Here is a 55702-nt window from a genome sequence, read left to right on the forward strand (position 1 = left end):
AATAGTCCCGGTAGCCGGGCGATTGAAGCTTACTTGGGCGAGAGCACCATCAGCATCTGCCGGCCTTCGAGGCGGGGATAGGCTTCGACCTTGGCGGTTTCGGCCACGTCCTCCTGCACCCGCTTGAGCAGGTCCATCCCGAGCTGCTGATGCGCCATTTCGCGCCCGCGGAAACGCAGCGTGATCTTGACCTTGTCGCCATCCTCGATGAAGCGCGCGACGTTGCGCATTTTGACGTCATAGTCATGATCATCGATGTTCGGGCGCATCTTGATCTCTTTGATGTCCTGCGTCTTCTGGGTCTTGCGCGCCGCGTTGGCCTTTTTCTGGGCCTCGTAGCGGAACTTGCCGACGTCGAGGAACTTGCACACCGGCGGATCGGCGTTGGGCGACACCTCGACGAGGTTCAGCCCGAGTTCGGCCGCCTGTTCGATGGCTTGCCGCGTGTACATGACGCCAAGGTTCTCGCCCTCGTCGTCGATGACGCGGACCTTGTCAGCCTGAATGAAGTGATCGAAACGCGGGCCGCTCTTGATCGGCGGCTGAAGCATGCGGCGAGGCGGACGGGGTATGGGGCAGTCTCCTGGTGTTGCAGATCAGGCGGGCTATGTAGGCGCGAAGCGGCGCCCGCGCCAGAGGTTTGCTCAGGCGTTCCGCTCCCAGAGGCGAAATTGCACCAGCTTGTCTCCGGCGCGCAACACGGCGCTGATCTTCTCGGCCGGTTGCAGCGCCTTGATGATGGCTGGATCGTTCGCCGCCATGCCGCCAGTGAGGGTGCCGAACGCCGGGAGCACCAGCCGCTCCGCCCCGTCGCGCGCGCAGGCCAGAACCGCGCACGGCCGGCTGATCCGCCGGCGGCCGACACGCACCTGCACCCGCGGATGGAAGTGACCGGACATCTCCGGCCGCACCTCTCCCGCTCGGGCGATGTGGCGCAGGACCGCGCGGCCGAGCTGCAGCTCCTCCACCCGCTCGCCGCCGCATTCGGCGGCGCCCGACGTGGCCGGACCATCGTGATTGCCCGTGATCCAGACCCAGTGCACCGCCCGGGTCAGCGCCTGCAGCATCCCGCACACATGCGGGTCGAGCCGTGCCGCCCCGTCGGGATCGTGGAAGTTGTCGCCAAGGGTGATCACGCGGCGCGCGCCCGTCTCCCGAATGGCGAGAGCCACGCGCTCCAGCGTCTCGCGGCTGTCATAGGGCGGCAGGAACTGGCCGTGGCGGGCAAAGAAGCTGGCTTTTTCCAGATGCAGGTCGGCGACCAGCAGCGCCTGCTCGCGCGGCCAGTACACGGCGCGCCCGGCCGCCAGCAGCATCGCCTCGCCTGCGAACGAAAAGGGAACCATGGGCGGCCCTTGCCCCCCTCGGCGCCATTTGGCAAGAGCGGTTCCATGACGCCATGGCAGCACGAAGTCGAAGCGGCCCGCGGGTGGTTCGAGTCGCTGCGCGACCGGATCTGCGCCGAGTTCGAGACCATCGAACGCGAAGCCGGCTCGGATGCGTCGTTCGAGTATGTTCGCTGGGAACGCGAGGAGGACGGCAACCCTGATCCCGGCGGCGGCACGCGCGGCCTGATGAAGGGCGCGGTGTTCGAGAAGGTCGGTGTGAATGTCTCCACCGTCCATGGCCGCTTCGCCCCGGCTTTCGCGGCCACCATCCATGGCGCGGACGAGCACAACCCGCAGTTCACCGCCACTGGCGTCAGCCTGGTCGCGCACATGGCAAATCCCCACGTGCCCGCCGTGCACATGAACACCCGGTTCCTCGTGACGGGCAAGGCGTGGTTCGGCGGCGGGGCGGATCTCAACCCTCCGATCCCGTACGCCGACGACACCGAGGCGTTCCACGCCCGGCTGCGCGCGGCCTGCATGGCGCACAACCCCACCTATTACGAACGCTTCGCCAAGTGGGCCGACGAGTATTTTTTCATCCCCCACCGCGGGGTCGCCCGCGGTGTCGGCGGCATCTTCTACGACCATCTCGAATGCGACGACGAGGCCGCGTTCCAGCGTCATTTCGCGTTCACCCGCGATGTGGGCGAGGCGTTTCTCGACATCTTCCCGCAGCTGGTGCGGCGCCGCATGGCAAGCGCCTTCACCGCGGACGACAAGCGGCGCCAGCTGGAGTGGCGCGGGCGCTATGCCGAATTCAATCTCGTCTACGATCGGGGCACGTTGTTCGGCCTCAAGACGGGTGGCAACATCGACGCCATCCTGATGTCCCTGCCGCCGGAGGCTGTCTGGAGCTGAGCGCGGCCACCTAGAAGCTGCGCCGGCGCCAGACGAAGATCGACGACGCCGCGAAGTTCCAGACCGTCCCGACGACGATCCCTGCGAATGCCGCCAGCCACCACTCGTAGTGGAGCGAGAAGGCATAGGAGGCGATCCCGACATTGCCGAGCAGCCCGATGCTGCACACCAGGTAGAAGCCGAGCAGCCCGGTGAAGAAGGAGACGCCCCGCCGCCTCGCGTCGCGATAGGTCAGCATGTTGTTGAGGATGTAGTTCCCGGTCATCGCCGTCACCGTCGCCAGTGTCTGCGCCGCGACAAAGCTCGCACCGGCGGCGAAGAAGGCCAGTGCGAAACTCGCATAATGGACGATGACCCCGAGCCCCCCGACCAGTGCGAAGAAGACGAGCCGGGCGGGGATGAAGCGCCCGACCGTCTTGTCGAGCAGCAGCAGGCCGAACTGAAGCAGCACCGCGGTGTCGAGCTTGCTTTCGCCATGCTGCCTTGTGCGGAACACATAGGGCAGCTCGGCGACCTTCAGCGCCCTTGGAGAGCTGGCGAACAGATCCAGCAGGATCTTGTAGCCTTCGCCCGAAAGATTGCGCACGGCCGCATCGAACGCCTCGCGCCGGATCATGAAGAACCCGCTCATCGGGTCGCTGACCGGCGCCCGCAGCACCTTTGTGGCAATCGCGGTGGCAAGGCGGCTCATCCGCGCCCGCTGCGCGCTCCAAGCCCCGACACCCCCCTCGCCCGCGTAGCGGGTGGCGACCACCACATCCGCGTCCGTCGTGCGCAGCGTGGCCAGCATCCGCGGCAGCAGGGTCTCGTCATGCTGCAGATCCCCGTCGATTACGGCAAAGACGGGCGCCGGACTGCTGAGCATCCCCTCGATCACCGCCGTCGACAGGCCCCGCCGGCCGATCCGGCGGATCACCCGCACCGGATGACCGGCCTCGTGCAGGGCCAGGGCCTGCGCCGCCGTGCCGTCGGGCGAGTCATCGTCGACAACGATCATCTCCCACGCCTCACCGGCCAGCGCGTCGCTGAGCCGCGCATGCAGCAAGGGCAGGTTGTCGGCCTCGTTGTAGGTCGGAACGATAACGGAAAGTTCAGGCATATGTGCTTGCAATCCTCGATGAAGACGAGATTGCATCCCGTCGCAATGATGAGACGAGTGCACACGCCACGATCGCGATCATCGCAGCGTCGGCAGGCTGCCGAAATCTCCAGCTGCCCCAACTGATCAGTGCCACCCCGATGACGAACAAGGGCATGAGCGCAAAGCGCGCTTGCTCGCGCGCCATGCGCGGGTGCCGCCAGACAGCTATTAAGAATGTCACCACAAGGGCGATGATCGGCAGCGAGGCGAACAGGATCTGACGCAGTTCACTGTTTCGCCATGGATAGCCGGTCCACTGATAGGCAAGCTTGCGCAGTGTGAGGTAAGCTGCCGCTGCTGGCGCCGACGCAATCCACTCGAACGTGCGCCTTTGCAGGAGACGATCTTGCTCTGTGTATGGAAGATCTTGTTCTTCCGCGCTCAGATACCCGTTGCCGCTGACCGGCAGCCACTTTCCTGGCCCCGTCCATGTCGATCGTCGCTCAAGCTTTGCAACCCCCTCTGAAGTGGACAACAGAACCGGGTTGAGACCTCCCGCCATAGTTTCGCCACCGTTGGCGGTCAGGAGCACCGGTGTCCCGAGCTTGTGCGACACGTGAATCGACCATGGCAACACGGCCAAAGCGAATCCGGCCATGACCAGAAGCCAGTTGCGTGCTGCCGAGCGAAGCTGCCCGCACTCCAGCCACACCATGAGCAAGACAATCGGCATCAGCAACTGATACATCGTTCGCACGTGAGCAAGCGCACCCAACAGAAGGCCCGCCGCCAACCAGCGTGCCGCATGACTAGACCCGCCAGTTCGCGGCATGACTGCCAAAGCTGACAGCAACAACGGGAGAGCAAGAGTTTCGCTGTACAACGACGCCGCGATGAAGATCTGGGGAGGCCAAAGGGTTAATGCGGTGCCCGCGAGAAGAGCCGCGCTTCGGCTCGCTCCGTTCCGACGAAGCGCAACGGAGAGCAGCGGTGGAGCGGTGGCGGCAATCACGCTGACGGCTATCTGCACGAAAAGGAAATCGTCGCTGACCATGCGCAGGGCTGCAAGAAGCGCGGGAAATCCCAAGGTTCTGCGACCGGGATCATCGAACCGACCTTCAATTAAGCCGGCACTGAGCTGCCAATATTCCCATTCGTCGTAATCAAGCGCCTGAACATCCGAGCGATAGAAGAAGGCCAATCCTGCGAATACATAGATACAGGCAGCAACCGCAAACAGCGGTAGAAGAAAGGCGAGGAATGATCTGCTGTTCAGTGAGCCGTCCATGCGCTCGACTGCGCTTCGAAAAGCCATTCCTGCGCCCCCGCCTTGTATGCCTCGGTGCAACATCAAGCAACTGACCAATGTGGCATTCTCTTGCTTGCGCTGCCGCTCCTGACACAATCCCGTTGCAATGCAGCATGCCAGCCCACATCATCGTGTTCTGATGCTCAGGCAATACGAATTGGTCGAACGGGTCAAGGAGTACGATCCGGAAGCCGACGAGGCGCTGCTCAACCGCGCCTATGTCTACACGGTGCAGAAGCACGGCACGCAGAAGCGCGCCTCGGGCGACCCGTACTTCTCGCACCCGGTCGAGGTGGCCGGGCTGATGACCGATCTGAAGCTCGACCAGGAAACGATCGCGACCGCGCTGCTCCACGACACGGTCGAGGACACGCTCACCACCATCGAGGACATCGAACGCAATTTCGGCCCCGACGTCGCCCGGCTCGTGGACGGGGTGACCAAGCTCAGCAAGATCGAGCAGATGCCCGAGAACGAGCGGGCGGCGGAGAACCTGCGCAAGTTCCTGCTCGCCATGAGCGAGGACATCCGGGTGCTGCTGGTGAAGCTCGGCGACCGGCTGCACAACATGCGCACCCTCAACTTCATCAAGAACCCCGAAAAACGGCAGCGCATCGCACGCGAGACGATGGAGATCTACGCGCCGCTGGCCGAGCGGGTCGGCATGTACGAATACATGCGCGAGATGCAGCTCCTTGCCTTCGAGCAGCTCGAGCCCGACGGCTACCAGACGATCACGCAGCGGCTGGAGCAGATCAGGCGGCAGGACAAGGGGCAGGTGGATGCCATCGCGCTCGACATCAAGCACGTTCTCGCGCAGGCCGGAGTGCGGGTGGAGGTCACCGGCCGCGAAAAGCACCCCTACTCGATCTGGCGCAAGATGGCCGAACGCCACGTCACCTTCGAACAGATCACGGACATCATGGCCTTCCGGGTCATCTGCGAGGATGAACTCGACTGCTACCGGGCGCTGGGCGTGCTGCACACCACCTGGCAGTTCCTGCCCGGCCGGTTCAAGGACTACATCTCCACGCCCAAGAGCAACGGCTACCGCAGCCTGCACACCGCCCTGCTGTACGAAAACTCGATGCGGGTCGAGGTGCAGATCCGCACCCGCGAGATGCATCGGCTCAACGAGTTTGGGCTGGCCGCGCACTGGGCCTACAAGCAGGGCGCGCGCCCCGACGGTCAGGTCGGCTGGCTGCGCGACCTGATCGAGATCGTCGACGCCAGCAACGACCCCGAGGAACTCCTCGAGCACACCCGCATGGCGATCTACCAGGATCGCATCTTCGCGTTCACCCCCAAGGGCGCGCTGTTCCAGCTTCCCCGCGGCGCCACGCCGGTGGATTTCGCCTTTGCGGTCCACACCAATCTCGGCCTGCAGACGGTGGGCGCCAAGATCAACGGCCGGCATGTGCCGCTGCGCTCGCAGCTTGCCAATGGCGACGTGGTCGAGATCATCAAGAACCCCGAGGCCGAGCCGCAGCTGTCATGGCTGGGCTTTGTCGTCACCGGGAAGGCCCGGGCGGCGATCCGGCGCGCGGTGCGGGCGCGAGAACGTGCCGAGGTCGCGGCTCTCGGGCAAAAGCTGTTCGACGAGATCGCCAGCCGCGTTCCGGCGCGCATCGGCAAGAAGGCGACCCGCGCGGCCGTCGCCCGCCTCGGAATGGAGGAGGAGGAGGAGCTGATGTACGCCATCGGCGCCGCCAAGCTCAGCGACAAGGAAGTCATGGAGGCGCTGGTGCCGGGGTGCACCGCCGAACTCGGGCCGGAAGAGGACTGGAAGCAGAAAGGCGCAATCTCCATCCGCGGCCTGTCTCCCGGCGCGGGGTTCCAGTTGGCGGAATGCTGCCATCCGGTGCCCGGTGACCGGATCGTCGGCCTGCGCCGCCCCGATCAGCCGGTCGAGGTGCACAACATCGACTGCCTCGCCGTGGCCAAGGCGCTCGACGCCGACTGGCGCGATCTCTCGTGGGGTCCGCGGTCCCAGGGTGCCGTCGGCCGGATGCGGGTGACCCTCTACGACCGGCCGGGCACGCTGGCGGAAGCGGCCGGGATCATCGCGCGCAACCTCGCCAATGTGCGCGGACTGCACCAGACGCACCGGGATCCGCCGTTCACCACCTACGAGGTGGACGTCGAGGTGCAGGATGCCAAGCACCTTCACCGCATTCTCAGCGCCCTTCGCGCCAGCGATGCGATCAGCGGCGCGGAACGGGTCTGAACACGCGCGCGCCTGTGTGGCCCGAGCGGCTCAGAACTCGAGCTGGTCGTCGCCGTCGCGGATGCGCCACCGCACCAGACGGCACACATCGACATCCCGCCTGATCACCTCACGTCCGGTCCGCATCGTGACCTTGAGGTCGTAGCGGCAATAATCCGTCCCATCGTAGAAATTGATCACCCGCGTGTCGCCGGGAGCGATGGTTTCGGAACCAAGAATGTCCTCTTCGTAGGTGTCTCGCGAGATGTTCGAGCCTCGCAGCTCCCAGATCGCGATTGACGCCTCGTTGATGACGAGAACGCGCCGATCGTTGCCGTCCGGATCGGACGCGGACGCGCCGCTTGCCGACAGGCCCAACGCCGCCGCACATGCCAATGCCCACAGATGCTTCATCCCGAGTCTCCCGCACTATCCTCTTGAACGCGTTGCAGCTGCTGTTCCTTCAGCGCGACGACCCGGCTGCGCGGTTCATCGTAGGGGCACGCGGCGGCACTGCAACAGCAATTCACCCGGACGGCGGCCGTCTGGGTGAGGAGGCACCCGAACGTCAGGGCGCGGGAAGGCGCCGCACCGGCACCGGAATGTTGCAGACGTCCGCACCGCCCGCCGGCTGGATGAAGAACGGGTCGCGCCGGTTCGCCCGCGCGTCAGCGTAGGCGGCGAAGGTCGCGCTCTCGGTCGAGAGGTACTGGAAGCGCGGACGTGTCTGCTGGCCTGCCGCTTCGCTGCTTGAGGCCGGGTCGGCTTCGGGCAGGTCCCTGGCCAAGCGGATCGAGACGATCGGCACCCGCTCCTGCGGGGTCTTGTAGAACCCCAGCGCCTCCGTCCCGCGTGGCAGGCTGGAGAGGTGCTCGATCCCCTCCACCACCCGCCCGACCAGCGCGATGTTGCGGTCAAGATGCCGCGGCGCATGGCCGATCACCGCGTACAGTTCCGCGCCTGATCCGGTGTCCGGCGGCATCCCCCGCCCCACGCCGACCATGCCGTAGCAGTGGACGGGCCACTCGCGAGCGCCGTCTGTCGAGACTGGCCAGCCGCGCCTAAAGCTCGCACCGGGAGCGTATGGATCACACAGCCATACCGACCTGACTTTCGAGCGATCTCCGCACGGGTTCATCAGAACGGCAATGGCATTTAGTTGATGGGCGTAGTCGGCCCTGTCCATGACCCGCAGCCCCGCCGGCAGCTTCTTCGCCTTCGCCGCGTCTTCTCCGTCCGGGTCGCCCCATTGCGCGACGTAATTGTCCTGCACCCGGTTTACGCTCAGCCCGTCATACCATCCCGCTCGCGCCAGCGTGCGGATGTTCTCCACCCACCCCTGGCTGAAAGGCGGCGGCATCAGCTGGATGACCACCTGCCGCGGCTTGCCCCCCGCATCGGGTGCCAGCGTCATCACCAGCAGGTCGGACGGGGCGATGGCGACCCAGTCGGACGCCGGCGCAGCGGCGACGATCTCGTTCGGGGATCGCCGGTCCTGTTCCCGTGCCGCCCCGGATGTGGCGACGACGGCAGCGACGAAGAGGAACGCGGGCTTCAGCATGGAAGCAGTGTGACACTGCCTGCGACCTGGGAAAAGCGCGAGCCTTGCGCCTGTCCACAAGCCTGCTAAGGCGCACAGCCTGTCCGTCCAGGGACATGCGGAGCGGTGGCCGAGTGGTCGAAGGCGCACGCCTGGAAAGTGTGTATACGGCAAAACCGTATCGAGGGTTCGAATCCCTCCCGCTCCGCCATTCAACCCATTGGAATTGTTCTATTCCTTGGGTTGAGCGCGAAAAATCCCGTTTGTTTCAACGGTTATAGGCCATGGGCTGTCCACCGGGTTTAGCCGGATATGCCCCTCACCATGCTCTCTCGCGGCCGATATTCTCCAAAGCTCTCGACTACACCGGTTTCAGTGTAGAGCTTTATCTGACGTGACCCCCTGATTTTCCTCCACACCGATTAGAGTCTGGCCCTTTGGAAGGACGGACAGATGAAGCGAACGAGGTTCACGGAAGAGCAGATTATTGGCGTGCTGAAGGAAGCGGAGGCGGGTGCGAAGTGGCTGACCTGGCTCGGCGACACGGCGTAACGGAAGCGACGATCTACAACTGGAAGGCCAAGTATGGCGGCCTTGAGGTCTCCGAGGCCCGACGGCTGCGGGAGCTTGAGAGCGAGAACGCGAAGCTCAAGCGGCTGCTGGCCGACACGATGCTGGACAACGTTGCGCTGACCCGAAGGGCGGCGAAGCTAACGATCTTCTGGCAAAAAAGTTCTGACGCCCGCCGCCATGCGGGAAGCTGTGGCTCATCTTCAGGCCTGCCACGGGATGAGCGAACGGCGGGCGTGCCGTGTCATCGATGCTGATCGCAAGAGCGTGCGCTACCGTTCCACCCGGGACGATGATGCCGGGTTGCGTGAGAAGCTGCGCGAGCTGGCCAACCAGCGTCGCCGGTTCGGCTATCGCCGTCTGCACATTCTGCTGCGCCGGGAGGGCGTGATGATCAACCGCAAGAGGACCCAACGTATCTACCAGGAGGAAGGGCTGGCAGTCAGGCGGCGGCGCAGCCGCAGGAGGGCCGTGGGGACCAGAGCGCCTTCTCCGGTGCTGGCGCTGCCGAACCAGCGCTGGAGCCTCGACTTCGTACATGACCAGATGGCGTCGGGCCGAAGGTTCCGCGTGCTCAACGTGGTCGATGACGTGACCAGGGAGTGCCTGGCAGCGGTGCCCGACACCTCGATCTCGGGTCGCCGGGTCGTGCGCGAGCTGACCCAGCTGATCGATCAGCGTGGCAAGCCCGCCATGATCGTCAGCGACAACGGCACCGAACTCACCAGCAATGCCGTGCTGGCCTGGTGCGGGGAGATCGGTGTGGAGTGGCATTACATCGCGCCGGGCAGGCCGATGCAGAACGGCTACGTCGAGAGGTTGGCCTCCGGCCAGCTTCGCTTTCAACGGCCGCATGCGCGACGAACTGCTCAACGAGACACTGTTCCTCAGCCTGACCCATGCCCGGGTCGAGATCGCGGCCTGGGTGGAAGACTACAACAGGGAGAGACCGCACTCGTCCCTTGGCTATGCAACCCCGGCGGCGTTCGCCGCCGAACTGGATAAGCAATGGGCTGCGTAGCGGAGCCCGTAGGGCGTAGCGAAGTAGGCCAGTGCTTCAACCGCGCTGATGCGCAAAACAACCGACCGGCTCTAATCCCAGCTGGGGGAAAGCTGGGGGTCACGTCAAACGTGTCGATCGCTGGGCCAGGATCGCTGATCGGTGGGACGAGCCGAACGAGGACATCGCATTCCTCCGAACTCTGGCTGAAGAAGATTGATCGTTTAGCCTTCAGCCGAAATCCAGATGTTGTCGCGGTGCCACTTTAGGCGTTCCCGATGCTGGTCTGAAAGTGGCAGTGGCGGAACGTTTTCCAGTCCCAGAGCTTCACGGGCATCCAGTCCCAGCTTTGGGGAAGCTATCGACCTTCCCAGATCATCAAATGTCACAAGACCGGCATCAAAGGCCGCGTCCCACAAGGCTGAGAGCAGCAGGCCATTGTGGACGTTCAACCGCTCTTGGTCGCTGCTACACGCCGCCCACGGAATAATGTGTGATGCCCGCAGGAGTTCGGGTTCCCTCACACCCGTTAGGGGGCAGGTCGCATTCCAATAGTCCACCAGTGCCGAGCGAAACCGGTTCTGGCCGATGCGAACTTTTTGCTCTCGTTCGGCCTCGGTATCGCCCAGATGCGCGGTATCGTTGAGGAAGTCCTCGTAAGGCAGTGTCGGCAAGCACATCGACAATCGGTAGACGGCACTGACTGCTTCGAAGAGGCCATCTCTATCCTGGAATGCGAAGGCTCCGGCGTGCCCTTTTGCGCAAGGCCCGGCCAGCTCAGCCTTCAGCTCCCGTGCCGCCCCGGGATGCGCGACGGACAGGAAGAAAGGTCCGGCCATCCCATTTGTTGATGCCGCGACTGCGATTTCACCGGGCGCTGACGCCGACGAGAAGAACAACCAGCCCGCTGCCTGTCCTTGCGGGATCCGATAGCCATGCTCGTTGGCAGCGTCGCGAAGTTCGGATTCCAGCGCGAACGGATATTCAGATAGCCGATCTCTGGTATCGATCATGCGACAGGCTCACCCTCGACTTCATGGATCACATATTGGCGGAAAGCCTCTGCAGTCGTGAAGCACCTGAAACCGGCTGAATTGGCGAGCGACATCAGCTCTGCGCTTTCGTCGATCAGCACTGCCACCGCTTCCGTCAATTCCTGCCGGACACCATTAGGCCAAGCGATGTCGAGCACAGCCTGCTGTCCGCCGGTAGCTTCATCTACCAACTCAAACGCCAGAACGCCTTCCGCCAGCCCGCGGTCCTGCGTCCAGGCATTGAGTTCGACCAATTCATTCTCTTCTTCCTCGGTGGCGAACCCGCCAATCACTGCGGGGGCGGCCAGAATGGGGGCTGCACTGGCAAGCCAACGATCCGCCTCTGCTCCCAGCAAGCTGGCCAGCTGCTTATTAGCCTCGGCTGCCAGCAGTTCGCGCCGTGCAGCGAGGAAGTCCTGATAGTTTTCAATTCGCCAAAGATTGCGATCTATAGGGATCCACTGAGTTGCCAGTGCGCCCGGATGGTTGGCTTCGATTTCTTCGAAATACACCTCAGGGCGCTCATCTGAAATGTTGAGGTTCGTCCCCTTCGTGAGGAAGCAAAAATTAGCAATCGCATTGACATCGGCCCGGCTGAAATTCGCTTTGTAGAGTTGCGCCTTGGGGAAGATGTGGTGGACCTCTAGTTTGCTGAGCTTGCCTAGCATATCGGCCTTTAGCGGTAGTCCGGTCCCCCAGTCGCGTGCTTCGGCCATGCGGGTGAGCATGTAGAGCACCGGGTAGAAGCGGGATCCCATGTTCCAACCGGTGAAATGGCCCGGTTCCACGCGGAGGCCGCCGTGCCACAGACGCAGGACATCCAGCATGCGGTCGAGCCCACCGGCAGACAGTGCTTCAAGGTCTGCGTCGATGAAGCTCTCGGTCGAACCTGAAAAACGCCCCCACATGGCAGCCTGCGCATACCAGAACAACAGCTTGTCCCGTTCCTGCTGGCTCATCGGCCCGGCATGCTGATCGAGGTAACGGGCCATGACGGGAACTGCCCCGCGGCCAAAGAACACGCGGTCGTGATCAAGGCCAAGGCGCCCGGCAATCAGGTTCAGCGCTGCCTCCACATGCTTGCCGGCGCGTGAAAGGGCGCCCTGAACCTCTTCTGCGGAGCGTTCATGCAGGTGCAGGAACTTGGCCTCCCCCGTCAGCACGGTGTTGACCGACCGCAGCAGCCAATCGAGCGAGAAGTCGTATCCCGCCTGCTTCCATGTCGAGAGGCGCGTCTTCATTTCGGCACGCGCTTCCGGCCAGTCGGCGCATATCTTGGCCAGTGCCAGATCGCCCTTTGATAGCTTGGTGCCGCCGCTGTTCACCTTGTTGAAGATGTCGACCACCACGTCGAGCGTCATGTCCGCTCCGGTGATCTCCTCGATGTGCAGATCAATGTCCCGAATGCCGAGGAGCTTGTTCAGGCGGCCGGCATAGTCGCCGATCTGCGGGGCGTGCTCCGGTTTCGCGGCCAGCGCGGCGATCATAGTGCCCAAGCCATCATTGCCGCCCTTGAACAGGGCGCTGACGTCGATCCACAGCGGATCGTCCTTCATCGCAATCGGCTGATAGAATTGGAACTCTTCGCGTCCGATATGGAAATGCAGGTTGGTGAAGGCCTTCTCATTCCCGTCGAAGAACTTGGGCGGCATGCCCCGGATTACGCCATAGAGCGAGGTCATCCGCTGCTGGCCATCGAGCAGCAGCTTGACCACGCCCGGCGCAAGTTCCTGATCGCCGCGAAATTGCGCGCCTTCCGATTGCGTGGCCCAGACCAGCAGCCCACCGACCGGGTGCCTGCGATAGAGCGAGCCGAAAAGCCCGCGCACCTGATCGCCGCCCCAGACATAGCCGCGCTGAAACTCCGGCAGGGCCATGTGGCCATTGTCGATATAGTTCAGGATCGTCGAAATCTGCATCAGCGATATCCCTCCGTGCGCGGGCGCATGCCGCCGGCCACCAGCGCGTCATAGGCGGCGAGGACGAGGCGCTGGGTGCGGTATTCGCCATATTTGGCGATTTCGTTCTTCTGAAGGACGCGGAAGGTTTCGGATGGATAGTCTGCGCCCATCACGTCCTTGGGATCGAGCACATAGCGCAGTTCATCACGGGTCAGGCCATAGGCGAGCGCGAACCAGGCATCCAGCTCGGCGCGCAGTTGCGCGCGGCGGCCCTCATCCCAGGCAAAGGGCGGGCCTTCATAACCCAGATCGCGGGCGAAGGGGGCCATGGCGCGGGAGGTGTAGGAAAGCTCCAGCACGCGCGGGACGATAAAGGCCAGCGAGGCGTCGTCATAGGCGGCGGGGGGGAGGACGGGGTTCTGTTTGAAGACATTATACTTGAGATGAGTTCCGCCAATTTTCTGCCTGACGGCATAGTCAAAGACTATGGCGCTCATGTTCGCGCATAGCCCGGCTACTTTGCGGATATGTTCTTCAGCGGGAAACATGAGCAACAGGGTGTCGCCACAACCGGCCACGGGTGAAGGCGCAGAAATCACAGTCCGCTCGTTCGTTGCGTTGGTGATGTCCCGCCAGCCCATCAGCCACCCCCGATTCCAGCCCTTGGCGGAAAGGCGGCTGGCCACTTCGGCTTGCGGCACCCAGTATCGCGGCGCGGGTTCGCAGGCGGGGTTGTGCTTTTCGGCCAGCGTCATGTCGCGGCTGGTTTCGCCGTCGGCCTCATAAGTGGCCCAGCGGTGATCGAACTGGTGGATCATCTTGGCTTCATAGAGCGGCACATGGCGTCCCAATTTTGGCGCAGCCTTGCCGGTTGACAGGTCAAGATGACGCGCATCGTGCCCGCCGGACAGCGCCAGTGCCGGCTGTGGCGGGCGCGCCCCGCCGCCACCCGCCCAATCGCTGCCATCGCGGACATAGCCCGCCGCGGCCAATTGCGCGGCGGTGCGGAAGCATCCGCTGTCGTTCGACATATGGAACATGGCCATGAACCCCACGCCCCAGGGGTTGCCCGCAGGCCCTTTGCCTTCCTCGATCAGCACCGGCACGCGATCATAGATGGCGGCGGTCAGCGCGGCATCGGCACGGGCGCGGAACACGGGCGCGGTGCGGGTGTTGGGGTTGATCCGGGCGATCTGGGCGGGCGAGAGGGTAAAGCGGCGTTCGGCCTGTTCCAGCCCGGCCGGATCGGTGAGGAAAAAGGCAAAGTCCGCCGCCGCCACGCCCCAGCCCAGGGTGAGCAGGCAGAACTTCATCCGGCTGTCCACCGCCGGGAACAGCTTTTCGCGGTTTTCAAAGTCGATCAGCCCGGCCAGCCGCTGGCTGGCCACCAGATGGCCGAAGAAGGGGGCGGTGGTGGCATCGGTCGCAATGCCGGTGGGCACGATCAGCCCGCCGCCCCCGCCGGGGCGCAGAAGATTCAGGAAATGCTCGGCAAACAGGGCGTAGGTGTTCACATCGCCGCGCCCGGTCCACGGGAATCGCCGCGCCTTGGAAACCTTGCTCAGCGCGATCTTGGTCGGGTCTTCATCTTTGGGCGAGCTGAAGAAAACCGAAGACGCCTCCGCCGTGCGCTTGGCCGCTTCGAACGCGGCATGAAGCTGGCGGCGTGGCATGTCCGCTGATCCATCCGCCAGCACTGCGCTGGGCAGCGCCTTGATCATTTTCGTGCGCGCGGCTGCATTGGGGGCACCCGCAATATCGGCATCGCGGCTGGCAAAGAACTCCTGCTCTTGAAGCTTGATCCGCTCCCACGGCGGATTGCCCAGCACGACATCAAACCCGCCTTTGCCGATCATCACTTCCGGAAAGGCGAGCGGCCAGTGGAATGCACGGGCATTACCCGCCGCATCAACGGAAGCAGCCTCCAACGGGCCGTAAATCTGCCCGCCGCCCAGCCTTTTCCGCACATGCGCGGTGGTCGGCACCGTCACGCTGTTCGCGTTGGCGGGAGCGGCGCCCGTCTTGGGCAGAAGGAAGGCGGCGATATAAAGGTCGCAAGCCACCTTGGTGGCATAGCGCTTCGGGTCCGCCTCCCATGCGGCGAAGCGGCGGCGCTTTTCCGCGACCTGGGCCACGGTATCTTCGGGCAGGTGGCGCAGATCGTCCATCGTGGCGGCCAGCTTGGCCGGGGGCAGACCTCCGCCGGTCCCTGCGGCCCAATCAAAGCTGCCTTGCCCTTCGCGCTCCGCCTTGTTGCGTTTGCGGAACCAGACAGTCGTATCTTTGTCGTCGCCTGTCAGCGGCTTGTAAGCCTCATCGGGGATGCCTTCTTCCAGCGCGGCCAGATCGAACACGCCCAGCAGGCTGTCACCGCACTGGATGTTGGCATCGAGGAAGCCAAGCGGCTTGCCCGGTTCCACCGATTCAATCCACAGCGCCACCTTGGCCAGTTCGATCGCCATCGGGTTGCGATCCACCCCGTGGATGCAGCCACGCACCACATCGCGCATGGCCGCGTTGTAATCGGGCGCATCGGGATCGCGCAGCTGCGCCACCCGCGTCGCCATGCGCCGCGCCGCGCCCAGCAGGAAATGGCCCGATCCGCAGGCGGGGTCGATCACGTTGAGCTCAAGGATGGCGTCTGCGCCGCCCTCTGCTTCGGCCCGGTCCAGCACCGGATCGAGAGCGCTGTCGAGCAGGCACTGCACCAGGCTGTCCGGCGTATAATAGCTGCCTGATACCTTGCGCGCATTGCCGCGCGCTTCAGCACCGCCCGCAAAGCCGAAGGTGCGTCCGCCATCCTCACGCACGGGCACGAGTTCGAGCAGGCCTTCATAGACGCTGCCCAGTTCCTCGGTCGCCATATCGCGCCAGTTGATCCGCACGCGGCGGCCATCCTCGATCAGCCAGCCCAGTTTGAACGCGGCCGCGAGCAGTGCGCGGTTGGGGATTTGCGCGGCATCCAGATCAGGCGTGAGCGCCCGGTCGAACAGGCCGCCAAGCGCGGGCAAGCCCAGCAGCTTTTCCCCACGCTCCAGCGCGCGGAACACCACCTTCACGCCTTCCCAGGCATCATGGTGATGGTCATGCGCATTGCGGCGCGTCGACCGGTCGCGCAGCCAGGCAAAACCATAGTTGCTGCTGTAAAGATCGCGCACGGCCTTGGGCGTCGCGGGTGGATGCAGCAGATCGCGATCCTCGGCCACGCCGAGGAAGATCAGGCGGTAGACCACGCGCAGCATCTGCTCGAACAGGTGCGGCATTGTGAGCTCATTGGTGTCGAGCCGGTCCCGGATGGCGGAGTTGGCATCGAGGATGCCCTGACCCAGTGCCATCAGCGCATCCTCGACGTTGACCCGCAGCCGCTCGCGCGCGGAAGTTCCCGCCCGCATGCCGGCCTCGCGCCAGCGTTCCAGCGCGCAATCACTGGCGCCTGCGCCTTCTTCACCGAAACGGCTGGCGTGGATCAGCAGCCACAGGACCGCGAAATCTGCGAACATCTCGTCGCGGAAGATCGCCCCGAGGTCTGCCTCGATCCAGGCCGGGCGGGTCAGGCTGGCATTGTCTCGCATCAGCCGTACCCGGTCGCCTGCAAATACGAGGCCCCAATAGAAGTCCGGGTTGGAATTGAGCCATTCCTGCAACAGCACGGTAGGCGAACGGCGTGCAATGCGACCGCTTGCTCCATCTCCGAACTCCGGCAATGCCCGGGCGAACCCATCGCCTGCCTTGCCCTTTTCTGCTGGTGCTGGCGGTGCGACGACTACCGGCACGCGTCCACCCCTGGCTTCCCAGGCGATGGTGTAGCGCCGATCTTCGCGTGTATGATGGTGCGGTCCGGTGAGCTCGAAACCAAATGCCTGTTCCAGCAAATTTCGCGCAAAATCGGCGGTCTGCTGCATCGTGGGCTGATCAAGCCGGACATAGGCCTGCCAATGGGCCTGCCCGATGCGGAAATAGCGCGTAATCTCATCGCGCAGGCCGGTGCCCTTCGGACAACCATAGTCGGCCGCCATCTTCTGATCGGGCGCAGCGGAGGCAATCGCCTGCACTTGGGCGGGGGAGATCAGCCCACCTTCAATTGTGATCGCGGCAAAGCCGATGTCGGCAGCGCGCTTCATGGCACGGGACATCAGTTCACCTCCGGCAGCAGGACATAAAGGCCGATGATATCGGCCGGCAGGACGGGACTGACCTTGACGGTGGCACCGCCGCCAGCGGCCTCGGTCAGGCGGAGGTGGTCAACCGAAAGCGCCTCACCGCGCTGATGAGCGAACGCCTCAAGAGCGGGCGTGTAGGAAGCCAAGCGGTCGCGGGCAGCGTCGATCTGCCGGATGCGTGCACTTTCATCGATATTGCTCGAAGCTTCGGCTTCAAGCAGGGCCAGCGCGTCTTCAGCGCTCAGCGAGACGTCATGGCCAAGCCCCGAGAAGGCCAGCCCGGTGGCTTCTTCCGCTAGCAGGAGACGGTTCATACGGCCGCTGGTCACCAGCTTGTAGCGCAGGCGCAGCAGCAGCAGCGTTGTCATCTGGCTCACCGCACGGGTCCGCCAGACGCCAGCGCGACCGAGGGCGCGCCCTTCTGCGGCTTCTGGGTCCAGTGCGCCCTCAGCCAAAGTCTCGGCCAAGACGGCAACTACCGGGTGGACGCGGCCAACATGGGTTACACCGGGAGACGGGTCGTCTTCAAAGCTGACCCGCTTCGTGCCATGCAAACCTCGCTGCCCCAACCGCTCACGCATCATCTCGGGCAGGAAGTCGAGGTGAAGCAGCGAATGGCCGAGCAGAGGTTCTAACGGGGCCTGGAGGCGCTTTAGCGCCCGCTCCGTGAAGCGGGCCACTTCCTTGGGGCCACCATTGAGCGCCCGCATCTTGCGCCACTCGGGGAGAACTTCGTCAGGCTTCAATGATCCCTGGGCATAGCGGGCGCGGCTTGCCTTTGCCCCCTCAGCCGTATCGCGCCATTGCCGCTCGAACAGGTCTGCACCCGGGCCGAAGTCGAAAGTCATCTGGCTTTTCGCGCTGCCGCCACGGTGCAGCAAGACCGCCTGCATCAGAGCTGAGGTCACGCTTTCCTGGTCTTCCGGCATCGGAACGCTGACGCCCGTTGCCTTCTGGATTTCTTCGGCCTTTCGCAGGATTACGTTGAGCACAGCTCCGTCGATTGGGCTGTTTTCGCCATACATCATGAGCGAGCGGACAACGGGCGCCTGTTGTCCGAAACGGTCGACGCGGCCCTCGCGCTGTTGATGCCGGGTCGGGTTCCAGCTCAGGTCGTAGTGGACGATCGTGTCGAACAGGCTCTGGAGGTTGATACCTTCCGACAAGCAGTCGGTCGCAACGAGGATCCGGTTTTCGAAGGGCTCAAGCGCATCGACCCGGCTGCGTCGTTCATCAGGCGGAAGAGTACCCGTGACCACGGCTATGGCTGCCTTCGGGAAGATGGCTCGCAGGGTTTCTCCCAGTGCCTCAGCCGTAGCTATGAAACGGCAGAAGATGACGGGCTTGGCGCCTTCCTTGAGAATGGGGCGTAGTTCAGCAATGAGCTTCTTGACCTTGGGGTCCTCATCCCGCCTGGCGTCTAGGGATTGGGCCAGTTCGATGAGGCTGCTAAGTCCCGCTGCCTCCTCCCGGTCTTCGATAGCAGTAGCCGGCTCCACGTCGCTCTCATTGAGAACGCCATCTTCGGCATCGAACACGACCGGTTCGATTGCTTCTTCCTCTGCCATGCCACCAAGGCGGTTTCGAAGAGCACTGACCGCTGCGGCAGGGGACGACCCCACACAGCGCATGAGTGCAAGCGTCCCCCAGAAGGCGAGACGGCGATGCCTCTGATCTGATCCTGCACGCTCAGTAACGTTCAGGCAGTAATCGAGGACTGCCTCCTGGAAGGTGGCAAAATCACCTGCGAGCGTGAATGGCGATTCCTTGGTCTCATGCCGGGCAAAGGCACGTTTCTCGTCCCAGCCATCTTGGATGTCTGGGCGACGGCGCTGGATGAAGTGCTGAGCCAACCGGCGGGCATAGCGCTCACGGGCATTGGCATCCCCTGATTCCGGGCCGCCGGCCAGATCAGGATGGACCAGACCCAGCAGGCGGTCATAAGCCACAATGTCGCCGCTGTGCGGCGTCGCAGTCAGAAGGAGCATGTGTCGGTCGGCATCTGCAGACAGCGTTTGCAGAAGATCGAAGCGCTGGTGCTTCCCCCTCTCATTACCGACACACGCATGCGCTTCATCGACAATGACGAATTGCGGACACGCCCGGGCAAACTCATCACGCCTACTGTCTGCCTTGATATAGTCGAGGCTGACGACGGTGTACGGGTAAGCCTCGAACAGACTTTGCGAGGTAGGCAAGCCCCGCTCGAGCCCGCGAGCCCGTGCTGCCGTGACGGCCACGGCATCAATATCAAACTTCTCGGTAAGTTCGCTGACCCACTGATCAACGAGATGCGGCGGGCACAGGACGGTGAACCTATCGGTAAGGCCGCGATCCAGCCACTCGCGAAGGATCATGCCTGCTTCGATGGTCTTGCCGATACCAACATCGTCAGCAATCAACAGCCGTGCAACGGATTGCTTAAGCGCCATCATCAGTGGGACAAGCTGATAGGCACGGGGTTCGACGCCCAAGTGCGCAGCGCTTCGGAATGGTCCAGCGCCGCGACGAAGCGAGAGGCGAAGGGCATCGGCCAACAAACGGCCCCCGTCCTGCGTGTCGAGACGGTCGGCCGTGGGGGTCGCGAAGCTGGCAGCGCTGACAGGTGTTGCCTCAAGGGCGGGCGCAATCAGCTGCGCATCATCGTCGGTTCCCGACAGTGGCCGGATGTTGAGCAGTTCCTCGGAGGGCGATGGCAGAACAATCCATTCACGCCCGCGAGCACGGACCATGTCACCAGGAGAAAATACGACCGCGTTCATCGGGAAACTCCAAGTGCAATAAGTAGTTCGGCTGGCGCGTGCTCAGCCGGACGATCAGGCAGATCGATTATGTCGAGGATACCGAGAGCAGCGGCCTCGTTGACGAGTTCAGGTGATGCCCCGCCAGGCACAGCGAGTACCCCTTTGGCTGGCCAGAACAGGGGCAGTTGTATCCCCGCCATGCTGAGCCCTGACGGGGTAGGAAGCCCCCACTGCCGAACAGCCTTACCCCAAGGGTCGCCTGCACTGGCGGTTTCGGCCTCGCTTTCGTTTGCGGTTGTCAGCTCGCAAAGCAGGCTGATCACGTTGTCGTTTCGGCGGTCGATCAGTTCATGATCGGGCTGATTGAAATAGGACAAGATGCAGCGATAGCACCCCGCGACGCAGGCATCTTCAGTCTCAATCATGTCACCAGGCTCGAGTGGCTCCTTGTAGTGCATGAGCTTGAGGCTCTCGCGCGCCACTTCGGCTACCTTGGCGGGATCGGCAACCAGTCGGTTGAGAACGCCCGCGCCACCTTCAGTCGCTTCATAAAGCAGAATGGTGTGACGAATGTCCCGGGTCGGCAGAGGCTCGCCAAGGATTTCTCCCTCTTCCAGTTCGAAGACTAACTGGATGCCGCGAATAAACGCATGCTGGAAGGTCGCCATGTCCTCGGTGCTCAATGAGACCTTGGGCTGCAGCAGGAGGGCATTTTTATGGTCTTCGACCATCGGCACGATGCGCTGCGGCTTTGCCTGGGTGGGATCACCCATGCCATCGTCATCATCGCCGGTTTCTGGATCTTTGAGCCATCGCCCGGAATTAAGGTCTATGAAGAAGCCACAGATGGACTTCGACTTGCGCCGCCTGAGCCCCTTGTTGATCCGGGAGAGCTTGGTCGCTGCACCATAGTCGAGCCTGAGCAGCTCCGTGTCGTCGGCGCATAGGGTCGTTGATCGAATGTCCGGCGAGCCGTTGTGGACGGGCCACTGGAACACGGTCTGGATCTCAAACCCGCGCCGCTGACGATCCTCGTCATTCGCAGTGATCCGCTCTGAGGGCGCAGTTTCGACATTGTCGATACGGAAAACTGTGTCGAGGCGCTCGGCACCGCCCAAAGGCGCGGCACAGGCGTGGCAACGTTCTTGGAGTTCATCGGTGTGAGCAGCCCCACATTCAGGGCAAAGAATCAGGGTCGTGGTAGATAGCTGACCATTATCCAACCGACCTTCCGCGGGTAGCTTGGCCTTGGTCACCCGGAACGCGCGGCCCTCATGATAAATCATGCTGTTGGGGCCGAATTCAGCGATCGCAAGGAAGCGGGGGCGCTGGAGTACAGCGCTCTTCGACGCCGGGATAAAGGCGTAGAGCGGCAAGCGCGGGAAGTTATAACCTGGCAGGAACCCCTCAGTGGCCAGGTAGCGATAGGTGTAAAAATCGGAACTGTTCGAAGCTTTGCCGCACTCGAGAATCTCGAGTTCTCTGGATGCGTTTCGATACCGAGAAGCAGCTGCGGTGCGTTCACCGGCTTTTAGCCCGATCTTGTTCTGAATTGCGTGCGCCTGTTCCTGCTCGTGACGGGCACTGTTGTGCAGGTTCCTCCAGCGATCGAATGCCTGACTGAACTCCAAGAATGCGTTTTTGTCAGTCTGCTCGACAAAGGCTTCCACGTCTTCCAGCCAAGGCGCATCGCGCAGCTCCACCGCTGATAGCATAGAGTTGATCAACTGACGCATGATGGGCTTCGCAGCACCAGATGCGGCCAACTGCTTCAATCCCTCTGCGATTTCGGCAGCAATCGGCATGTTGTCGCCGCCCATGTCGAGATTTTCAGGGATGGAAGAATTGAGCGGTACTGATGCAGCCGCAAGCCACTCAGCGTGCAAGTGGCTCTTCAACAGATCCTGATTGGCCAAGTCCAAAGCCGGGGGTCGAACCGCACCAGCAACCAGTGCGGGCTGGTCAGCAAAGTAGTACTGGTCATGCGGGGATTGTGCCGCACAGTAGACAACCACCAGAGCGGCCTGACCGCTTCGACCTGCGCGGCCTGAACGCTGCGCATAGTTGGCCGGAGTTGGTGGGACGTTCCGAAGGTAGACCGCATTGAGGGCGCTGATGTCCACGCCCAATTCCATGGTCGGCGAGCAGAACAGTGCCGGCAGAAAGCTGTCAGGTTCACTTTGTTCGCGCATTTGATCGAGGTTTGCCTTGATGCGTTCCTGATCTGCCTGCTCAAAGCGGAAACGGTCCTCGCGCCAGGCGCGAACGTCCTGATCGACCTGCGCAGTGTGTTCGCGGGCTTCAAAGCTATAAGGGAGCTCACCCTCGTGGCCGAGCATATCGGCGACCTGCTCGTACAGCTCCCGGAAAAACAGGTTCTGGCGTTTCTTGTCGCGACGTTCTTCGGCAGGTAGCAAGCGAATTGCCGTCGGCGCCATGCGCCATGCCGGGGCTTCGTACCCGACGTTGACCCTGCGGACGAACTGATGCGCTTCGGCTGCCTTGAGCAGGGTTTCGATCAGCTCATCATATTCCTTGGCCGGGACTTGCTGGTTGTCCCAGAGCGAGGCTTGTCGAAGGGCTTTCCCCAGCTTGCTCTGTCGGCCAGCCCTCAGGATCAGTACCGCTTCCGATGCCCTGATGGTGTTGTTCCGAGGCGGGTTGATCATCAGGAAGCCACACTCGCGCAGCGTGTTTTCTTCCTCACGATCGATCGCCCAAGGCAGCCGGAGCCTATTGCGCGACACTTCGGCAGCCTGCCGAACTTTGCCGCGGTCTAGCGCGTCAGTCGCGACTGCCAGTCCTTGGCGCATGTGATCGAATAGGATCTCATAAAGCTTGCGTCGCTGATCAGGAGAGGCTTGGGCAAGCCGTTCGTTACCCACGAACTCCTCGTCATCCTGCACGAGGTCATCCAGCCCCGGAAACTGGGCAGCGATCAGGCCCACCTCTTCAAGGTTGGGGTTAGTATAACGCCAACCACGCCGGAGGTCCGCCCACAGGCGGTGAGCCAGAATGTCTGATAGGGTTTCCTGGGCCTCCTGCCGGTTCTGGTAACCCTTGGCATTGGGATCGAGCATCCATTCCCCAAGGCGTTCTTTTTCGTCGAGGTCGAATCCCAGGGCCTGCCGCACCGCCTCGCCAAACTTGTCCGGTTTCAGTCCCTGAGACCCAGCAGCTCTGACGGCACGCAGGATCGCGCCACGCAGAAGCGTGACGAAAATGAAGTCGTTGAAGTGGCCGGCCTGCAAAGCCGCATCCTGACGGTTGTCCGTGAACCCCAGCAGCTTGCGGGTATGCGGATCGAGGGATTCATCCTTTTCCATCCAGGCAAGGATCGTCGAAACAATTAGTGTGGTCGCTGAACTGCGACCTTCAGCCGACAGTCCTGCCAGCTTATTGATCTCTCGGGCACCGGAGGCAGGTTGATGACCGCATTCAGGGCAGAAGCGATACTTGCCCGCAAAAAACCATGCGGGAACCCCGTCGTCTCCGAAACTGCCATCAGGGCGCACCATAACCAGGCGCCCTTCATGCTTGCCCCGATGTGACGCCTTCAGGCGCTCTTGGCCGTTCGCTGCGACTTCCAGCCATTCATCCGGATAGTCATTGACGTCCCCTGAGAACCGAAAGGCCTGATTGACGGCAGGCACCAGATAGCCGGTCTCAGTGCCGTCGGGCTCTGCTTCATCGCGGGCTGGTTCATCGATTGGCCGGGCGATAACCCGATGTGCTCCATCAGCGAAGGTGACCGAGACGCTGTGATGTTCTTGCCCGCACTCGCGGCAGAAGAAGAGTGGGTATAGGCGGGCGCTCTCATCCTCGGGGTGATACTTCTGCCCTTCCAGGCTGACCCTGCGTTTGTCTGCGGGCTCCAGCGTCGCATAGGCTTGGCCAGCGCCCGAAATGAAGCGGTGCAGCTTGAAGGCAAGAAACGCCCGCGATGAGTTGCCACCGCGCTGATCTTCCCTCTTGCCCATCATCGCCAACATATCGGCGATGGCCCGCGCGCAATCGGTCTGGGTCAGCCCTGTCTGCTCTGCCAGTTTCGCCGCTGCATCAGGAAGCGTCATCGGCTTGCGTCGACGGAGCTTCTCGCCGTCCTCAAGGCCGATCTGCGTCTCAATCCAGCAGGCAAGCGGATGAACGTGTAACTCCGCATCTGACAAAGCTGGAGCCAGCGGTTGCAGGACCGCTTGGCGCAACGGCTCACCTAGTGTTTCAGCCTTGATCGCATGGGAGGTCGCCCGGTCGAGCGCCTCATCTATGATACTGCCAGACGAAATTGGCTGCCCAAACAGCTTGGTCGCGACCTCTGCCACCGCTGCGGCGCGTTCCTGCTCATCTGGCGAGCTGGACATAGTTGCCGAAGTTCCGATGCAGATCAGGTCCTTGGACGGCGTTAAGCGCTGCTTGACCCGCCGCACTAGCATGGCGACATCCGCACCTTGTCGCCCTCGGTAGGTGTGCAATTCGTCGAGGACCAGAAAGTCCAAGCCCTGAGCGTTCTCGATCACGGCACGATCGAGTTTCTCCTGCCGGGTCATCAGGAGTTCGAGCATCATGAAGTTTGTCAGCAAAATATCCGGCTTGTCCCTGGAGATCTGCTGACGCTCAATTTCGGACTCTTGCCCTGTGTAGCGGGCAACGGTCGGGCGCAGATGCGGGGGCAGTCCCGCATCGTCGACGAACTTCTTGATTTCCCCCAGCTGCGAGTTCGCCAGCGCGTTCATCGGGTAAATAATAATCGCCCTGGTGCGAGGCGCTTCACCCGCCTTCTTGGCCCGGATGATGGCGTCCACAATCGGCACAAAGAAGCAGAGTGACTTGCCCGAGCCGGTGCCTGTCGTGACCACGAAACTCTCGCGATTTCTCGCTTTGGCTACGGCGCGTTCCTGGTGTCGGTGAAGGCGGATCGGATTTCGCTCAGGGCCGACGGCAAAGACTGATGCAATTTCTGGCGCAACATCGCCTGATGCGACAAGCTCATCGATCGATTGCCCAGGCAGGAAGCGGGGGTTGATGGTTATGAGAGGGGCCGGCCAGAATTTGCCCTGCTTGTAAATGTCGCGAATCTGGTGATCGATCTCCGGAGCACGGATCGAAGAGAATGAGCGGGCAAAAGAGGCGTAACGGTCAACAAGGGCCTTATCGAGGTCGAAAATGTTCATGCCGATGCCCCCGGAACGTCATTGGTATTGAGTAAAATGATCTGCTGATCTTGCGGCTTACGTGCAGCGGGATCCGTATCAAGCCCGAGCCTCTTTAATGCGTAGTAAAGCAAGGCTCGGCGGACAGGGGTAACAACCCGACCATTTTGCATCCCGTAGTCGAATTCAATCACTCGCTTCTGATTTTGGCTGAGAGCTGGATGCGGGCCGATCTCAAGCTGAACGATTTCGTCCCAATCAGCATCAGCCGCCGTTTGCATTTGAGTGGACCGTGACTGACGGGTCTCGATAATCCGCGAAATGACGAAGTCACGGTACTCCCCGCTCTTCTCGCAGTATGATCGTGCGTGCCAACGGAAGCCATCAAATGCCAACGCATGCGGCGCAATCCAGCGCCACTCGGGATCGGGGGACGACATCGACTGATATCGGACCTCAACAGCTTCACGCCGCCGAATAGCGATTACTATCGAACGTAGTACGGCTGGATCGATACCCCGGGCAGGCGCGGGTGTAGCATCGAAAGCCGGCAGGTTGCCGATCCATGCATCTTCAGGAGCGACAATCCCTTCAGCAACAGAACGTACCTGAGCGAGATATTGGGTGGCGTCAGGTTTCATGAAGTGGGGGCTGAAAGCTGGTGAACGGACATAGGTCTTGCCGCTCTTGTCGTAGACCATGTTGTCGGGCGCGAGCGCTATGTAGCGGTTGAGGTCGCCCGATGCCTGGTTCAGCGAGACACCGAATGTGTCCATTAGATCGGCTCTATTGACGTGACCTTCCCAGAAGAGGCGGAACTCGATGAACTGGAGCTTTTGCTCCACGCTCCATCGTAGACTTGGTTTGCCTTCCCACATGGCCGCCCTCAAATCAGATTCCAAACCCATCCAATTAGTGGGCCTATTGAGGTGTAAGCGAGCATGTGTCGTTCGGGCAAGGAAAAGAGTCGGGGGTCGTGCCCGCGAACGATGTTTAACCGATCTCAAATGGGATTCGAACTCAAAGTCGTGATATAATAATCAATGGGTTACAGCCCAGAGAAGGTCGGAACCCGGCTCCGTTCCCACCGGCATCCGTCTGCAACCCGCATGCTTGCTGACGAGGTCGCGCAACCAATGGCGCGCTCGGCTGTTGTGGTGATGACACTCACCAGGACGATTTCGCATGGCCACCTTGCCCCCTGATCCCTACGCCCCGGACCCGGTCCGTCAGCCCGACGGCACGCCCGAGCCGACGCCGCAGCCGCCGACACTGCCGGGACCGGAGAACCCGCCGGCCCCCTCGGCAGGCTCGCCTGCGCATGCGCGAGCGGGCGGCTGACACCGTTTGCAGACCACAACCCCATCAGGAGATGACCTTGACCGACCACCATGCCACCACTACCGACAACGAACGCGTCGAGAGCGACGGGCACACGCTGCACACCAGCGTCGAACCGGATGTCCGCGACAAGGTCGCCGATGCGCTCTGCAAGGCGACCGCCGACAGCTACACCCTGTATGCCAAGACCCTTGGCGTGCACTGGAACGTCCAGGGCCCCGGCTTTCACGGCCTTCATGTGATGACCGAGGAACAGTACGAGGAGCTGCACGAGGCGGCCGACGCCATTGCCGAGCGTATCCGCGCGCTGGGCAAGCTCGCGCCGACCGGCAACGAGGCGTTCCGCCAGCTGACGGTCATCGACAACGACGCGCCGCACAAGCCGACGCGCGACATGATCGCCGAACTCGTCGAGGACAACGAGAAGGTCGCGCGCCGCATGAGCGAGTTCGCGCGGCTTGCGGATGAGGCAGGCGATCTGTTCACCCACGACATGCTGGTCGCGCGGATCGGACAGCACGAGCAGAACGCCTGGATGCTGCGCGCGAGCCTCGCGGACTGACTTCAACCCGTGCACCCGGGCCGGCGGCACGCCTGCCGACCCTGCGGCGCGCCGGGTGCACGCGGTGATGCTTCAGTCCAGAAGCAGCACCGACATGCGGCGATTGCGCGGATCGGCGGGCGCGGCGGGCACCAGCGGTTCCGTGGCCGCCACTCCTTCGATCCGCCGGAAACGGGCACCGGCCACACCGCCCCGGACCAGCGCCGCACGCGTGGCCTCCGCCCGGCCGGCCGAAAGGGTCCAGTTGTTGGCGCCGGCATTGGTTCGCCACGGCAGGGCGTCGGTGTGCCCCCGCACCACCATCGGCGCAGTTCCACCGCGCACCACCTCCGCGAGTTCCCGTGTCAGCGCCTCGGCGCGCGGCACCATGCGTGCCGTGCCCAGCGTGAACATGGAGAAGTCGGCATCGTCCACAAGGTCGATGCGCACGCCCTCGGGCGTGGCGACGACCCGCACCTGCTTGAGCAGACCGCGCAGGTCCGGGCGCGCCTGGAGGCGGGTGGCGAGCCGGGCGCGGATCGCGGCGGCCATGGCGGTCCGGCGCGCTGCCCGTTCCGCATCGTTGCCCCCTTCCCCTGGTCCGCCCCGTGCGTTCATGGGGACGGTGAGCGCGCGTGTGCCCGTCTGCCGGGCAGCGTACGGATGGGCATCGGCATCGATCCGTGACGATCCGCCCAGAAGACCGTTCGAGCCGGCGCTCTGTTCGCGGGTCTTCACAAGGGTCGGGGTGAAGTAGTCGGCCAGCCCCTTGCGCTTGTTTTCGTCGGTCGCGCCGAGCAGCCAAAGCAGCAGGAAGAAGGCCATCATCGCGGTGACGAAATCGGCATAGGCCACCTTCCACGCGCCGCCGTGATGCCGGTCGCCTGCGGTCACGACAACCCGGCGCACGATCAGCTGCTGCGGCGGCGCCGGCAAGGTTGCAGGCGCGGCCTGCGCTGCGTCGGGCGAGGCGGAAGTCACCTCACCGGCCCTTGAGCAGGTCGAGAAGCTGCGTCAGCGACGGCCGCACTGCATCGGGCAGGCCCGATCGCGCGCCCTCGACAGCGAGGGCGTGAGGGTGTCCGTGCAGGCTGGCGACGATCACCTGCTTGACGGAATGGAGGATCTGCTGATCCTGCGCGTTGATCTGCCTCAGACGCGCGGCCAGCGGTCCGACAATGCCGTAGGCGAGCAGAACTCCCAGAAAGGTTCCGACAAGCGCGGCCCCGATCATCTTGCCCAGAACCGGGGGCGGCTGGTCGATCGATCCCATGGTCTTGATCACGCCCAGAACCGCCGCGACAATGCCGAGCGCGGGCAGCGCATCGGACAGCTCGCGCAGCGCATGCGCCGGTTCGTCCATCTGGCCAAGCCGCGCGCGGATGGCGTTGTCGAGCACCTCCTCGACGGCGTGCGGATCAAGGCTGCCCGACGACACCACCAGCAGCATCAGCGGATCGGCAAGCAGTTGCACCAGATGCGGATCTGCGACGATGCGGGGAAATTCGCCGAACAGCGGCGAGGAGCGGGGGTTTTCCACGTGCTGTTCAAGCGCCAGGGGACCGTCCTGGCGATACAGCCGCATGAGCCTTGCCGACAGGGCAATGGCGTCGACATGATCCGCACTGCTGTAGCGCGGCCCCTTGAACACCCGCACCAGCCCCGCGCCCAGCGCCTTGAGCTCGTGCAGCGAATTCCCCGCGATCAGGGCACCGGCGGCCGCACCCCCGATGATCATCATCTCGAACGGGACCGCTGCCAGCACCGGTCCGATCGCGCCGCCGGTCAGGGCGAAACCACCGAAGACCATGACAAGGAGGACTGCAATGCCGAGCGCTGGGAACATGAAGGTCTCCGCCAGGGGATCAAAGGTGGTCGAACAGGCTGAGAGCGGACAGGCGGCTGAATGTCGCCCGGCTTGCCTCCAGAGCGGCGAGTGTCTGCTGGAGCCGGGCGACGCTTTCGGCCAGGTCTGCGCCGCCAAGACGGTCGCGCAGCTCCGCCCGCGCCAGCGCCTCGTCCGCATGCATGTCCCTGAGCGTTCCGGTCGCCGCGTCCATGGCGCCAAGGCGCGCGCGAACTTGGGCAAACGCCGCCAGCGCATCGTCAAGGCTGGTCACGGCGGTTGCCGCGACCGCTTGTGCCGTTGCGGGATCGCTGCGCAAAGCGCCGGCGACGCGGCCGAGCAGTGCGAGCGCGTCACCGGCGGGCCCTGCGTTGAAGATGTCCTGCCCGGTGACGCCGACCGCCAGCGCCCTGCCATTATGGAAGCGCAGGAGCGGCGGGGCAGCATCGCCGGCATAGCGCGCAACGCCTTCCTCATCGAGCACGAAGGCGCGGTGTCCGGCGCTGCCGGAGAACAACGGCACGCCGGCCGGGTCGCACGTGTTGACAGCCGCGAGCAGCGTGTCGTGCAGTGACATCAGTTCGGCGGCCACGGCCTGCCGCGCATCCCCGCCGCCCGCGCCGCTCGCCGCCGCGAGGGCAAGCTCGCGCGCCCGCAGCAGGCCCTCGCCGATCGTCTCCAGTGCCGTGTCCGCAAGGGCGATCCTTTCGGCCGCGCGCGACAGCGCGAACCCGTCTGCCTCCGCGAGCCGGTCCGCGCGCTCGCCCTGTCTCACCCCGGCCGCGGCAGCCGGATCGTCGGAGGGGCGCTGAAGGCGCTGGCCGGTGGACACCTGATCCTGCAGGCGGATGGCGGACTGCCGCAGGCCCTCCATGCGCGCGATGACCCTGCTGAACATTCCGGCGGTGGACACATGCGCCGTCATCGGCCGATCTCCAGCAAGCTGTCGAACACCCGCGCCGCGGTCTGCATCACCTTGCCGCTGGCCTGAAACAGTTGCTGGAAGCGCAGCAGGCTGGCTGCTTCCGCGTCGAGATCGATCCCGGCGATGTCACCGAGCGCTTCGTGTGCGCTCTGCGCGAAGGCGGCGTGAAGGTCACGAGTGCCGGTCCGGGCCGCAATCGAGGCTGCGAGACCGGCGCCGATGGCGTCCACCGCGGCGGCCGGACCCGAGTGGGCCAAGGCCGTCCGCAAGGCGTCAAGAGCGCGGGTGTCGCGGCTGCGCACCGGGGCACCCGCGCCCGCGGTGGCCAGAGCGTCCGGATCGGACAGGCACACGGCCAAGGTAGCCGCGTCCTCGCCAGAGAACAGCGGCGCGCCCGCGCTCCCGGACGGTGTGGCACCGCCCGCCTGCGCGGTGTTGACGATGCCGGCGAGCTGGCGGGCAGCGTCGTCGAGGGCCGTCACGGCGCGCGCCAGATGGGACCGCGCCTGCTCCCGGCCAGCAAGTTCGCCGCCGACACCCGGTGCGTCGGCGGCGCCAGCAAGGAACCGCATCGCCCCGTCCGACTGGCGCTCGACACGCAGGGCGGCGGCCCCGGCCGGTCCGAGCAGCAGCGGCCCGCCATCCCCCAGCTGCACAACCGCCCGGCCGACGGCGTCCAGCCGGACCGTCGCTCCGGTGAGCGGAACAAGCCGGGCAAGCAGCGCATCGCGCTGGTCAAGGAGAGTGGCTTTCGCCGCGCTTTCAGGCTGGCTCCGCGACAGCCGGAGGTTCAGTTCGCCGAGCGAGGCGGCAAGGCCGTTTGCAGCCGCCACTCCCTCCTCGATCCGCAGCGCGTGTTCGTCGCCGGCGGTGGCGAGATGGCCATGCGCTGCGTTGAAGCCGGCGGCGACCGCGCCTGCCCGCTCCAGCACCTCGAGCCGCAGGGCAGGCTCGAGCGGCGCGGACGCCAGCTTCGCCAGACTGGCCTCGAACCGGTCCAGCGACGCCGACAGGCCGGCGCGCTGCAACGCGGCCTCGCCGCTCAGCAGACCGTCGAGCTCGGCCGCGGCGCGGGCGAGTGCGGTGTCGGCACGGCGCGTTTCGGCGCGCAGGAACCGGGTTTCGGGCTGCGAAACGCCCGCCACCGTCACACCCCCACCCGCGATCGGCCCGCGGGCGGGGTTCAGACCCGCTGGTGCAACGCTCAGCCGGGCGGCGCGGCGGGTGTAGCCGGGCGTCGCGCTGTTGGCGATGTTGTGCGCCGACGTGTCAAGCGCCGCGCGCGCCGCGTGGGCGCCGCTCCTGCCGATCTGAAGCAGCGTTCCGGTCACGGCCTGCGTCCTCCTTGCAGGCGGGACGCCAGCTGCCGTTCCAGAGCGTCCGCGATGCCGAAGGCACCGCACGCGGCCGCGACGTCGGCAAGCCGCGCGTCGAGGATCCCGGCGAAGGCGTCCGGTGCGTCATCTTCGTGAGGATCGCCGTCACTGCGGGCTGCCGCCAACATCTGCCGCACGAGCATGGCCTCGAACCCTTCAGCCGCACGGCGCAGTGCCGAGCGGTCCGCGCTTGCCGCGCCTGGCGCTGCGGGTGGAACCGGCGCGGCGGTCACAGGATCACCAGTTCGGCCTGCAGGGCGCCGGCCTGCTTCAGACCTTCGAGAATGGCGACGAGATCGGCCGCTGCCACACCCAGGGTGCCGAGCGCGTCCACCACCTGCCCGAGATCGGCTCCGCCAGCGACGAGGGCAAGGCGGCTTCCCTCCTCCGATGCCTCGATCTCGCTCGCAGGGGAGGCAACGGTGCGCCCGGAGGCCAGCGGGCCGGGTTGCGAAACCTCCACCCGCTCGGCGATCCGCACGACCAGCTTGCCATGGCTCACCGCCGCAGGTGCAAGGCGCACGGCGCCGTTGATGATGACGGTGCCGGTGCGGCTGTTGACCACGACGCGGGCCGAGGCAGGCGCGGGAACGATCTCCAGCACCCCGATCTCGGCGAGGCGCAGCGCCGCGGCATCCTCGTCGCCGGGCAGGGAGACGATCACCGTCACGCCGTCGGTGATCTGGGCGGTGCCGGCGAACCGGGCGTTGATGGCATCGCGCACCCGGGTCGCCGTGAGAAAGTCCGCCTCGTGCAGGTTGAACCGCGCCTGCGCACGCACGCCGGCGGCCGATGCGACGGCCCGTTCGACAATCCCGCCTTGGGCGATGCGCCCGACAGTGGGTATGTTGACGGTGAGTTGCGATCCGTCGCGCGCAGACACGCCGAGACCGCCGACGACCACGCTGCCCTGGGCAAGAGCGTAGATCTCGCCATCCGCGCCCTTCAGCGCCGTCAGGATGAGCGTGCCGCCGCGCAGGGACCGCGCCTTGCCCAGTGCCGAGACGGTGATGTCCAGCCTTTGTCCGGGTTTGGCGAAGGCCGGCAGTTCGGCCGTCACGATCACGGCCGCGGCATTCTTGAGGCCCGGCGCCGCGCCTGCCGGCAAGGGCACGCCCAGCTGCCCCGCCACGCCGCGCGCAGCTTCGGTGAGGTAGGCAAGGTTGTCGTCGCCGGTTCCCGGCAGCCCGACCACCACGCCGTAGCCGGTCAACGGATTGGCACGCACGCCATCAAAGGCGCCGAGATCGCGGATCCGCTGCGCTGCCGCCGGCGAGGCGCCGAAAAGGAGGGCGATCACCAGCACGAGCGCGACTGTGCAACGCATCACCGGCATGCTCAGAAAGGCGCCACGCGGGCGAAGAAGCGGCTCAGCCATCCGGGACGGCTGGCCTGCTGCAGGGCGCCGCGGCCGGAATGGCGGATGCGGGCATCGGCGATGAGGGTCGATGGAATGCGATTGGCCGCGTCGATGTCCGCCAGGCGCAGGCGGCCGGTGAACTGCACCCATTCCTCGCCTTGGCTGAGAACCATGCGCTTTTCTCCTTCGACCTGCGCCGTGCCGCCCGGCTCGACCGCCACGAGGGTGACGGTGACCGTACCCGCGATGCTGCTGGTCTGCCTGGCAGCGGCACTGCCGTTGAACGACGCGCCCGACGACATCTTAAGGGCATCGGCGCCGAGCAGCGCGAGCGGCCCCTCGGCCGGCAGCGTCAGCGAAGCACCGCCCTGCCGGGCGCTGCTCGCCTCCACGCTCCTGCGCGAGCGGGTGTCCTCCACCAGCACAATCGTCACCAGATCGCCCACCCGGCGGGCACGCAGACCCTGATGGAGCGGCGCATAGGGAACGGCGGCGTTGAAGATGGCTCCGCTGCCGGGTGGAGGCGGCGGCACCTCCGACCGGGCCAGCGGCGGCGGCGACAGGCGCAGCGGCGCGGCAGGGTCGGCGCACCCTGCCACCATCATGACCGCCAACAGGGGCGTGAGCGCGCGCACCATGGCCGTCACAGCGCTTGGTTGGCGTTGCGGAGCATGTCATCGACAGCCCGGACCATCTTCGTGCTGATCTCGTAGGCGCGTTGGGCCTCAATCATGGCGACCATCTCCTCCACCACATTGACATTGGACGTCTCCAGCATCCCCTGCCGCACCGCGCCCCGTCCTTCGCTTCCCGGAGGACCGGCATCGGGCGGACCGCTCGCCGCGGTTTCGAACAGCAGGTTGTCGCCGCCCGCACGCAGACCGGCACTGTTGGCAAAGCGCGCGACAAGGATCTGCCCGAGCTGCTGCGGTTCGCTCGATCCCGGAACGACCGCGGTGACCGTGCCGTCCGCTGCGACGGTGAGGCTGCCGGCGCCGGCGGGCACGGAGATCGGCGGATCAAGCGCGTGTCCATGGGCGGTGACCACCTCGCCCTGCGCGGTCAGGGTCAGGTTGCCGGCCCTGGTGAAAGCGGCGCTCCCGTCGGCAAGCGTCACCTGGAAGAAGCCGTCTCCGTCGAGTGCGACGTCGAGCGCGTTGCCGGTCCCCTCCAGCGCACCCTGCACGGCGATGCGGCTCGTTCCCTGGAGGGCGACACCGCTGCCGAAATTGATGCCGATCGCATAGGCGGCGTCTCCGCTGGCGCGCTGTCCGGCGACCCGGTTGTCCTGATAGGCGAGCGTCGCGAAGCTGGCGCGCTCGCGCTTGAAGGCGGTGGTGCCGATGTTGGCGAGATTGTGGGCGATGACCCGCATGCGGGCATCCTGAGCCTCGAGTCCGGTGCGGGCGACGTGCAGGGCTGAAAGGGGCATGATGATCTCCTGTGCGGGCGCGGCGAAATGGCCGGGACGGGGTTCAGGGCCGCAGGCTGAGGAGCTGGGAGCCGGCCTGGTCGATGTCGCCGGCGGTGGCGAAGAGTTTGGCCCGCCGCTCGAAACCGCGCTGGGCCTCGATCATGTCGACGAGCACCGTGGTGAGGTCGACATTGGACTGCTCGAGCATGCCGGTCTCCAGCGTCGCGGTTTCGTCGGTCGGCAGAATGCCGTCCGGCACGCGCAGCATGCCGTCCTGATCCTTGAGGATGCGGCTGCCGGCGGGACTGGCGAGCTTGATGCGGCCGAAAGCCTCGGGCTGTGCGCCGGACGCGCTTGCGTCCGCCGAGCGCACCGTGCCGTCGGGTTCGATCCGCACCGGCTGACCCGGCGGGACGGTGATCGGCCCTTCCCGGCCGAGCACCGGCAAGCCGTCGCCGTTCTGAAGCACGCCCGTCGCGCCGACGGACAGGTCTCCGCGACGGCTGTACACCTCTGCGCCGTCTTTCCCCTGCAACGCGATCAGCGCATCGCCCTTCACGGCGGCGTGGAGCGGATCGCCTGTGGCCACGAGCGTTCCGGCCACGAGATCGACTCCCGCCAGCGCACCCTTCGCCAGGGCGCGGGCTTCGACCCCGGCGCCACGCACGGTCAGCACGGCCGTGGCAAAGCCGTCCGCGCGGAAACCCGGCGTCTGCGCATTGGCGAGGTTGTGCGCGATCACCCGCTGGCGGTTCATCGCGGCGTCCAGTCCGCTCAGGGCGGTGTAGATCATGCGGTCCATCGGCTCAGGTCCGCAGGTTCATGATGGTCTGGGAGATCTGCGACGCCGCGTCGATCGCCTTGGCATTGGCCTGGAAATTGCGCTGGGCCGCGATGAGGCCGACCATCTCCTCGGCAAGGTCGACATTGGACCGTTCAAGCGCTCCGGCCAGCAGGTCGCCGGCCCTCCCCTCCCCGGGGGCGCGCAGTTGCGGAACTCCGGACAGTCCGGTCGCCTCCCACTTTCCGCCGCCGATCTGCCGCAGCCCGGCCGGCGTCGTGAAGGTGGCGAGCGCGATGGTGCCCGCAGTGGCGATGGTGCCGTCGGCGTAGGTGGCGCTCAGCATGCCGTCCTTCCCAATCGCGATCCCCGCCAGCTCCGCGCCCGCCGCGTTGATTACAGCCACGCGCGCATCCGTCAGCGCGCCGCCGGACCCGGCATCGAACATCTGGAGACGGTTCCCCGCCCCGTCATGCACATGCCCGTCCTCGCCGAGCGACAGCGCACCGTTGCGCGTGAAGGACAGCCGGCCCGTGGCCGCGTCACGCAGGGCGAAGAACCCCTCGCCCGCGATGGCGAGGTCCGTGGCCCCGCCGGTCTGCTCGATCGCGCCGAGCCCGAAATCCTGGGCGATCGCGGCAACCGCCGCGCCAATGCCGCGCGTCATGCGCGGGTCGCTCGACGCGCCGCCGGCGACGAGATCGGCGAAGCGCGTGTCGCTCTTCTTGAACCCGACTGTTTCGGCGTTGGCGATGTTGTGCGCGATCACTCCCAGATCAGTCTGCGCGTTGCGCAGCCCGCTGAGCGAGGTGTAGAAGGACATGGGTCAGGTCTCCGTCTGTGAGGAAGAGGCGGGCAGCCGGGCGAGCAGCGCGTCCAGCCGCGCGGCAATCTGATCGAGCGTGGCGTTTGTCCGCGCGGTTCCGGCGACCGCGGAAAACTGCGCCAGCTGTCCCAGCATGTCCTTGTTGTCGACCGGAGCGGTCGGATCCTGGTGGCGCAGCTGCGCAGTGAGCAGCCGCAGGAAATCCGCCTGTTCCAGCGTCCGGGACGTGGCGGAAACCCGTGCGGCGGGTGGCGATGCGTCGCCCTGGACGCCTCCTGCGCGCATCATCGCGCCCTCAGCGTGTCGAGCATCAGCTGCTTGGCGGTCTGCATCGCCTCGACAAGGTTGCGGTACTGGCGCGAGGCATCCATGACCTCCGCCATTTCCGCGTTTTCGTTGACTCGCGCATGCCACACGAAGCCGTCCGCATCGGCGGCCGGATGGGCAGGATCGTGGCGCCGCACCGGCTCCTCGGGGGAGCGGGCAAGGCGGCGCACCTCGACCGTCGAGACGCCGGTCGTGCGATCGACCAGCTCGGCGAAGACCGGGCGCAGCGGCCGGTAGGCGGCGGGAGCCGAGCCTGCGACATGGCCGGCGTTGGCGAGGTTCGATGCGGCGGCGTTCAGCCGCACCACCTGCGCCGACAGGCCGCGCTGCACGAGGGTGAACAAGGTCATGGGCTCGGGCATGATCATTCTCCTCTGAGAGCGCGCGTCAGCGTCTCCACCCGCCCCTGAACGAAGGCCAGGGTGGCGCTGTAGGCGACGGCATTCTGGGCGAAGGCGAGCTGCTCGGTGGTGGCGTCCACCGTGTTGCCATCCGCAGACGGCATCAGCGGAACCCGGTAACGTGTCGCGGCGACGCCGGCACTCGACACGGTTGCGCCACGTTCATGAAGCTGCAGGGCGGCGGCGAAATCGAGGTCGCGAGCACGGTAGCCCGGCGTCGCGGCATTGGCGAGATTGGCCGTCAGCAGGCTGAGCCGCCGCGACCGGAGTTCCAGGGCCGCTCCGTGAATGCCCAGCCAGTCCTGTGTCACACGCGCTGCTCCTTTGCGTCCGCTTGCGGGGAACGAAGCGGAACCAACCGACGACGCGGCGGGCCTGTCTCGTTCGCCACTAGCGAAGCAAAGAGCGTGCCATTCTGGCAGCAGGGCATCGGGAGACGCGAGTGCGGCCCTCTGGCGGCAGGCGCTTGCCGGGAAGCGGCAAACGCTGGCCACCGCTGAAAGAGAAGCGTCCGAAGCCGTTCTTGACTCGCACAAGGAGCCGAGCCGTGCGTGACGTTTTCCTCTTCAATGCGTGGAGCCTTGCCGTGATCCTCCTCGGCACGGCGGGCGCAACCGCTCTGCGCGTCGGGCGCGGCGAGTGGTGGCCGCTTGTATCCGCCATGCGTGCCGCGTGGCGGTCGCGGCACCGGCTCGTCATGACGCGGGCCGCTCTTGCCCCGTGGGTCGTTGCCGCCCGCAGGGGCAGGCTCGACCAGCCGCCGCGAGGCCGCCTGCCCGACCGTGATCTTGCCACCGCGCTCGACGCGCTCGCCCGGCAAAGGTGCCTGAACTGCATGGCCGGTGCCGCTGCACGGCTGAGCCGGCGGCGTCTCCGCAATGCCGGGATCGCGGCACGCATCCTGACCGACGCCGCCGCCTGCGCGCCGGTGATGGGGCTCGCCGCCGCCGTGCTGGCGCAGGCGCGGTTCGGCGGCGTTGCGCCCGCAGCCGCCCTTGCCGGCGCCGCCCTGTGCGTCGGATCCGGCTTCGCGCTTGCGCAGCTCGGTCTGATCCCCGCCGCGCGTGGGTTGGAGCGGCGCACCCGGAACACGGAGGTGCAACGCCGCGCCGTTCTGCAATGGCTGACAGTGCAGCTCGAGGACACCTTCCCCATGCAGCCTTGCGCCCGTGTTCAGGCACGCCCCGCGCGCGGACCGGCAGCGAGACGCCCATGCCCCGCCTTCTGACGCTCGTGGCGGCGTTGCAATCCCTCGCCTCCGGCGGCGAAGTGCCGTCCCGCGCGCATATGCCGCACGCGGCCATCGACCACGCGGTCGCCGCGTTCCTGGAAACACAGGCGGAGCCGCGCCGGGGCGTGCCGGAACCGGTCGATCGGCGGCTGAGGCTCGCTGTCTGTCCGGTGCCGCTGACCCTCGCGTGGCTCAGCGGGAGCAGCCATGTGGTGACAGTCGAATGCCGAACGCGCGGAGGGTGGCGGCTGTTCGTCGCGGTGCGTGGCGCCGAAGTGCCGCCGGAGACGCGGCCGCACACCTTGCGCCGGGGCGAAACGGTTCGGTTGCAGGTCGTCGGACCCGCGTTCACTGTCACGGCGACTGCAAAGGTGCTTGGCCCCGCTGACGAAGACGGGTGGATCACCGTCCAGCCGGCCGACCGCGCCGCGCCGCTGCGCGCCCGGCTCGTCCATCCCGGCCTCGCAACGGTGGCCGTCCGGTGAGACGGGTTAAGTTCCGCCCGTTCCCGACGTCCTCATCCCCAGTTCCCAACCGGCAGACCAGCCCATGCGCATCGATCGCCCGCCCTCGCCCTTCCCGCCCCTTTCGGCAGCGCGCCTGCATGCGCCCCTTTCGCCGGACGCGCCTGCACCGGCGGAGCGTTCAGACGGACACGGAACCCGCGCCGGCGCGTCCGTCGCCCGGGAGGTGAACGCGACCATCCGCGAGGCGCGGGTATCGCAGCTGCGCACCGCGATTTCCGCAGGGTCGTACCGGCTCGATCCCGAGGCGACCGCTGCGGCGTTGAGCCGGGCCGCGGCGCGCGGGGAACCGCGATGACCACCAAAGGCGCGATGATGACCGATGCGCTGCGGCAGCTTCTTGCCGCTCTGGAAGCGGAGCGGCAGGCTCTTGCCGGCATGGATGTGGAGGCGCTGAGCCTTGCCACCACCCACAAGGATGCGTTGTGCGCCAGCCTTGCGGGTGCGCCGGCCAGACCTCTGACGGATGAGGAGCGCGGCCTTGCCGAAACGGCGCGGGCGCTGAACGACCTCAACCGGCGCACCCGCAACCTGCTGGCCGCCCACACCGCCGCGCGGCTCGACGCCCTCACCGGCGCTGCGGCGTGCTACACCCTGCGCCGACCGGCAGACGGCAGCTCGACCTGACGGGCGGCGGGAGCGCTGCGCAAACTGGCACGGTCCTTGCTCTGTGCTGATCGTCCATGGCGATCATCGGAGCCGGTGCCTTGAGTCCACCAGTGCAGTCTTCTCCCGCCGACGCCGCCTCGACCCGGCATGCGGGTCACGGGCGCGGAGCGTCCCCGGCGACCGTGCGCGCCATCGCCCACGCTTCCCGCCGCACGGGCGCCGACTTTTCCGTGCTGATGGCGAAGGCGCAGCTCGAATCCGGCTTCAACCCCGAAGCCCGCGCCCGCACCTCCTCCGCATCGGGACTGTTCCAGTTCATCGACAGCACCTGGCTGGACACCTTTGCGCGACACGGACCGGCCCATGGCTATGGCCACCTTGCCGCCGCCATCGAGCGGCATGGCGGCAGAAGCGTGGTCCACAGCGACAGCCTGCGCCGCGAGATCCTTGCCCTTCGCCACGATCCCGCCGTCGCGTCCCTGATGGCCGGCGCCCTGACCGAGGACCACCGTCTTGCGCTGAGGAACACGCTCGGGCGCGAACCCGATGCGGGCGAACTCTACCTCGCCCACTTCCTCGGCATCGGCGGGGCCCGCACGATGCTGGCCGCCCTTGATGCCGACCCGACGCAGTCCGCCGCCGCCCTCCTTTCGCCGGCGGCCGCAGCGAACCGGGCGATCTTCTTCGCCGGAGGCCGGCCGCGGTCGGTGGCGGAACTCGTGGACCACCTGCGCGGCAAGGTCGAGGCCGCCACCGGCAGCGCCGCCACCCCGCTCCCCGAGCCACCCGCCCCGTTCTCCTCTCCTCGGCAAGCCGTGCCCGCCACGCGCCTTGCCAGCGTTCGCCTGGAGAATACCGGCGCGCAAGGGCGTTCCATGTCAGGCACCCTTGCCCGCGAGTTCGGGCTGGCCGCAGAGGGTGTTCCGGGCACCACCCATGTGCGTCAGGCCTATGCGCGGCTGCGGGCGGTCGGGCTGTGAGGACGCTGATCCGCAACGGAACACCCCTGTTCCTTCCCGGCGCCATCCTCATGCTGATCGTGCTGATGGTGCTGCCGATCCCGACGGTCATGCTGGACGTGTTCCTCGTCCTCAACATGGGGCTGTCCGTCGCCGTGCTGATGGCGGCGATGAACGCCAACCGGCCTCTCGACTTCTCCTCCTTTCCCTCGGTGCTGCTGTTTGCAACACTGCTGCGCCTCGCGCTCAATGTGGCGTCGACACGGATCGTGCTGGTAAATGGCCACACCGGCAGCAGCTCGGCCGGTCAGGTGATCGAGAGCTTCGGGCACTTTCTCGTGGGCGGCAATTTTGCCGTCGGCCTGTTCGTGTTCATCATTCTTCTGATCATCAACCTCGTCGTCATCACCAAGGGCGCGGGCCGGGTGTCGGAGGTGTCGGCCAGGTTCACCCTCGACGCCCTGCCCGGCAAGCAGATGGCGATCGACGCCGACATCGCCGGCGGGTTGCTCAGCGCCGATGACGCAAGAACCCGCCGCGAGGATCTGGCCACGGAAGCCGATTTCTACGGTGCCATGGATGGCGCATCCAAATTCGTCAAAGGCGACGCGGTCGCCGCGCTTCTGATCCTCGGGGTGAATGTCCTCGCCGGTTTCGCCCTGGGCGTGTTCTCGCACGGGCTCTCCGCCATCGAAGCGGCACAGCTCTACGTCACCCTTGCCGTGGGCGATGCTCTGGTGGCGCAAGTGCCGGCCCTGCTGCTGTCGATCGCGGCGGCGATCATCGTCACCCGGGTGAACGATGCCCGCGACCTCGCAGGGCAGGTGGCCGGGCAGTTCGCGGACCCTCGCGCGTGGCTGCCGGTTGCCCTCGTGCTCGGCGCCATGGGGCTGATCCCGGCGATGCCGCAAACCATCTTTCTCCCCGCAACCGGCGGCGCCCTGTGGCTGGCATGGGCCCTGAAGCGGCGGCGCACCACGCCAGGCACCGCGGACGCCGCGGACGTTTCGACGCCGGACGCAGACTTGAGCGCCGTCGCGGTCGAGGACGTGGGCGACCACACGCTCGTGTCGCTCGAAGTCGGTGTCGCGTTGCTCGGCCTTGTGGCGGCCGACCGGGGTGCCACGCTTGTCGCGCGGCTCGCCGGCGTGCGCCGCCAGCTGTCGCAGGAACTCGGCTTCGTGCTCTCGCGGTTCCGTGTCCGCGACAATCTGGCGCTTCCCGCAGGGCAATGCCGCATCCTTGTCGGCGGGGTCGTGGCGGCGCGCGCGCAGATCCGGCCGGAATGCCTCCTGGCGATCGATGCAGGCGAGGTGGTGCCCGGCCACGAGGTGCGGGGAGAGGCAACCCGCGACCCCAGCTTCGACTGCCCCGCCCTGTGGATCGCCACGGGCGACCGCGATCTCGCCATCGCCGAGGGGTTCCTGGTCGTCGATCCCGCCACGGTCATCGCCACGCTGCTCGACCAGGTCCTGCGCCGCCGCAGCTCTGCCCTTCTGGGAGCAGCGGAAGTGCGCGAGGTGCTCGACCATTTGGCGCAGCGGAACCCGGCCGTGCTTGAAGGCGTGACGCCCGATCCCCTCTCGCTGACGGCCTGCACCCGGCTCCTGCGGAACCTGCTCGATGAGGGGATCACCCTTGCGCATCCTCTGCCGCTGTTCTCGGCCATCGCCATGGCGCTGCAGACGACGCAGGAATTCGACCGCGTCGTCGATCTCGTCAGGATCAGCATGGGGCCGGCGCTCACCGCCCGCCTGTGCGACCCTGACGAGACTCTTGCCGTGATCGCCCTCGACGCGGCGCTCGAGCAGGCGATCCTTGGCGGGCTGCGCGATCCGGCGACGGGACAGCCGGTCATTGCGCCTGATTGTGCAGCCGCCATCCGACGGGCGGTCGAGGCCGCCTTGCTCGACCTTGGCGAGCGCCGTGCCGCCGTCATTGTTCAGCCTTCCGCCCGCCGCGCGCTCGACCTGCTTCTTCGCGGCCACTCGCCGCGATGCGCGGTCCTGTCGGTGGCCGAACTGCCGCGGACCCAGCCGGTGGAGGTCGTCGCCGTCATCGGCGCGCCAGCCTCCACGAACCCTCAGGACGCCGTCCCAGAACCGGAGTGCCTAGCCGCATGATCCACACCCAAACTCAGTTTGACGAGGCACTTGCCAGCGCTGCCGCCCAAAAGGTGGAAGGGCGAATCCGCCAGTTCTCGCCGCTTGTTCACCGCGCGGCGCACGACATCGCCCGCCTGACAGGCGGAGCGGTCGAACGGGAGGAGCTTGTCCAGACAGGCTTCCTCGCCCTCACGGAGTGCGCCACGCGCCACGCCGGCCCTTCCGAGGACGGGTTTGCCGCCTACGCCCGCACCCGGGTCCGCGGCGCCATGCTCGACCTCGCCCGCAAGACCGTGCCCGGCAGCCGCAACAGCGCGGCGCGGCGCGGCGCACACGGGCACGCGAACACGCATGGTGAGGGCGGCGGGAGCGCGGCACCGCGCACGCGCCTCGTCGCCTTCGCACCGCTTGCGGAGATGGACCACGACCGCGATCTGGCCTTCGCCGACAACCGGCCCGACCCCTTCGCGCAGCTTGCCGATCAGCAAAACCGGACCGTCCTTGCCGCGGCCATCGCCGCTCTTCCCCCGCGGCTGCAGCTGGTTCTTCAGCTGTACTACCTCGAGGAGCTGAGCCTCGCCGAAGTGGCCGCGGTGCTGCTCGTGAGCGTGCCGCGCGTGCACCAGTTGAAGGCGCGTGCGCTCGCCATGGTGCGCGAACGCCTTTGCGCCCGCGTCGACGGCCCGATCGATCAGGCCCCGGCAAAGGCGCTGTGAAGCTCCGCGAGTTCCTGACGCAGGGCGCCGACCGCACCGGCATCGAAGCGCGCCGCGGCCGCCGCAAGCCGCCGCCAGGCGTCCCCATAGACGAGCAGCAGGGCCGGTGCGAGCGGCTGCGTCCGGTCGACACCGAGCTGCAGCGCCTGAATGCAGGCCATCGCCCGCATGAGCGCCGCGTTCCGCCGCACCGGCTGCGCGCGGGCATGACACGCTATCGCCGCGCCGAGCGCCCGCTCTGCCTCCGACAGGCACAGGCAGGTCAGCTGGGCCGCCGTGCCGCCCAACGCGAGCGCGGCGAGTTCGACCCGGCGGTAGGTTTCCGTCACCTCAGCCGAGACGGCAAGGTCAGCGGCGGTCGCCACGGGCAAGGCCGATCTGCAGTTCAAGCTGCGCCAGAACGCTGTTGGACGCCCGCACCATCCCTTCGGAACGGGCAAGACGCCGGGTGAGCTGCTGGCGCAGAGCCTCCTGCTGCGCCAGCAGCGTCTCGCGGCGCAACTCCATCCGCGCCTGCTGCGCTTCGTAGCGCCGCACCGACCCGCCCAGCGAGCCGGGATCGGTGGACAGCCCCGCGGTTCGGGCCAGCCGGTCGAGGGTTGCGAAGGCACCGTGCAGCCCGGCGGTGAAGAACGCGGCGACGGCCTGAGGATCCTCGGCTGCCCGGCGGTCGAAGCGGTGGCTTTCGAACGCGAAGCCACCGTTCCCGTCGGATGCAAGCCCCAGATCCGCGAGGGTGCGCGGCGCGCCTTCGGCCGCCCGGGGCATGACGGTGCTGCCCGGAAGATCGGCGAGCAGCCGCTTGAGCAGGCGTGCGCCGCTGTCGGCTCCGATCGGTCCACCGAGCGGGGCAGCCACATCGCGCACGCTGCGCCCCACCTCGTCGAGTGCTGCTGCAAGGTCGGCCATGACCTCCCGCATTGCGGGCAGGGCAGCAGCGAAGGTGATGGTTGCCGGCTGCCCGCTGCTGGTGCTTGACAAGGCAAGAACAAGGCCGCTCCCGGGTTCGGTGAAGCGGTTCGACGGATGCCGGATGGTCACTCCGTCGAGGCTCAGCTGCGCATCGCGCGCCACTTGGTGCAAAGCGGCCGTTCCGTCCGCCAGTGCCCACGACAGCGCGGCGGGGGACGGCTGTGGCGACGGCCCGCCGTCGGGTTCCGCCGCGCTGCCGCGCAGGACAAAGCCGTTGGCGCTGCCGTCCGGTCCCTTGAGGACGAGGCGGGCGCCGCCTTCGCCTTGCAGCACCTGAGCGGAAAGGCCGACCCGTGCCGCCTCGACCCGCCGGGCGAGGGTGGTCAGCGTGTCGTCCGGCCCCAGGTCCAGACGGAGCGGTGCGCGTTCCGGGTCGGGATCGAACGCGGATCCGCTCACGGCGCCGAACGCGATCTCCAGCTGTCCCGCTCCGACCCGCGCGTCCGGGGCATCGTAAGGTGGACCCACCCACACCTGGCCGCATGCGAGCTGATGGACTTCGAGGGTGAAGGGCGCCGGAAGCACCGCACCCGGCAGCAGCGACGCTGTCGCCACGCCGGGCGGGGTCACGGACGCTTGGGGAGCCAGCGCGCCCGCGCGCACCCTCTCCCCGAACGCCGCGGCCAGCTGCGCCACCTTTGCGCGCAGGTTCGCGGCGGCGTCCAGTTTCACGGACACGGCCTGCGACTTGCCTTGCAGTGCCTTGATCCGCGGCGTGAAGCGTGCCGCCGCAAGATCGGCGGCGAGCGCGTTGATGTCGACGCCGCTGCCCCCGCGAACAGCGCCCGGTCCGACGGTTGGTGTTCCGCTCATGCCGTCGTGAACGACGCCAGGCGCCTCACTTTAAGAGCGGCCACACTTCACGCGCGGATCAGGCGGCCTTGCGCGTCAAAGCGCAGCATCACCGGCAGGGTGACCGTCGGACGCGCGGGAGTCTCCCCGCGGCGCAGGGCGAGCACGAACGCCAGAATGCGGGCCACGGCGGCATAGAGTTCGGCGCGGATGACCTCCTGCTCGCGGGCGGTGAAATAGAGGGAGCGTGCCAGTTCGGGGTATTCGAGCACCGGCACCTGCGCCTCCGCCGCCAGGTCGCGCATCGCCAGCGCCCGCTGATCGCGGCCCTTGGCGAGCACCACCGGAGCCGCTGCCCGCGCCGGATCGTAGGCGAGCGCCACGGCGAAGTGCGTCGGGTTCGTCAGCACGAAATCGGCCTCGGCCACGGCTTTCGCCACGCCGCCGCGGGCAAGCTGCCGCTGCCGCCGCCGCAGCGCCGCCTTGTGTTCGGGATTGCCGTCGGTTTCCTTGTGTTCGTCTGTCATTTCCCGCCGGCTCATCATCAGGCGGCGCAGGCGGCGCCATCGCTCCAGCGGCCAGTCGACGAGACCGAGCAGCAGCAATCCTGCGGCCAGCCACACGAGCAGCGACGACAGCAGCGTCCAGGGGACCGCGATGAACCCCCTCAGGCCGTCAGGCGGACGCAGAGGCCAGGCGGGGGCATGGCTGGTCCACCAAAGGAAGGCGACGCACGCCAGAACGGCCACCTTGGCCAGCGATTTCCCAAGCTCGATCAAGGCATGCGGACCGACCATCCGCTTCACACCGGCGACCGGGGAAAGCCGCTGAGGACGCGGGCGGAACGCCGCGGCGACGAAGCGCCCGTCGCCGGCCACGAGCTGCACCAGAATGGTCGTCGCGGCGCTCGCCCCGCCGATGAGCAGAAGCGGGAACAACAGTTCGCCGACGCTCTGCCGGATCATTGCCGCGAATGCGAACGCGTGGAGCGAGTTCGCGTCGAAGGTCAGGCTGTCGCGCATCAGGCGCCCAAGCGTGTCCCCCAGCGCCGGCCCGGCCACGATCAGCACGGCGGTCGCGGCCCCGCAAGACACGGCGGTGGCCAGATCGCGCGAACGCAGCACATCGCCCCTTGCCACGGCATCGCGCAGCCGCTTGGCGCTCGGCGCGAACCGCTTCTCGCCGCTCTCTCCGCTCATCGAGCCGCGGCCTCCTGCGCCTGCGCCAGAGCCGTGCCAACGAGGTTGGCCAGCTGCTCGGTGAACAGGGAAAATCCGGCAATGAGAGCCACGAGCCCGACGAGCACGCCTGCCGGAAGGCCCAAGGCAAACAGGTTGAGTGCCGGCGCCGCCCGGCTGATCACGCCCGTCGCGACCTGGACGAGCAGCAACGCCAGCGCCGCCGGCAGCGCCAGCGTCGCGCCGGCCGCGAACAGCGTCGTGGCGAACCGGGCCAGAGCATAGGCCCGGTCGGGTGCAAGTCCGCTGCCCGGAGGCACGGCGGCGAAGCTTTCCAGCAGCAGGCGAAGCCAGATGAGGTGCGCGTCGAGCCCGAGGAACACCAGCGCCAGCACCAGCCCGTGAAACTGCGCAAGAGCGCCGGCCTGCCCGCCGGTCGCCGGATCCACTGCGCTCGCCATGGCCATGCCCATGCTGCCCGCGACGAGCTCGGCAGCCAGCGCGGGCGCCGCGAACGCCAGCTGCAAGGAAAAGCCGATGGCGAGACCAAGCGCCACCTCGGCGGCGACGGCGGCCGCGCCGGCCAGCGACAGGGGATCCGCCAGCGGCGCGACAGGAAGCCAGACCGCCACATAGACTGCAAGCGCCGCGCCGAACAGCAGGCGCACCTGCACGGGAACACCCATGGCCCCGAAGACGGGCGCCGCCATCAGCGCCGCACCGGGCCTGACCATCAGGAACAGGACGTGCAGCACGTCCCGCTCCAAGGCCACCAGCGCGGCGAGCGGAGCGCTCATCGACCCAGTGCCGCGACCACGGCGAACATGTCGCGCGCGAAATCCGCCAGCAGATCAAGCATCGACGCGCCGAAGACCACCAGAACCAGCGCCACGACGGCCAACTTGGGGACGAAGGTCAGCGTCTGCTCGTTGACCGATGTGGCGGCCTGGAGGATGCCGACGATCAGGCCCACGGCCAGCGTTGCCAGCAGCACCGGGGCGGCCACGATCGCGGCGGTCCACAGCATCCGGTCGGCAAGCGACAGCAGCGCAGCGGTGTCATCCATGACCGTCTCCGCCCCTCACAGGAAGCTCATCGCCAGCGACCCCATGAGCAGGCTCCACCCGTCGATGAGGACAAACAGCAGGAGCTTGAACGGAAGCGAGACGAGGGTTGGCGACAGCATCATCATGCCGAGCGACATCAGCACCCCGGCGACGACGAGATCGATGGCGAGAAACGGCAGGAACAGCATGAAGCCGATCTGGAAGGCCGTCTTGAGTTCGCTGGTGACAAAGGCCGGCAGGAGGACGCTGAACGGCACCGCCGCACCATCGCGGTAGGCGGAATGTCCGGCGAGGTCCGCGAACATCTCCAGTTCGGCGGTGCGGGTCTGGCGCAGCATGAAGCCGTGAAACGCCTCGCCGGCGGCGGCAATGGCCTCGTCGCCCGTCATCCGTCCCTCGGCGTAAGGTGCCAGCGCGGTCTCCTGCACCCGGTCCAGCGTCGGGGCCATGACGAACATGGACAGAAGCAGGGCGAGACCGATGAGCACCTGATTGGGCGGCGACTGCTGGAGACCAAGAGCCTGTCGCAGCAGCGAAAGCACGATGATGATGCGCGTGAAGCTGGTCATCATCAGCAACAGGCCGGGCAGGAGCGTGAGCGCCCCCATGACCAGCAGCAGCTGGAGCGACAGGCTGAGCGGCGCGCGGGCCTCTGCACTCGCCGCGCCGAGCGCACGGTCGAGGGCGAGCGACAGCACCGGCTCGGCCGCAGATGCCGGCCCGGCGGCCAGCAAGGCGACGAGGACGCCCCAGGCGACGGCGGTGCAACGGCGCTGGCAGGTCACGACCGCTCGTCCCGAAGGCCGTCCACCGGCGAGGCGGGAACATCGGCAAGACGGGTGAGGCCGCCTCTGGTGCAGCCGACCAGCACCTCGCGTCCGCGGAAGGCAATCACCGCGAGGCGGACTCCCGGAGCAAGCAGCGTGACCTCGACCACGCGCGCCGCACGCGATGGGGCGGCGGCGCGCAGGCGCGTCTGCGCGAGGCGCCACAGCCGCAGACTGCCCCAGACCAGTCCCCCCAGCACGGGGAGGAGCACGGCCAGCTTGACGAGGTACCAGCCCATCAGATCGAACCGGCGGCGAGGGCGCCGGACCCGGGGGCAGTGCCGTCGAGCGCGAGCACCCGGAGGGCAAAGCGGCCGTCTTCAACGAGGATTTCGGCATGGCCGATGCGCTCGTTGTTGACGAGGATGTCGAGCGGCTCGTCGGTCAGGCGGTCGAGCCGGACGATGTCGTCCGCCGCGAGCGCAAGCACCTGTTCCAGGGTCATGCGGACACGGCCAAGTTCCACCGAGAGGGTGACATCCACATTGCGCAGGAGGCGCAGGTCGGCGAGCGCGGCCATGGTCATGATTGGGCTCCGTTTCGCATGTCACTGGCAGGCCTCAGACGCACCATCATGCAGCCGTCGGCCGATCCGATGATGCCCTCGGCGATGGTCGCTCCGCCGGCGACGAGGCGCGCGCCGCCGGACTGAGGAAGCGGGATGAGGTCGCCCGCACGCAGCACGGCCACCCGCGACAGGGGCAGACGCCGCTCCGCGACGATAGCCCGGACGACGACGGGCACGTCGCGGGCGAAAGGCGCAAGCTGACCCGCGCGGTCCGCGCGATCCGTCTCGCCATGCACGCGCGGATCCGGCAGGATTCCGCACGCCCGCAGCGCCGCCGCGCCGAACGAGAGGGTGACGCGGCAGCCCACCTCCCCCGCGCGCACGATCATCAGCGAGACGCACGCCTCGACCGGTTCCGACCCGCCATCAGACGCTGCCGGTGCGGCGCCCACCGCGCCCGTCGCGCGCCAGTCCGTTCCGGCACCGCACGCGCGGTTCAGCGCGTCGGCCAGGCGCGCGCCAAGCTCCTCGGCCACGAGACGCAATGACCAGGGCAGCACCCGGCGCGGCAGTGTGACCGGAGACATGCTCTCGCCGGCGCCGCCGAACAGGTGCTCGGTCAGCCACATCAGGCCCCGGGTGCACCAGGCAAGGGGCACGCTCGCGCCGGCGCAGGCAAGCGCGCTCTCGTGCCTTTCCTGCTCCGCGCCGGGATCTTCGGCGATCGGCGCCGCCGGTCCGCTGCCATCCCATCTCACATCGAATTCCGGATCGGCAAACACGCAGACGAGCTGTTCGGCAAAGCGGTCGGCGAGCATCCGGCCAAGGACCGGCGACACCGCCGAGGGCCGCGGCGGCCGTCCGTGCCGCTGCACCAGCTCGGCGCAATGGCGGGCGAGCAGGCGCGGTTGCGGAAACGCAGGCTGCGGCGTCATTGCACCAGGTATCCCTGGAAGTGGACCTGATCGACCCCGCCGAACCCCTCGTTCTCGGCCAGCACGCGGTTGATGGCGGCGGTCAGCCGCCGCTGGAGATCCGCCTTGCCGGACACGGTGTCCGCCGCTGCCGCCGGTGTCGCGGCGAGCTCGACGAGGATCGCCGAGCGAAGGGCGAGCTCGTGCCGCTGAAGCCATTGCAGCACGCGGCCGTCGCGGCGGGTCGATGCCGCGAGTGTGACCTGGATCAGACCGGACGAGCCGGCGAGGTTCGTAGTGAAGCTGTCCGTGAAACGGAAGTAGCGAATGCGGTAGACGCTTCCGCCCTCCCCCTCGGGGCCATCCTCCGGCCCGGCGGCCGGGGCGGGGTACGGGTCCGTCTGTCCCTTCAGGAGCAACTGCGGCTCGCGCGCGGTCGCCGGCGCGGCCGGGCCGAGCCATCCCCATGCCAGACCTGCCCAGGCCGCTCCGCCGCCCGCGGCGGCCAGCAGCACCCCGGCAGCCACCATGCGCAGACGTTTGCCCTTGCCGCGCGCGGCGCCGCCGCGTTCCGGCTCCTTTGAACCCGCGTCGTTCGTGTTGCGGACCTGTGTGACCACCATCTCACCCTTCCTCCGGCCGCGGGTCAGACGTACACCCCATCCCGCGTTCCGGCGGTGCGTAGCCGAACCTCGTGTTCACGGGCTGCGGAATGCCTCCATTCCGGATAAGCAGGCAGCACGGCGGAGCGCGAACCGCGACGCTGATCCGGCGTCTCCCGCTCGCCGCTGTTTGATCCGTTTTCGTGCGGCATCTGGCCACCGCCACCCGGATCATCGCGCAGCGGTGCGGATGAGCCGACGAGGCGCTCCGCCAAACCGGTCGCGCCCAGCGCGAGCAGAACCGCCGGACCGAATCGGCTGTCTCCGGAGACGAGTGCCACGTCAGCCCCGCCTTCGCGTCTTGCGGCGATGTCGATGCGCACGGGGCCGAATTCCCTGTGCGTGACGGAGAGCCGGACCCGGCCTTCATCAACGCCCGGCATGACGCCCCTCGCCCCTCCGTCCGCAGGACCTTGCAAGGGCGGCTCCGTCCCGTCCTGCCGGGCCGTCGCCGCGCCCTCGCCGCTGGCGATGGCCGGCGCCGGGGTGGCTGACGGCGCCTGAGGGACGTTCCCATCGGTAATGATCGCGTTGGCGGCACCCGGTAGGGGCACGGCAGTGTTCAGTCCGACCGGGCTGGCGGCCTGATCCGCGCGAAGGCTGGCGGGTTCTACCGGCACGGCGATGGTCTGGCCGACCGTCCGCGGGTCGGGTTCCGGATCGGGCTGCTGGAAAAGAAGGGCCGGATCATCGGTCGAGGGCAGAGCCGCATCCTTGCTTCCGGGCATCGGCGCGGGGACGTGGAGGATGTGGTCGGAGGGCTGGACCACCTGTGCTGCGGCGTCATGTGCGCTCTCCTGCTGCGGCCGATGCGGCAGCAAGGCGGCGGCATCCCGCCGGGGCGCGTCCGGCGCGCCCCGGACCTGCGGCTCGGACGCGTGTGACGGCGGCGCGGCACGCTGCTCTGCGCCGGGCGCCCCGTCCGCAGGGTCGGGCGGCCCGCCGTCCGCCGACACATCCTCATCATCAGCCGCCACGAGCCTGTCCGGGTTGCGATCTCCGGACGGCGGAGGATTGCATCCGGGAGGCGGCGGCTCGTCCCAGCAACCGGCGGTCACGCGCCCGGGCAGCTCGGCCGGAGCATCATTGCAAAGCGCGGGACGCTCACCTGCGTTCTGCGCCGCCAGGACGACGGCGAAATCCGGCGCCGAGGCCCCAGTCCCGTCAGGGGCATTGGCGCACATCGGAGCCTTCAATGTCGCCCCGGAGAGACAGGTGGAGGCAAGTGGCAAATCGATCGGCACCGGTGTCCCCTGCTCTGCGCTGCTCAGCGCGCTTGCGGTCGCCGTTGCAAAAGCAGTGCCAGATGCTCCTGCTCCCGCAGATGCCGGGCGTGATCGGCGGCGCGCGCCGCGTGGGCGGCACGGGTGAGCCGCTCGCGCCGCCGTTCCCGGACGGCAAGATCCTGCCGCGCGGCAGCGGCGTGCCGCTCGGCCGTGTTCGTCACCGCGGCCAGTTGTCGCCGTGCCGCGGTGACGTGGCTGCCGAAGGCGAGCCGCTGAACCAGCAGTTCGGCGCCGCCGCGGCGCGGCATCTCGAGGGAAGCGGCCACGGCGAGCCGCTCGGCACTCTCCTCAAGCCCCGCGTGACGGTCTGCGGCGGCGACGGCGGCTTGCCGCGCGGCGTGCACATCGGCCTGCGCCACGCGGAGCAGCAGCCACAAACGCGCCGTGCGCCGGCCGTCAGTCCGCAAGAACGGTCTCCAGCGCCATTCGGCTCTGCGCCAAGGTGAAGCGTTCCCCGACCCCTTGCGAGACAAAGGCGTCGAACTGCGCGCGCAGCCGCAACGCCTCGTCATAGGCGGCGTCTGCCCCTTGGCGGTAGGCCCCGAGCAGGAGCAGCTCGTGTGCCGCGGCCGCGTCGCTCGCCAGTCGGCGGAACCGGGCCGCCGCAGCCTGGTGATGCGGGTCCGTGACCTGTGAGGCAACGCGGCTCAGCGAGGCGCACACGTCGATCGCCGGAAACTGACCGCGCTGCGCCAGGGCGCGGGACAGCACGATCTGGCCATCCAGGATGGCGCGGGCCGTATCGACGACCGGGTCGTCTTGATCGTCGCCGTCGGCAAGGACGGTGTAGAGCCCCGTGATGGAGCCCCCCGAGGACGCGCAGCGCCCGGCCCTTTCCACAAGGCTTGTGATCGCGGCCATCGCCTGCGGAGGGTAGCCGCGCGCCGCGGGCGGCTCTCCCAGCGCCAGACCGACCTGCCGCGCGGCATGCGCGACCCGCGTCAGACTGTCCATGATGAGGAGCACCGAGGCGCCCTGGGCCCGCAGGTGTTCGGCCAGGGCAGTGGCGAACCGCGCGCCGCGCAGCCGCAGCCCGGCAGCCTCGTCGGCGGGCACTGCGATCATGGCGATCCGCCGGCGCGCGCCACCCCGCATGTGGCGGTTGACGAAGTCGGCCACCTCGCGCGCACGCTCGCCGATCAAGGCCACCACCACGGCGTCACAGCTCGCGCCGCCGGCCATCATGTCCATCAGGGTGGACTTGCCCACTCCCGAACCCGCGACAATGCCAAGGCGCTGGCCGACGCCCATGGTCGCGAGCGCGTTGATGGCGCGCACCCCGCAGTCGAACGGCTCTGTCACCGACATGCGCCGCAGCGCGCCGCCAGCCTCGCCCAGCAGCGGGCGCAGGCTTTCCGCCCGGGGAGGAGGGCCGCCGTCGATCGGCCGGCCGAGCGCATCCACGGCACGCCCCAGAAAGGCGTCGCCGACCGCAACCTTCCCGGCAGAGCCGGAGGAGGTCACCCGCGAGCCGGGCGTCAGCCGATCGGCCGCGCCAAGAACCGTCGCGACGACGGCATCGCCGCGGAAGCCGATGACTTCAGCAGGCGTGGCAGCGTCCGGTCCGGTCTCGATGCTGCACACCGCGCCAACCGGAACGGGCAGGCCGGCAATCGTCGCGATGCCGCCTTCAAAGGCCGTCAGCACGCCGCTGCGGCGGAACACGGCATGCCTTGCCAACGGCACCGGAGCGGCAAGGGCGGCATCGCAGAGGGTCAGCATGCGGCAAATGCGCTGCGAATGCAGGCGCGCAGCTCGTCGACGCCGCAGCTCACCGCCGTCTCGCCCGACCGCAGCAGCAGCCCCCCTCTTGCCACGGCGGGGTCGGGCACCACTTGCCAGTCGCTCTCGTCCGCATCGGCGAAGAGCTCGGCATCCTCGGGGTGGAGATGCAGAACCAGCGAGGCCGGCACCGCCCCGATCAGCGCCGCGGCTTCGCGGCAACGGTTCCGGAGACTGTCGGCATCGACAGGAAACAGGTCGGCGCACAGCTGTTCCACCGTGGCGGCGAGCTTTTCGGCCAGCACGTCCTGCGCGCAGAGGTCGAGCGCGCGGAACGCCAGGCGCAGGTCGGCGCAGGCCCGCCGTTCGGCGGCCAGGCGCTCCTCGCCGAGCCGTTCCGCGGCGGCGTAGCCGGCCGCATGGCCGGCTTCCCAGGCGCTCTGGTGCGGCGGCGGGCCGTCTGCTTCGTCGCCGCGCGCCGGAGCGTGGTCACTTTCAATCCGGACAAGCGGGCGAAAAGCACTTCCCCCGCCGAACCGCGTGTCCCTGCAGAAGTCCGCGAAGCGGGCGATCGGCCCGAAAGGCTGGCGCGGCTCGGGCACCGCCGGTTCAGCCATCGCTCTCGTCCCTGAGCGAGATTTCGCCGGCTGCGGCCAGCCGCCGCGCCTCGGTGACCATCGCGGTCCGCGCGCGTTCGGCGGCGTCTCCCGGAACGCGCCCGCGCTGGGCCAGTTCGTCTCTGACACCCTCGGCCGCGCGTGCGGACATGGCGGCGAACACCTGCTCCTGCCCGCGCTCGTCGACCCCGGCGAGCGCGTCCACGAGCATCGCGGCGTCGATCTCCCGCAGCAGTCGACCCATGTCGGCGGGCTGAAGCTCGAGAAGCATGGCAAAGGTCACCAATTCGTCCGTGATCGCCTGGGCCAGATCGGCGTGCTGCCGCGCAAGGGCGGGCAGGACATGGTGTTCGACATCCCGGCTCGCGGCGTTGATCAGTGCCGCGGCATCGCGCGGCCCGCCCGCCCGCAGCGGCAGGGTGCCGAAACTCTCGTCCATCCGCCGATCAAGGAGGGTGTCGAGCAGCGCGCGGGCACGCGCGGGCAGCCGCTCCAGCCTGGCAACACGACCGACCACCTCGACCTGAAGGTCCTGAGGCAACAGGGCCAGAACACGCGCGGCCTGACGAGGCTCGAGCATCAGGAGGAGCGCGGCAATGACCTGCGGCGGCTCGCCGCCGACCAGTGCGAGAAGGCTGTGCGGGTCAAGCCATCGGGCGATGGCGAGCGAACGCGCGCTTGCGGCACCCTCCATCTGTTCAACGAGCAACGCCGCCCGCGGCGCGCCGACCGCGCGTTGCAACAGGCTCGACACCCGTTCCTCGCTGTTGCCGACATGGAGCGCGCCTGCCTCGGCAGTCGCCAGAAACGCGCCGACAGCGTCCTCGACCGCGGCCTGTTCGACGCAGGCGAGGCCACACATGGCGTCGCCGAGCACCCGCAGATCCTCCGGGTCGAGCCGTTCCAGCACGGAGGCGGCCACTTCTTCCTCGAGCAGGAGCGTCACGACCGCTGCCTGCTGTGCGGAAGACAGCGCGACTGCCGGTTCGCCAGCCGTCATGCCGCCCGTCCGCCTTGGGCGTGCAACAGGCGCCGCAGGGCGTCCGCCGCCACGGCCGGATGCGTGCTGGCGAGTGTCCGCGCAAGGCCGGGATGGTCGACGCGCGAATCCTCCTCGGGCGCTGCCGCGACGCCGGCCTGACCCTCTGGGCCGGACGGCTCGGCGGAATCCGTCGAAGCCGGCGTCAAGCGCTTCACCAGCGGCCTTACGACGAGCAGCAGCACCAGCAGCACGGCAACAAGCGCCGCGGCGTGACGCAGCAGCGGCGCGGCCCACCATTGCTCATGCCAGGCCGCCTCGGGCACCAGAGGCTGGCTGAAGGTTCCGGCGACCACGGTGACGGTGTCGCCGCGCGCCGGATCGGCTCCGGCAGCGGCGGCCACGAGCTCCTTGACCTGCGGCAGTCCGGCCGGGCGGAGCTGCTTCAGAGCCTCCGCGTTGAGCGCCACCGCCACCGAGATGCGCCGCACCCCGCCCGGGCGGCTCGACGCGACGGAGACGGCACGTCCGATGGCGAATTCCCGCCGCGCGCTGGCGTCGCTGGCGAGCGCACCGGCGGCGGGTGCCTCGTTGCCCGCGGGCGGCGCCGGGTCGAGCGTGGTGTCGGGCGGCGGGGTGTTGCTGAGCGCACCCGGAATACCCAATCCGCCAGGAGCCGCGGGTTGCTGCGAGCGGGTCTCGCTTTCGCTGCGCACCACGCCGTCCCGGTCATAGGATTCCTGCGCCCGCGTGGTGTCGGACCGGTCAAGCTCCACCTGGGCCTGAACGGAGAAATTGCCCTCGCCCACCAGCGGAAGCAGCAGCTGGTCAAGCTGGAGACGCAGCTTTTCCTCGCGCGCGGCCTGCTCGTCCAGACCTGCCGGCGCCATTCCGCCGCCGCGCGAGAGCAGGCGGCCGCTCTGATCGGCGATCCGCACGGCGTCCACCGGCAGGCCCGGAACCGCGCCCGCGACCAGTGCGGCAACGGCGTCGATCTGGGCGGGCGACAGGCTTCGCCCCCTCGCGAGGCGGATCATGACCGACGCGCTCGGCGCCACCTGCTCGCGCACGAACACCGACCGCTCCGGCATGGCGAGGTGCACGCGGACGGCCTCCACCCCGTCAATCGTGCGAATGGTCAGCATCAGCTCGCGTTCGCGCGCCAACCGGACCTTCTCGGTCTCCAGCACCCGGCTGGCACCGAGCGGCATGTCCGCAAGCGGGTCCGGGTGTGTCTCTGGGGACGACAGCGAACCGTTGCTCGCCACCGTCATTCGGGCACGATACAGATCATCCTGCGCAACCGTCACAAGTCCGGTGTCGTGACTGATGCGGTAGGAAATACCGGCCGCCTCGAGAGCAGCCGCCACCTGACCCCGCTCGGCATCGCTCAGCGCCTCGTAGAGGGTGCGCTGCGGGGGATCGGACAGAGCGAGCCACAGCCCGCCGGCGAGGGTGAGGGCGCCGCCCGCCGCCATCGCCGGCAACGCGCGGCGAACCGCCGGCTGGCCGAGGAATGCGCGCAGCCGTTCTGCCATGCCGGGCGAGAGGCGCGCCCAGCCCGCACCCGTGGCGAGCGAAGCGGCCGTCGGCGCGGGAACGACGGCGAGAGCGGACGAGGGTGCTTCGCTCATGCGCTAGACCCCCAACCGCATGATGTCCTGATAGGCGGACAGCAGCTTGTTGCGCACCTGCAGGGTCGTCTCGAAGGCGAGGCCAGCCTCCTGACGGGCGAGCATGACCTGCGCGATGTCGGTCACTTCGCCGCGTTCATAGGCGGCCGCGACATCAGCGGCCCTGGCCTGCACGGCGCTGACGCTCTGCACCGCCGTATCGAGCAGGTCGGCAAAGCCCGCTCCTGCCGGGTTGGGCGAAGGCGCCGGCGCGGCCGTCGCCGCCTGCATCCCGCGCAAAGCCTCGGACCGCTCGATCAGCTGGCGACGCAGGTCGAG

Annotated in this window: 54 protein-coding genes, 1 tRNA gene and 1 pseudogene (2 of these 56 cut by a window edge); 14 read left to right on the plus strand and 42 right to left on the minus strand. The window is 67.1% G+C overall.

Annotated features, from left to right (window positions below):
• Positions 1-5: the 3' end of a hypothetical protein gene (locus tag ETO60_RS00550; protein WP_130001809.1), read on the plus strand. The gene continues 637 nt to the left of window position 1, outside the view; 5 of the gene's 642 nt are visible here — the last part of the coding sequence; the start codon falls outside the window, past its left edge; its stop codon occupies positions 3-5.
• Between the two features lie 24 nt (positions 6-29).
• Here the strand turns inward: ETO60_RS00550 and infC are convergent, their stop codons facing one another.
• Entirely contained in the window at positions 30-551 is a 522-nt protein-coding gene (gene infC / locus ETO60_RS00555; protein WP_130001811.1) for a translation initiation factor IF-3, read from the minus strand.
• 93 nt (positions 552-644) lie between these two features.
• Entirely contained in the window at positions 645-1346 is a 702-nt protein-coding gene (gene pdeM, locus ETO60_RS00560) for a ligase-associated DNA damage response endonuclease PdeM (protein ID WP_130001813.1), read from the minus strand.
• A 45-nt stretch (positions 1347-1391) separates the two neighbouring features.
• Between pdeM and hemF the strand changes: the two genes are divergently transcribed.
• Positions 1392-2249, plus strand: coding sequence for an oxygen-dependent coproporphyrinogen oxidase (hemF, locus tag ETO60_RS00565; RefSeq protein ID WP_130001815.1), 858 nt, complete (start codon positions 1392-1394; stop codon positions 2247-2249).
• A gap of 10 nt (positions 2250-2259) precedes the next feature.
• Here the strand turns inward: hemF and ETO60_RS00570 are convergent, their stop codons facing one another.
• Both ETO60_RS00570 and ETO60_RS00575 read right to left on the minus strand, forming a co-directional pair.
• Positions 2260-3348 (minus strand): glycosyltransferase, encoded by a 1089-nt coding sequence (locus ETO60_RS00570; protein ID WP_234026241.1) that lies wholly within the window; start codon positions 3346-3348, stop codon positions 2260-2262.
• A complete protein-coding gene (locus ETO60_RS00575; protein WP_130001819.1) occupies positions 3341-4618 on the minus strand; it encodes a hypothetical protein in 1278 nt (425 codons plus the stop codon). The genes ETO60_RS00570 and ETO60_RS00575 overlap by 8 nt, the downstream gene beginning before the upstream one ends.
• Before the next feature lie 160 nt (positions 4619-4778).
• Here ETO60_RS00575 and ETO60_RS00580 point away from each other — a divergent pair, with 160 nt between their 5' ends.
• Positions 4779-6866, plus strand: coding sequence for a RelA/SpoT family protein (locus ETO60_RS00580; RefSeq protein ID WP_130001821.1), 2088 nt, complete (start codon positions 4779-4781; stop codon positions 6864-6866).
• A 30-nt stretch (positions 6867-6896) separates the two neighbouring features.
• Here ETO60_RS00580 and ETO60_RS00585 read toward each other — a convergent pair whose 3' ends face one another.
• The gene (locus ETO60_RS00585) at positions 6897-7259 is read right to left on the minus strand and encodes a hypothetical protein (RefSeq protein WP_130001823.1); all 363 of its coding nucleotides are present in this window, start codon (positions 7257-7259) and stop codon (positions 6897-6899) included.
• A gap of 154 nt (positions 7260-7413) precedes the next feature.
• Complete coding sequence (locus ETO60_RS00590) at positions 7414-8406, minus strand: peptidylprolyl isomerase (RefSeq protein ID WP_130001824.1); 993 nt, start codon at positions 8404-8406, stop codon at positions 7414-7416.
• Between the two features lie 99 nt (positions 8407-8505).
• Here ETO60_RS00590 and ETO60_RS00595 point away from each other — a divergent pair.
• Positions 8506-8596: transfer RNA gene (locus tag ETO60_RS00595), tRNA-Ser, on the plus strand.
• 242 nt (positions 8597-8838) lie between these two features.
• Positions 8839-10051, plus strand: a pseudogene (locus tag ETO60_RS00600) (IS3 family transposase).
• Between the two features lie 128 nt (positions 10052-10179).
• On the opposite strand, the gene ETO60_RS00605 reads toward ETO60_RS00600, so the two are convergent.
• The 6 genes from ETO60_RS00605 to ETO60_RS00630 are packed head-to-tail and all read right to left on the minus strand — an operon-like array spanning position 10180 to position 25789.
• The gene (locus ETO60_RS00605; RefSeq protein WP_130001826.1) at positions 10180-10968 is read right to left on the minus strand and encodes an HNH endonuclease; all 789 of its coding nucleotides are present in this window, start codon (positions 10966-10968) and stop codon (positions 10180-10182) included.
• Complete coding sequence (locus ETO60_RS00610) at positions 10965-12908, minus strand: GmrSD restriction endonuclease domain-containing protein (protein ID WP_130001828.1); 1944 nt, start codon at positions 12906-12908, stop codon at positions 10965-10967. The genes ETO60_RS00605 and ETO60_RS00610 overlap by 4 nt, the downstream gene beginning before the upstream one ends.
• Positions 12908-17023, minus strand: coding sequence for an Eco57I restriction-modification methylase domain-containing protein (locus tag ETO60_RS00615; RefSeq protein ID WP_130001830.1), 4116 nt, complete (start codon positions 17021-17023; stop codon positions 12908-12910). Before ETO60_RS00615 ends, ETO60_RS00610 begins: the two co-directional genes overlap by 1 nt.
• Positions 17023-19812, minus strand: a complete 2790-nt coding sequence (locus ETO60_RS00620; protein ID WP_234026242.1) for a DEAD/DEAH box helicase — start codon at positions 19810-19812, stop codon at positions 17023-17025. Before ETO60_RS00620 ends, ETO60_RS00615 begins: the two co-directional genes overlap by 1 nt.
• Positions 19809-24965 (minus strand): DEAD/DEAH box helicase, encoded by a 5157-nt coding sequence (locus ETO60_RS00625; RefSeq protein WP_130001831.1) that lies wholly within the window; start codon positions 24963-24965, stop codon positions 19809-19811. Before ETO60_RS00625 ends, ETO60_RS00620 begins: the two co-directional genes overlap by 4 nt.
• Positions 24962-25789, minus strand: coding sequence for a WYL domain-containing protein (locus tag ETO60_RS00630; RefSeq protein ID WP_234026243.1), 828 nt, complete (start codon positions 25787-25789; stop codon positions 24962-24964). The genes ETO60_RS00625 and ETO60_RS00630 overlap by 4 nt, the downstream gene beginning before the upstream one ends.
• 340 nt (positions 25790-26129) lie before the next feature.
• Here ETO60_RS00630 and ETO60_RS11145 point away from each other — a divergent pair, with 340 nt between their 5' ends.
• Together ETO60_RS11145 and ETO60_RS00635 are read left to right on the plus strand one after the other, a co-directional pair.
• Positions 26130-26285, plus strand: a complete 156-nt coding sequence (locus ETO60_RS11145) for a hypothetical protein (protein WP_165362067.1) — start codon at positions 26130-26132, stop codon at positions 26283-26285.
• Between the two features lie 31 nt (positions 26286-26316).
• On the plus strand, positions 26317-26847 hold the full coding sequence (locus tag ETO60_RS00635) for a Dps family protein (RefSeq protein ID WP_130001833.1): 531 nt from the start codon (positions 26317-26319) through the stop codon (positions 26845-26847).
• Positions 26848-26919: 72 nt separating this feature from the next.
• Here ETO60_RS00635 and ETO60_RS00640 read toward each other — a convergent pair whose 3' ends face one another.
• From ETO60_RS00640 to flgB, 13 genes are read right to left on the minus strand one after another with little or no spacing between them, the layout of a single operon-like run.
• The gene (locus tag ETO60_RS00640; RefSeq protein WP_234026244.1) at positions 26920-27807 is read right to left on the minus strand and encodes a flagellar motor protein MotB; all 888 of its coding nucleotides are present in this window, start codon (positions 27805-27807) and stop codon (positions 26920-26922) included.
• Between the two features lies 1 nt (position 27808).
• The gene (motA, locus tag ETO60_RS00645) at positions 27809-28672 is read right to left on the minus strand and encodes a flagellar motor stator protein MotA (protein WP_130001835.1); all 864 of its coding nucleotides are present in this window, start codon (positions 28670-28672) and stop codon (positions 27809-27811) included.
• Positions 28673-28691: 19 nt separating this feature from the next.
• The gene (locus tag ETO60_RS00650) at positions 28692-29597 is read right to left on the minus strand and encodes a flagellin N-terminal helical domain-containing protein (RefSeq protein WP_130001837.1); all 906 of its coding nucleotides are present in this window, start codon (positions 29595-29597) and stop codon (positions 28692-28694) included.
• On the minus strand, positions 29594-30928 hold the full coding sequence (flgK, locus tag ETO60_RS00655; protein WP_165362068.1) for a flagellar hook-associated protein FlgK: 1335 nt from the start codon (positions 30926-30928) through the stop codon (positions 29594-29596). The genes ETO60_RS00650 and flgK overlap by 4 nt, the downstream gene beginning before the upstream one ends.
• Positions 30925-31206 (minus strand): rod-binding protein, encoded by a 282-nt coding sequence (locus ETO60_RS11150; protein WP_165362069.1) that lies wholly within the window; start codon positions 31204-31206, stop codon positions 30925-30927. The genes flgK and ETO60_RS11150 overlap by 4 nt, the downstream gene beginning before the upstream one ends.
• Positions 31203-32351 carry a flagellar basal body P-ring protein FlgI gene (locus ETO60_RS00660; RefSeq protein WP_390612430.1) on the minus strand — a complete coding sequence of 383 codons (1149 nt, stop codon included), beginning with the start codon at positions 32349-32351 and terminating at the stop codon, positions 31203-31205. The genes ETO60_RS11150 and ETO60_RS00660 overlap by 4 nt, the downstream gene beginning before the upstream one ends.
• Positions 32312-32971: a flagellar basal body L-ring protein FlgH gene (locus ETO60_RS00665; protein WP_130001840.1), complete on the minus strand. Its 660-nt coding sequence runs from the start codon at positions 32969-32971 to the stop codon at positions 32312-32314. Before ETO60_RS00665 ends, ETO60_RS00660 begins: the two co-directional genes overlap by 40 nt.
• A 5-nt stretch (positions 32972-32976) precedes the next feature.
• Complete coding sequence (gene flgG / locus ETO60_RS00670) at positions 32977-33765, minus strand: flagellar basal-body rod protein FlgG (RefSeq protein ID WP_130001842.1); 789 nt, start codon at positions 33763-33765, stop codon at positions 32977-32979.
• 43 nt (positions 33766-33808) lie between these two features.
• On the minus strand, positions 33809-34549 hold the full coding sequence (locus ETO60_RS00675) for a flagellar basal body rod protein FlgF (RefSeq protein WP_130001843.1): 741 nt from the start codon (positions 34547-34549) through the stop codon (positions 33809-33811).
• Positions 34550-34553: 4 nt separating this feature from the next.
• Complete coding sequence (locus tag ETO60_RS00680) at positions 34554-35351, minus strand: flagellar hook-basal body protein (protein WP_130001845.1); 798 nt, start codon at positions 35349-35351, stop codon at positions 34554-34556.
• A 3-nt stretch (positions 35352-35354) separates the two neighbouring features.
• Positions 35355-35642: a flagellar hook assembly protein FlgD gene (locus tag ETO60_RS00685; protein WP_130001847.1), complete on the minus strand. Its 288-nt coding sequence runs from the start codon at positions 35640-35642 to the stop codon at positions 35355-35357.
• Entirely contained in the window at positions 35639-36043 is a 405-nt protein-coding gene (gene flgC, locus ETO60_RS00690) for a flagellar basal body rod protein FlgC (RefSeq protein WP_165362070.1), read from the minus strand. Before flgC ends, ETO60_RS00685 begins: the two co-directional genes overlap by 4 nt.
• 2 nt (positions 36044-36045) lie before the next feature.
• Positions 36046-36393 carry a flagellar basal body rod protein FlgB gene (gene flgB, locus ETO60_RS00695; RefSeq protein ID WP_130001849.1) on the minus strand — a complete coding sequence of 116 codons (348 nt, stop codon included), beginning with the start codon at positions 36391-36393 and terminating at the stop codon, positions 36046-36048.
• Between the two features lie 236 nt (positions 36394-36629).
• Between flgB and ETO60_RS11280 the strand changes: the two genes are divergently transcribed.
• The 7 genes from ETO60_RS11280 to ETO60_RS00725 all read left to right on the plus strand — a co-directional run bounded on the left by ETO60_RS11280 (position 36630) and on the right by ETO60_RS00725 (position 42226).
• The gene (locus ETO60_RS11280; RefSeq protein ID WP_199798805.1) at positions 36630-37310 is read left to right on the plus strand and encodes a hypothetical protein; all 681 of its coding nucleotides are present in this window, start codon (positions 36630-36632) and stop codon (positions 37308-37310) included.
• Positions 37295-37798 (plus strand): flagella basal body P-ring formation protein FlgA, encoded by a 504-nt coding sequence (locus ETO60_RS11155; protein WP_165362066.1) that lies wholly within the window; start codon positions 37295-37297, stop codon positions 37796-37798. Before ETO60_RS11280 ends, ETO60_RS11155 begins: the two co-directional genes overlap by 16 nt.
• A gap of 64 nt (positions 37799-37862) precedes the next feature.
• Positions 37863-38135 (plus strand): flagellar biosynthesis anti-sigma factor FlgM, encoded by a 273-nt coding sequence (locus tag ETO60_RS00705; RefSeq protein WP_130001851.1) that lies wholly within the window; start codon positions 37863-37865, stop codon positions 38133-38135.
• A complete protein-coding gene (locus ETO60_RS00710) occupies positions 38132-38464 on the plus strand; it encodes a flagellar protein FlgN (protein ID WP_130001853.1) in 333 nt (110 codons plus the stop codon). The genes ETO60_RS00705 and ETO60_RS00710 overlap by 4 nt, the downstream gene beginning before the upstream one ends.
• A 92-nt stretch (positions 38465-38556) precedes the next feature.
• Positions 38557-39426 carry a lytic transglycosylase domain-containing protein gene (locus ETO60_RS00715; protein WP_234026245.1) on the plus strand — a complete coding sequence of 290 codons (870 nt, stop codon included), beginning with the start codon at positions 38557-38559 and terminating at the stop codon, positions 39424-39426.
• Between the two features lie 50 nt (positions 39427-39476).
• Positions 39477-41528, plus strand: coding sequence for a flagellar biosynthesis protein FlhA (locus tag ETO60_RS00720; RefSeq protein ID WP_130002945.1), 2052 nt, complete (start codon positions 39477-39479; stop codon positions 41526-41528).
• On the plus strand, positions 41525-42226 hold the full coding sequence (locus ETO60_RS00725; RefSeq protein ID WP_130001857.1) for a sigma-70 family RNA polymerase sigma factor: 702 nt from the start codon (positions 41525-41527) through the stop codon (positions 42224-42226). Before ETO60_RS00720 ends, ETO60_RS00725 begins: the two co-directional genes overlap by 4 nt.
• Here the strand turns inward: ETO60_RS00725 and ETO60_RS00730 are convergent.
• From ETO60_RS00730 to fliE, 17 genes are all read right to left on the minus strand, one after another.
• Positions 42202-42591 carry a flagellar protein FliS gene (locus ETO60_RS00730; RefSeq protein ID WP_165362071.1) on the minus strand — a complete coding sequence of 130 codons (390 nt, stop codon included), beginning with the start codon at positions 42589-42591 and terminating at the stop codon, positions 42202-42204. The genes ETO60_RS00725 and ETO60_RS00730 overlap by 25 nt on opposite strands.
• Positions 42575-44011: a flagellar filament capping protein FliD gene (gene fliD / locus ETO60_RS00735; RefSeq protein WP_130001860.1), complete on the minus strand. Its 1437-nt coding sequence runs from the start codon at positions 44009-44011 to the stop codon at positions 42575-42577. The genes ETO60_RS00730 and fliD overlap by 17 nt, the downstream gene beginning before the upstream one ends.
• Positions 44012-44058: 47 nt before the next feature.
• Positions 44059-45189 (minus strand): EscU/YscU/HrcU family type III secretion system export apparatus switch protein, encoded by a 1131-nt coding sequence (locus ETO60_RS00740; protein WP_130001862.1) that lies wholly within the window; start codon positions 45187-45189, stop codon positions 44059-44061.
• Positions 45186-45965, minus strand: coding sequence for a flagellar biosynthetic protein FliR (locus ETO60_RS00745; RefSeq protein WP_130001863.1), 780 nt, complete (start codon positions 45963-45965; stop codon positions 45186-45188). Before ETO60_RS00745 ends, ETO60_RS00740 begins: the two co-directional genes overlap by 4 nt.
• Positions 45962-46234 (minus strand): flagellar biosynthetic protein FliQ, encoded by a 273-nt coding sequence (locus ETO60_RS00750; RefSeq protein WP_130001865.1) that lies wholly within the window; start codon positions 46232-46234, stop codon positions 45962-45964. The genes ETO60_RS00745 and ETO60_RS00750 overlap by 4 nt, the downstream gene beginning before the upstream one ends.
• 15 nt (positions 46235-46249) lie before the next feature.
• Positions 46250-47020 carry a flagellar type III secretion system pore protein FliP gene (gene fliP, locus ETO60_RS00755; protein ID WP_199798806.1) on the minus strand — a complete coding sequence of 257 codons (771 nt, stop codon included), beginning with the start codon at positions 47018-47020 and terminating at the stop codon, positions 46250-46252.
• Complete coding sequence (locus tag ETO60_RS00760) at positions 47017-47301, minus strand: flagellar biosynthetic protein FliO (protein WP_130001867.1); 285 nt, start codon at positions 47299-47301, stop codon at positions 47017-47019. Before ETO60_RS00760 ends, fliP begins: the two co-directional genes overlap by 4 nt.
• Positions 47301-47588 (minus strand): FliM/FliN family flagellar motor switch protein, encoded by a 288-nt coding sequence (locus ETO60_RS00765; RefSeq protein WP_234026246.1) that lies wholly within the window; start codon positions 47586-47588, stop codon positions 47301-47303. The genes ETO60_RS00760 and ETO60_RS00765 overlap by 1 nt, the downstream gene beginning before the upstream one ends.
• Positions 47585-48505: a FliM/FliN family flagellar motor C-terminal domain-containing protein gene (locus tag ETO60_RS00770; RefSeq protein WP_130001869.1), complete on the minus strand. Its 921-nt coding sequence runs from the start codon at positions 48503-48505 to the stop codon at positions 47585-47587. Before ETO60_RS00770 ends, ETO60_RS00765 begins: the two co-directional genes overlap by 4 nt.
• Positions 48502-49107 carry a flagellar basal body-associated FliL family protein gene (locus ETO60_RS00775; protein ID WP_130001871.1) on the minus strand — a complete coding sequence of 202 codons (606 nt, stop codon included), beginning with the start codon at positions 49105-49107 and terminating at the stop codon, positions 48502-48504. Before ETO60_RS00775 ends, ETO60_RS00770 begins: the two co-directional genes overlap by 4 nt.
• 23 nt (positions 49108-49130) lie before the next feature.
• Positions 49131-50123 carry a hypothetical protein gene (locus ETO60_RS00780; RefSeq protein WP_130001873.1) on the minus strand — a complete coding sequence of 331 codons (993 nt, stop codon included), beginning with the start codon at positions 50121-50123 and terminating at the stop codon, positions 49131-49133.
• Between the two features lie 290 nt (positions 50124-50413).
• Positions 50414-50839 carry a hypothetical protein gene (locus ETO60_RS00785; RefSeq protein ID WP_130001875.1) on the minus strand — a complete coding sequence of 142 codons (426 nt, stop codon included), beginning with the start codon at positions 50837-50839 and terminating at the stop codon, positions 50414-50416.
• Positions 50829-52154, minus strand: a complete 1326-nt coding sequence (locus tag ETO60_RS00790; protein ID WP_130001878.1) for a FliI/YscN family ATPase — start codon at positions 52152-52154, stop codon at positions 50829-50831. The genes ETO60_RS00785 and ETO60_RS00790 overlap by 11 nt, the downstream gene beginning before the upstream one ends.
• Positions 52148-52771 carry a FliH/SctL family protein gene (locus ETO60_RS00795; protein WP_130001880.1) on the minus strand — a complete coding sequence of 208 codons (624 nt, stop codon included), beginning with the start codon at positions 52769-52771 and terminating at the stop codon, positions 52148-52150. The genes ETO60_RS00790 and ETO60_RS00795 overlap by 7 nt, the downstream gene beginning before the upstream one ends.
• The gene (locus tag ETO60_RS00800) at positions 52764-53771 is read right to left on the minus strand and encodes a flagellar motor switch protein FliG (RefSeq protein ID WP_165362072.1); all 1008 of its coding nucleotides are present in this window, start codon (positions 53769-53771) and stop codon (positions 52764-52766) included. Before ETO60_RS00800 ends, ETO60_RS00795 begins: the two co-directional genes overlap by 8 nt.
• The gene (gene fliF / locus ETO60_RS00805; RefSeq protein ID WP_130001883.1) at positions 53768-55384 is read right to left on the minus strand and encodes a flagellar basal-body MS-ring/collar protein FliF; all 1617 of its coding nucleotides are present in this window, start codon (positions 55382-55384) and stop codon (positions 53768-53770) included. The genes ETO60_RS00800 and fliF overlap by 4 nt, the downstream gene beginning before the upstream one ends.
• Positions 55385-55387: 3 nt before the next feature.
• Positions 55388-55702: the 3' portion of a flagellar hook-basal body complex protein FliE gene (gene fliE, locus ETO60_RS00810; RefSeq protein WP_130001885.1), read on the minus strand. It continues 48 nt past the right edge of the window; the window shows 315 of its 363 coding nt (coding positions 49-363); its start codon lies beyond the right edge, outside the window — the gene reads right to left on this strand; the stop codon is at positions 55388-55390.

The organism is Qipengyuania thermophila (assembly GCF_004153605.1).
Lineage (GTDB): Bacteria > Pseudomonadota > Alphaproteobacteria > Sphingomonadales > Sphingomonadaceae > Qipengyuania_B > Qipengyuania_B thermophila.

What these genes read in the sequence shown, in the direction of transcription:
- ETO60_RS00665 (WP_130001840.1), bottom strand. Translation starts at nt 32,971, where the DNA reads ATGGTGCGCGCGCTCACGCCCCTGTTGGCGGTCATGATGGTGGCAGGG.
- ETO60_RS00570 (WP_234026241.1), bottom strand. Translation starts at nt 3,348, where the DNA reads ATGCCTGAACTTTCCGTTATCGTTCCGACCTACAACGAGGCCGACAAC.
- ETO60_RS00580 (WP_130001821.1), top strand. Translation starts at nt 4,779, where the DNA reads ATGCTCAGGCAATACGAATTGGTCGAACGGGTCAAGGAGTACGATCCG.
- ETO60_RS00680 (WP_130001845.1), bottom strand. Translation starts at nt 35,351, where the DNA reads ATGTCCTTCTACACCTCGCTCAGCGGGCTGCGCAACGCGCAGACTGAT.
- ETO60_RS00685 (WP_130001847.1), bottom strand. Translation starts at nt 35,642, where the DNA reads ATGATGCGCGCAGGAGGCGTCCAGGGCGACGCATCGCCACCCGCCGCA.
- ETO60_RS00710 (WP_130001853.1), top strand. Translation starts at nt 38,132, where the DNA reads ATGACCACCAAAGGCGCGATGATGACCGATGCGCTGCGGCAGCTTCTT.
- ETO60_RS00585 (WP_130001823.1), bottom strand. Translation starts at nt 7,259, where the DNA reads ATGAAGCATCTGTGGGCATTGGCATGTGCGGCGGCGTTGGGCCTGTCG.
- ETO60_RS11145 (WP_165362067.1), top strand. Translation starts at nt 26,130, where the DNA reads ATGGCCACCTTGCCCCCTGATCCCTACGCCCCGGACCCGGTCCGTCAG.
- ETO60_RS00765 (WP_234026246.1), bottom strand. Translation starts at nt 47,588, where the DNA reads ATGACCATGGCCGCGCTCGCCGACCTGCGCCTCCTGCGCAATGTGGAT.
- ETO60_RS00675 (WP_130001843.1), bottom strand. Translation starts at nt 34,549, where the DNA reads ATGGACCGCATGATCTACACCGCCCTGAGCGGACTGGACGCCGCGATG.
- fliD (WP_130001860.1), bottom strand. Translation starts at nt 44,011, where the DNA reads ATGAGCGGAACACCAACCGTCGGACCGGGCGCTGTTCGCGGGGGCAGC.
- ETO60_RS00620 (WP_234026242.1), bottom strand. Translation starts at nt 19,812, where the DNA reads ATGAACGCGGTCGTATTTTCTCCTGGTGACATGGTCCGTGCTCGCGGG.
- ETO60_RS00750 (WP_130001865.1), bottom strand. Translation starts at nt 46,234, where the DNA reads ATGGATGACACCGCTGCGCTGCTGTCGCTTGCCGACCGGATGCTGTGG.
- flgC (WP_165362070.1), bottom strand. Translation starts at nt 36,043, where the DNA reads ATGCCCGAGCCCATGACCTTGTTCACCCTCGTGCAGCGCGGCCTGTCG.
- infC (WP_130001811.1), bottom strand. Translation starts at nt 551, where the DNA reads ATGCTTCAGCCGCCGATCAAGAGCGGCCCGCGTTTCGATCACTTCATT.
- ETO60_RS00635 (WP_130001833.1), top strand. Translation starts at nt 26,317, where the DNA reads ATGACCTTGACCGACCACCATGCCACCACTACCGACAACGAACGCGTC.
- hemF (WP_130001815.1), top strand. Translation starts at nt 1,392, where the DNA reads ATGACGCCATGGCAGCACGAAGTCGAAGCGGCCCGCGGGTGGTTCGAG.
- ETO60_RS00740 (WP_130001862.1), bottom strand. Translation starts at nt 45,189, where the DNA reads ATGAGCGGAGAGAGCGGCGAGAAGCGGTTCGCGCCGAGCGCCAAGCGG.
- ETO60_RS00705 (WP_130001851.1), top strand. Translation starts at nt 37,863, where the DNA reads ATGCGCATCGATCGCCCGCCCTCGCCCTTCCCGCCCCTTTCGGCAGCG.
- ETO60_RS00575 (WP_130001819.1), bottom strand. Translation starts at nt 4,618, where the DNA reads ATGGACGGCTCACTGAACAGCAGATCATTCCTCGCCTTTCTTCTACCG.
- ETO60_RS00720 (WP_130002945.1), top strand. Translation starts at nt 39,477, where the DNA reads ATGCTGATCGTGCTGATGGTGCTGCCGATCCCGACGGTCATGCTGGAC.
- pdeM (WP_130001813.1), bottom strand. Translation starts at nt 1,346, where the DNA reads ATGGTTCCCTTTTCGTTCGCAGGCGAGGCGATGCTGCTGGCGGCCGGG.
- ETO60_RS00610 (WP_130001828.1), bottom strand. Translation starts at nt 12,908, where the DNA reads ATGCAGATTTCGACGATCCTGAACTATATCGACAATGGCCACATGGCC.
- fliF (WP_130001883.1), bottom strand. Translation starts at nt 55,384, where the DNA reads ATGAGCGAAGCACCCTCGTCCGCTCTCGCCGTCGTTCCCGCGCCGACG.
- ETO60_RS00725 (WP_130001857.1), top strand. Translation starts at nt 41,525, where the DNA reads ATGATCCACACCCAAACTCAGTTTGACGAGGCACTTGCCAGCGCTGCC.
- motA (WP_130001835.1), bottom strand. Translation starts at nt 28,672, where the DNA reads ATGTTCCCAGCGCTCGGCATTGCAGTCCTCCTTGTCATGGTCTTCGGT.
- ETO60_RS00605 (WP_130001826.1), bottom strand. Translation starts at nt 10,968, where the DNA reads ATGATCGATACCAGAGATCGGCTATCTGAATATCCGTTCGCGCTGGAA.
- ETO60_RS00790 (WP_130001878.1), bottom strand. Translation starts at nt 52,154, where the DNA reads ATGCTGACCCTCTGCGATGCCGCCCTTGCCGCTCCGGTGCCGTTGGCA.
- ETO60_RS00760 (WP_130001867.1), bottom strand. Translation starts at nt 47,301, where the DNA reads ATGGGCTGGTACCTCGTCAAGCTGGCCGTGCTCCTCCCCGTGCTGGGG.
- ETO60_RS00660 (WP_390612430.1), bottom strand. Translation starts at nt 32,351, where the DNA reads ATGGCTGAGCCGCTTCTTCGCCCGCGTGGCGCCTTTCTGAGCATGCCG.
- ETO60_RS00770 (WP_130001869.1), bottom strand. Translation starts at nt 48,505, where the DNA reads ATGACGCCGCAGCCTGCGTTTCCGCAACCGCGCCTGCTCGCCCGCCAT.
- ETO60_RS00775 (WP_130001871.1), bottom strand. Translation starts at nt 49,107, where the DNA reads ATGGTGGTCACACAGGTCCGCAACACGAACGACGCGGGTTCAAAGGAG.
- flgG (WP_130001842.1), bottom strand. Translation starts at nt 33,765, where the DNA reads ATGCCCCTTTCAGCCCTGCACGTCGCCCGCACCGGACTCGAGGCTCAG.
- ETO60_RS00590 (WP_130001824.1), bottom strand. Translation starts at nt 8,406, where the DNA reads ATGCTGAAGCCCGCGTTCCTCTTCGTCGCTGCCGTCGTCGCCACATCC.
- ETO60_RS00615 (WP_130001830.1), bottom strand. Translation starts at nt 17,023, where the DNA reads ATGTCCCGTGCCATGAAGCGCGCTGCCGACATCGGCTTTGCCGCGATC.
- ETO60_RS00650 (WP_130001837.1), bottom strand. Translation starts at nt 29,597, where the DNA reads ATGACGGCGCATGTGTCCACCGCCGGAATGTTCAGCAGGGTCATCGCG.
- ETO60_RS00745 (WP_130001863.1), bottom strand. Translation starts at nt 45,965, where the DNA reads ATGAGCGCTCCGCTCGCCGCGCTGGTGGCCTTGGAGCGGGACGTGCTG.
- ETO60_RS00625 (WP_130001831.1), bottom strand. Translation starts at nt 24,965, where the DNA reads ATGAACATTTTCGACCTCGATAAGGCCCTTGTTGACCGTTACGCCTCT.
- ETO60_RS00795 (WP_130001880.1), bottom strand. Translation starts at nt 52,771, where the DNA reads ATGGCTGAACCGGCGGTGCCCGAGCCGCGCCAGCCTTTCGGGCCGATC.
- ETO60_RS00800 (WP_165362072.1), bottom strand. Translation starts at nt 53,771, where the DNA reads ATGACGGCTGGCGAACCGGCAGTCGCGCTGTCTTCCGCACAGCAGGCA.
- ETO60_RS11155 (WP_165362066.1), top strand. Translation starts at nt 37,295, where the DNA reads ATGCCCCGCCTTCTGACGCTCGTGGCGGCGTTGCAATCCCTCGCCTCC.